Raw genomic sequence first — 57,671 nt, 5'->3', positions numbered from 1 at the left:
CTGATTGGAAGATCATTCAAAATCATTTAAGAAAAACAAGAGCCTTAGTAAAAGGTCTAAGACAAGATCGAAGTAAAATGCCTTCAAAATACAGATCATAAGATATAAACCACTTAATGAAAGTTAGGTGGTTTTCTTTTTTTTGTACTATCTTGTTGGTATGAATAATCTCTTCTTTTTAATCATATTTTTCTTTTCAAATTCTATACTTTTAGCTCAAAATATTAGCGGTCAATACACCGGTTGCCATTTAAGGACTTCCTATACCTATGAATTTAAAGAGGGGAAATATTCCTATAATATTAATGGTCATCATGATGTTGCTACTTATTTTGGAAATTATAAGATACATGGTGATACGTTAATTTTAATAGAAGAAGGTAATGAATATTATACATTATTCATGATAAATGAAGATTCGTGTATTACAGATTTCGCTACACGATTTCAATATTGTAAACTAGAATATTATCCAGAAGATGAAGAAGGATTTATACTATGTGGTGAGAGAATTGCTAAATTAAATTATCCACATTATGATACAGATTCTATTACTATTAAATCTTTTTATAAGGTTTTTGATTTATCTCTTCAATATTTAATTGCAAATCGCTTAGTAGCACTAGATGATAAAGATAGTCTTCTACTAAACGCTTATTTTAAAATCGATTCTTCTTATCAATATATTAATCCTGATATTCATCTTAATTTCACAAATAAAGTTTCATCCGAAGTTCTTCATATCGAAGATGTTTTTCTACAAGAAAAATCCTTTGAAATTACTTTTGAAGTAAATCATTTCACTGTAAAACTTAAATTTAGAAAGGTTGTCGATCGTTGGATAATAGATAAAATGAATTGTCAAATTTTTGATAGTTTAAGCCTAAAGACGCGTATAGAATATACTAGGAAAAGCTTTAAAAATGATTTACTCTTTTTCTATTTCGACAAACTAAAGAATAAATCTGATTTTGATTTTGAAAATAATGAATCACTAATCATAGAATATAGTGATGATAATGGCTTAGGTAAGCATACTGTCCTTTGGATAAATATTAATGAAAAAGTATTTGCTGTATTCGATAAAAATCATCTAAAAAAAATCAAGAAAAATGAGCCGGAAAATAATGAATATAATGATCTGAAAAATAAGTTAATGAATGAATTTCCTCAACAGGAAAATAATATTACGGTTTACCCTGGAATAATCTATTCAATCACAATTTTAAACCCTAAAAAACATTATTATAAATCATTTCAATTTGAATCAAGTTCTTTTCTTGAAATTGAACATTAATGAAGTTTTCTAATTCAGTTTATTATCTTTAAAAGCTAACTTTTATAAATTCCTTTTAATTCCTTATACATAACATCTATGTACTATAAATCAGTTGTTTAAGACAAGGTATAATACCTATCTTTGTCTATGTCAATTCTTCTCTAATGGTATTTTTGTAAGCATTGATTTATCAAAAACTTAATTTAGATTTTCTCAATAGCACCTTCTTTGTTTAATTATCATGTTAAAACAATATTTTTACCTAGTTTTTATCACAGTCATTGGATGTACTGCTGCCCCCAAAGCAACAGATAATGATAATTCCGAGTCTCAAACTGAGGAAGTAGAAATGAAAGAATCTATGGAAGATGATATTCATAAGGTGGAGGAAATTGATGATGAGTTGAAATCTCTTATCGTGCAAGAAGATAAGGAAGATGATGATGACGAGGAAGCTCATGACCAATTAAGATTAGTAGGTATTTATGAATTTGATCAAAAAAACGATACCGAAGAACAAAGCGAAAACCAATACATTGCCTTCCAAACACATAATTATCAAATAGAAGGTTGGTATTATGGAATGACGGATGAATTTGATAAAAAAAGAGATGGTTATTTACCAGGTTACTTTGTTTCCAAAATAAAAGATTTCCAATCTAATGGTGACTCAATTTCTTTTAGACTTTCTGTTCATACTAATGAATGTTATGCATTACGATTTCCTGTTGGAATAGTAGATTCAGTAAAATTGAATGATTCATTTGAAAGTTGGGCGATTCAATTTAGTGGTTACAAAGAACTTCAATACAAAGGTGTAATTAAAGGAAATAAGATTGAGTTAGATATCAATGGTAAACCTAGAACATATTTTAAAACTAGAAATAAGTTTTATAAGGATACCAATAACTATGATCCTATAAAATGTAATAAAGAAATCTTATTTACTGTAGAAGAAAATATGACTCGTTTAGATGAAGAAACAATTTTTAATTTCTTTGAAAGCTTTGGTTATGTTTGTGAAGAAAATATAGAATATTCTGAATGGAGTAATCAATTATTATTCAATGTTATGGCTATTAAGCCAAAGGTATCGTTAAATGTTTTGGAAAGAAACGCATCCATTTTAGATACAACGTATATCTTTAATGAACTATCTCATCCTGTTGCAGGCAGTGTATCTTCAGATAGTTTGACAAATGCCATCGAAAGGGCAGGGACAAATAATAAAATGAAAGTAACAGTGCTAAGGCATTTACAAAAATAAATAATGCGAACTTAATTACTAAAACGGTGTACAAATTTTCCAATTTCAGCTCTTTAATTACTTATTTCTGTAGTGTAAAAAATAGGAATATTCACCTTGAAATTCCTAAACAGAAGAACTTACATGATAAAGTTGTAAACTGCAATTACTTATAATGTTGTAGTTTTTTATTAAAATAAAGGAGCATAAAGTTGTATTAGTTTTCTTACCAATTCATGATGTTTTTCCATACCTGCTTGTTTTGTTTCTTCTAACAATTGAGTGAATTGTCTAATTGCAGGCATTGGTGCTCCATTGGTCATCATTAATTCCAAAGCAATCAAAAAAGACTGATTATCGCTCGTTAGAAGTTGCATTAAATTATCAACTTCAAATCCTTCTTCTTTAAAATATAAAAAAGGAGTGTCTTCTGAAAATACAAATTCTCTTATCACTTCTTCTACATAAAAAGTGATGTTGTTGTAATCAATATTTTTAAACCATTGTGGACCTTCTAAGAAACCAAAGATGATGTGTGAAACCTTTTCATCTAATACTTCAGTTACCTTTACTTTTAATTTTTCTAACCTTTGCTTAAGTATATTTTTTTCTAAACTACAACCTTTACCAATATAGACGACAGCCTCTTTTTCAAAAGGATTTATTGTGTCCCTAGGTTCATTAATTAAACTTCTAAAACCAAAATTTCTTCTAAAGGCATCAATACTAAAATTGAACATTACAAAGAGCTCTTCCTTGGTTAATTGTTGCATCAGTCGGATCGGAGGATCTAATAATTGCTTTTTTAGTAAAGAATTCTGTAATGAATATGTAATTCTTTCCTTCTTTAAAAAATCTAAAAAGTCATTGAAAAGCGACATGTTTTGCATACCTATAAAATCCAATCCTTCCGTATTGATCGATTTCAGATCGGGAAGAAAAGCAATCGTATCAATAATCTCAGGAGTAAGTAATTTGTTGTTATTGATATTGATAAACTTCAATTCTTCTAGGTTTCTGATAAAATCGAGGTTTTTCAATTGCATACTTTCGGCCAAAAGAAATGTAAGACTTTTGGGTAAAATAGGATCTTTCTGAAGCGTAACATGTCCCATAAACAAACGTTGGAGTTTTGGGGCTTTGGCGAGATTAATTTCCTTTACAGGGTTATGACTGATGTCTAAGAATACCAAATCGGGTAGTTCTTCTACAAAACTTGGTATTTGATAGATCTTATTATTTGAAGCTGCAAAAGTGAGTAATGAAGGAGGTAAAGGAGGAATTTCTAAAACGTTATTTTGCCCTAATAAAATCCATTTTAGATAATGTAGTTTTGAGATGTTATGGGAAACATCTTTAATTTTATTTTTTACAACAACAAGCCTTTCTAATTGATTTAAGTTTTCAATTTCATTTGGAATACTTTCTACTTTACAATTAACAATTTCTAAATGCTTAAGATTTTTACATTTTTCATAAATAATAGAAAGGTCAAGAAAGTTACAATTGCTAATATTGAGGTATTCTAATTGTGAAAGTAGTGTACAACATTGATCTATATTTTCAATCTTCCCTCCTTTAATTTCGAGTTCTTTTAATGAACCTAAACTATCTAATTCGTCTTTTAAAATGGTAGAAGAACAGTTTTCAATGGTCAGTTTTTGTAATTGACTACATGCCTTTAAATTTTCTTTTATTTCATTTAAACTCCATGTTAACGGATTTCCTTCTTTATCCTTGTCATGTAAAACAATACATTCTACTGCGTCAGGTCTTCGTAAAGGAAACTTTTTTCTATTTTGAATGTAAACCGTAAATCCCATAAATGATTATTGAAAGGTAATGCGTTATTATCCTTTAAAGATGCATTTTTCCATTAAATTCTTCAAAATTGAAATGATATTTAAAATAAAATGCAGATCTTAATTATCGCTTTTAATCATAACACTAATCTAAAAGATAAAATTAGATGTCACTCTTAGATGAAGTTTCTAAAATCAGTATTCAACTCATTCTTAAAGAACCTTTTTATGGGCACTTTTTCACTGGTTTAGTCAAAGAAATTTCAGAAGACGTAAAGACTGCAGCTGTAGGGATAAATGGTTTGAATGGATTAAAATTGATGATCAACAAAAACTATTGGTATACACTAGAAAATGAAGAAAAGAAGTATGGCCTGATTAAACATGAATTGCTGCATTTGATTTTAAAACACATTACATTATCGAAATCATTTGAACATAAATTCTTATTTAATATAGCTGCAGATCTTGTTGTAAATCAATACATTTCACCTCAACAATTGCCAGAAGGTGGGTTTACATTAGAAAAACTTTGGCAATTGGAAGAGACCTATGCTTTTAAACTAGAAAGGAATAGAGATGTTTATTATTATTATAAAGCCTTGAAAAAACTAATGGATGATGTCACTTCAACTCGTAGTCTAGGAAATGAAAATTCTTCAAATTCTGAAGAAAGTGAATTAGAAAATGAAATAGAGGAGGATTTCAATGGAAGACCTATACCAACAAAATTAGGAGATTTATCGAATCCTTATCATGCTGAATTACAAAAGCATCAGTTTTGGGAAGAAGCCTCAAAATTATCTGATGCTGAGACCAAAGTGATTGATAGTAATATAAATGAAATATTAAAACAGACCTCAGAAAGATTAAAAGCGAAAGGTTTTGATTTGGAAAAGCAACTACCTGAAGGACTAACAGATTATATGAATGCCTTATTTCAGACTTTTGAACCTGTAGTCAATTGGAGAAGAATCATACGAATGTTTACCTCAAGTAGTGCCAATACAGTATTACAAAATACGTTAAGAAGACCTTCTAAAAGGTATGGTACAACTCCAGGTATCAAAATTAAAAGGAAACATAAGTTGCTAATTGCAATTGATACATCAGGAAGTATTTTAAAAAAAGATCTTGAAGCTTTCTTTATGGAGATTTATCATATATGGCGTCAAGGTGGAGAATTATATATTGTCGAATGTGATAATGAAATTCGAAAACATTATCCCTACAGAGGTAAAATTCCAGAATTACTTAATGGAAAAGGAGGGACCTCATTTTATGCTCCAATTGAATTTGCAAATGAAGTATACAAACCAGATGCAATCATTTACTTTACAGATGGATTTGCGGATGCACCAAAAATTTTTCCTAGAAAACCAATCTTATGGTTGATTACAAGTGATGGCATCATCGAAAATGATGCTTATTGGAGACAATTACCAGGACGAATTATAAGAATGAGAGATTAAAAAGTTATGAGCGAAGGAAAATATCAACCCAATTATACCTATTACGGGACAAAAGCTAGAGCGAAAGAAGTCGTTCAGTTTATAGAACATCTATTACAAGCAAATAAAACTGCTGAAGAAAAAGGACAAAAGCAATCTCCTGTATGTATTTGGGGTAGACATGGTATCGGTAAAACTGAAATTGTAGAACACATAGCAAAATCAAATGGCTATAAATGGACCTATATCGCACCTGCCCAATTTGAAGAAATGGGTGATTTGGTAGGTATGCCGACAATAGAAGGAGATGTAACTATTTTTAAAGCACCTGAATGGGTACCAAAGGAAGAAGGTCCAGGAATATTATTAATTGATGATGTCAATAGAGCTGATGATCGAATTCTTCGTGGCATAATGCAGTTACTACAAAACTTTGAGTTAGTGAGCTGGAAACTTCCAAAAGGTTGGCAAATTATCTTGACAGCAAATCCTGATGGTGGTGATTATTCTGTTACACCAATGGATGATGCAATGCTGACACGTATGATGCATATCACCATGAAATTTGATGCTAAAGATTGGGCATTATGGGCAGAAAAAAATGGGATAGACCAAAGAGGAATTAACTTTGTGTTGACCTATCCTGAAATTGTAGATGGAGATAGAACGACACCAAGAACTCTTGTTCAGTTTTTTGAAGCCATTGCTAATATTGAGGATTTATCACAAAACTTAGGCTTAGTACAAATGTTAGCGGATTCCTGTTTAGATGAAAATGCTGGAGCTACTTTTATATCATTTGTCAGTCAAAATCTTGAAAAACTAATATCCTCTGATGAAATATTGGGCTCAAAAGATTTTACAAAGGATGTTTATTCAACCATAAAAACCTTGGTATATAAAGAGACATTAAGAGTTGATATTTTAGCAACAATATGTACTCGATTGGTACATCATTTTCAATTAAATGATACATCGTTAAACAAAGAGCAACTCAACAACTTAAAAGATTTTATTAAAATAGATTTCCTTCCCAATGATATCCGATTAACTATGTTACAAGACTTGATGACTTCTAAAAATAATTCTGTAAAAATGGTAATGGGAGACCCAGAAATTGGGAAGATTTTGCTGGGGAATATGTAGGTGGATGTGTGGTTTTTGTATTAAGTTGGTATATAAAAAGTTACCCATGACTGAAGTCATGGGCTTGAATGTGGGTATCTCTCTATTTCGGGTTTAAAAAATAATTTTAATTACGATTCATCATATTAATAAACTATGTCTCATTCAAACTATCAATTATGGGTTCATGTTATTTGGACAACAAAAGGAAGACAAGATTACTTTACGTCTGATTTACTTTATCAGCATATTAAACCTTTATTATATAAAATAGGTGATGAAAATAGGATAAAGGTTTGTATATTAAATGGTTATAAGGATCATATCCATTGCCTTATTCAATTGAAGAGTAACCAGAATATTGCAGAGTGTGTCAAAATATTAAAAGGAATCTCTTCAAGAAGAATTAACGAAATGAATCTTTTTGATTTTGTTTTTGAATGGCAGGTTGGATATTATGCCTATTCTGTTAGCCCGAACCGTTTACAAACTGTAATTAACTACATAAAAAATCAATGGTCACGTCATGAAAAGATAGGAGTTTCAACAGAGCTTGAACATTTTAATAAAGTTCTAAAATATTAGATACAACTATCCACACTCAAGCCCATGACTTCAGTCATGGGCATAAATAATTATTGCCTTACAATTTTAACCCTCACCGATTTACTTATTGGTGTATTACTAATGTCAGCATATTGATCATTAGGAATTAAAACATTAGCTTCAGGGAAATAAGAAGCGAGATTACCTTGAGGAATATCATAGGGAACTAAAATAAAATTCTCTGCAGTTCTTGTGATCCCATTATAGTGACTTTTAAGGTTAACATTATCATTACCGTTCAAGCCTAGTTTTTCAATATCTTTAGGGTTTATCAATACTACTCTACGTTCATTGTAGATACCTCTATAGCGATCATCTAGACCATAAATAGTAGTGTTGTATTGATCATGCGAACGAATTGTCATCATTAAAAATTCATTCTCTTCAAGGTGGTGTTCAGGTAATTTGTTGATTGAAAATTGTGCTACACCACCTGGTAATTTAGAAAAATCAGCAACACGTGCATTATTGGGGAGGTCAAAACCACTTTTTTGTGTGCGATTTGTATAGTCATTAAATCCATCAAAAACCTCTGAGATTTTTGTTCTAATTAAATCATAGTTAGTTGATAATTGCAACCACTTGATAGAGTCAGAATTTTTAAAATAAGAGGAAGCTATATGACCTACTATTTGAGGTTCACTCATTAATTGATCTGATGCTGGACTAATTCTTCCTATTGAGCGATGCACTTTTCCCATGCTATTTTCAACCGTTACAAATTGTTTTTGACCATTTGTTTCATCCTTCTCAGTTCTACCAAGAGTTGGTAAGATTAATGAAGTTTTACCTGTAACTAAATGCGTTCGGTTTAACTTTGTGCTGACTGAGACCGTCAAATCACAATTTTTCAAGGCTTGAGCAGTATAATTTGTATCAGAAGCTGCCGAAAGAAAATTACCTCCCAAGGAAATAAATACTTTTGCATCACCTTCATACATAGCTTTAATAGAATGAACGACATCTAACCCTTCTTCCGTTGGTGGATTAAAATGGAAAACTTTCTTTAGTGATGCATTTAGTTTAGGAGAAACATGATGCATAATACCAACGGTTCTATCACCTTGTACATTACTATGTCCTCTTACAGGGCAAGTTCCTCCACCTTTAATACCAATACTTCCCTTCAAAAGGAGAAGATTGACACATTCACGAATATTTTCAACACCATTTTTATGCTGAGTAAGACCCATTGCCCAGCAAATAATTATTCTTTTCTTCTCGGCTAATAAGTTGACAATTGGTTGTATATCACTACTATTTAAACCTGTTTTTTGTAGTAATTCTTCTTTAGAGTATTGTGCAAGATCGGAGAGGAGTTCGTCACATCCATTGGTCTTATTTTTAATAAAATCCCAATCAAAAACATTTCCTCTATTATGTTCTAATTCTGTTAATTCTTTTAGTATATACTTTAAAAGAGGAATATCTTGATTGATTTTTACTTGTAAATAATGATCAGAAATAGGTGCTCCATTTCCAATAACACCTTTTATTTCTTGTGGATTTTTAAATCGTACTAATGCTGCTTCTTTTAAAGGATTAATACTGACTACTTTTCCTCCATTTTCTCTACATTTTTCTAAAGCAGTCAACATTCTAGGATGATTTGTACCTGGGTTTTGCCCAATTACCATCACAACTTCAGCATCTCCAAAATCTTCCAAAGTCACACTTCCTTTTCCAATTCCTAAGGTTTGTCCTAGACCAGCACCGCTTGATTCATGACACATATTGGAACAATCCGGCATATTATTCGTGCCGAATTTTCTTGCAAAAAGTCCATAAAGGAAAGCCGCTTCATTACTTGATCTACCTGAAGTATAAAATATAGCTTGATTAGGATCTTCTAGATCTTGTAATTGTTTTCCAATCATTGCAAATGCATTTTCCCATGAAATAGGAGTATAGTGTGTAGCACCTTCTTTCAAAACCATTGGATGAGTTATTCTACCACTTTTTCCAATTTTGAAGTCTGACCAATTAGCCATTTCTTCTACACTATATTTCTGAAAAAATTCTGGAGTGACTCTTTTATTCGTTGCTTCTTCCGCAACAGCCTTGACACCATTTTCACAATACTCACCTAGATTAGATCTCTTTTCAGGATCAGGCCATGCACAACCAGGGCAATCAATTCCTTCTTTTTGATTTAATTTTGATAATGTAGCAACTGATTTTGCAAGTCCCATCTCTTTCATTGCATGTTCCAAAGCAACCTTTACGGCAGGAACACCAGCTGCATACGATGGTGGTTTTGTTAATTTTAATCCTGTAAAAGTAGTTGGTCCTATAGCATCATGATGCTCTGTTATACTATTAGAAGGTGTTGTCATGTTTGGTGTGTTTGATATCAAAAATTGTATAACAATTAAATCAAAGAAATATTCAAATACAAAAAAAGTCCTCAACAATTAAGCTGAGGACTTTCTTTACCTATATGCGTTACAAATTACTTCACGAAGAATTTGTGTACAGTCTTTTGAGTATAAACTTCACCTGCCTTCAATACAATGTTAGGGAAGTGAGGCTTATTGATTGCGTCTGGATAGTGTTGTGCTTCTAAACAGAAACCTTGGCGTTTGATATGAGGTGTTTGGTTTCTACCCATATCACCTTCTAGCCAGTTACCTGAGTAGAATTGAACACCAGGTTCAGTAGTATATACTGACATAGCACGACCAGTAGTTGCTTCATAAGCTGTACCGATTAAACCAAATTCACCATCCGCTTTGTTGATGATTAGGTTATGATCGTAACCAATACCAATTACTGTTTGCGGATGATCAGCATCGATATCTTGGCCAATTTTCTTCTCTGCTAAGAAATCAAATGGAGTACCTACTACTGAGTGAATTTCACCTGTTGGAACACTATTTTCATCTACTGGAGTGAAGAATTTACAGTTTAATTCTAAATCATGATCATTGATTGTTCCTTCACCTTTAAGGTTGAAATAAGGGTGAGAAGTCAAGTTAATGATTGTCGTTTTATCTGTAGTCGCAGTGTAATCTAAGATTACTTCGTTTTCATCATTTAAAGTGAATTTCACAGTCACTTCTACGTTACCAGGAAGGTTTTCTTCACCGTCCATACAGATATATGATAATACTAAAGCAGAAGCACCTTCTTCAGTAATTTCTTCTTTTACAGACCAAACTTTTTGATCGAAACCTTTAGCTCCACCGTGTAAGAAGTTAGGACCGTTGTTTGTTGCTAATTGGTAATCAACACCCTCTAATGAGAATTGACCTTTACCAATTCTGTTGGCCACTTGACCAGCGATAACACCAAGGTAACAATCGTTCTTTAAATAATCCTCTAAAGAATCTTTACCTAACATTACGTTAGCCATTTCACCATTTTTATCAGCTGTCGTAAAACCTACCATGATTGCACCGTAAGTTGATACTTGAAGCTGAGAACCTTGAGCATTCGTAAGTGTGTAAAGATGTACTTCTTTACCCTCTACTTCTCCCCAAGAGATTTTTTCTAATTGATTTGTCTTAATCATTTCATTCAAAGTTTTTGGTAAATGACATAAATTTTAATCAATGTATGTCATTTACCGAAGTGTATTATTTCTTAAGCTTCGCTTAATTGTCTTTCTTTTAACTGTACTTGCCATTTCCATGCAGAAGAAGTCATGTCATCTAAAGTTTTTTCAGAAGACCAACCTAATTCTTGGTTACCGTAAGTAGTATCAGCATAGATTTTTTCGATATCACCTTCACGACGATCTACAATTTTGTAGTTTAATTTCACACCTGAAGTTTTTTCGAAAGATTGAATTACTTCTAAAACAGTAGATCCAGTACCTGTACCTACGTTGAAGAATTCATAATCTTGTTTTTGCTTGCTTTCTATCATACGGTTTAATGCTACAATATGAGCTTGCGCTAAATCCACTACATGAATGTAATCACGAACACAAGTACCATCTTTTGTATCATAATCAGAACCAAATACGCTTAATTCTTTACGCATACCCACTCCAGTTTGTGTGATGAATGGCATTAAGTTTTGAGGAACACCTAAAGGTAATTCACCAATTAATGCAGACTCATGTGCACCTACAGGATTGAAGTAACGCAATGCAATGGCTTTTACATTCGATTCAGCCTTTACGATATCACGGATGATTTCTTCACCTACTTGTTTAGTATTTCCATATGGAGATAATGCAGCTTGTACAGGCGTTTGCTCAGTTACAGGCAATACATCTGGCTGACCATAAACAGTACATGATGATGAGAATACGAAGTTAGATACATCGTGTTTCACCATTAAGTCTAAAATGTTTAACAACGATTGAAGGTTGTTTCTGTAGTATAAACTTGGCTTATCTACTGATTCACCAACTGCTTTAGAAGCCGCAAAGTGAATAATACCGTCTAATTTTTCAGTTGCAAAAAGTTGATCTAACTGATTGAAATCTAATAAATCAAATTCATAAAATTTAGGTCTTGTACCTGTAATTTTTTCAATACCGTCTAAAGCAGTGATTTCTGAATTTGATAAATTGTCAACGATAACTACGTCGAAACCTTTGTTAATTAATTCAACAGAAGTATGAGATCCAATGTATCCTAAACCTCCAGTTACTAAAATTTTCATTGTTTGTTTATTTTTAAAAAGGGTTAGAAATTAAACTGAAAACAACTTATTCTCTAACCCTGTTATGTCTATGATCTAACCTTAAATCATTTGATTATTTTTGCTCTTCAAGAACAGCACTTTTGTAATGCACTAATGATTGTTCACGAATACGAGCCGCAGCAGTTTCAGCTGTAATGTCTCTTTGTGCATTCGCTAACATTTCATATCCTACCATAAACTTCTTTACAGTTGCTGAGCGAAGTAAAGGAGGGAAGAATGTCATGTGCATGTGCCACTCTGGGTGATCTTCTCCATCAGTTGGTGCTTGGTGAATACCAGCAGAATAAGGGAAAGATACCTCAAAAATATTATCATACTTGATTGTTAATGCTCTGTAAGCATCAGCAAAAGCAGTTCTTTCATCATCTGTAAGATCTGTAATTCTTGCTACAGCTCTTTTAGGGATAATCATTGTTTCAAATGGCCATACTGCCCAGTAAGGAACTAAAGCTACAAAGTGCTCATTTTCATAAACCACTCTTGTTTGCTGCTTAAGTTCTTCAGCAATATAATCTGAAAGTAAAGTGTTACCATATTGCTCGAAATAAGCTTGTTGGTTTTTTTGTTTTCTTTCAGGTGTTTGAGGTAATGACTCTTGAGCCCAAATCTGACCATGCGGGTGAGGGTTAGAACAACCCATCACAGAACCTTTATTTTCAAAAATTTGAACGTGGTTGATATAATCACGAGAACCTAGTTCCTCATATTCTTTAGCCCAAAGATCTACCACTTTACGAATTCCTTCAGTTTCCATTTCTGGGATAGTAAGATCGTGACGTGGAGAGAAACAGATTACTTTACAAAGACCTCTTTCACTTTTCGCTTTAAATAAACCGTTTACTTCATTAACTTCTCCAGAAGGAGCATCTTCTAATAAAGCAGCAAAGTCATTTTGGAAGGCAAATGTATCAGTGTATTCAGGGTTAACCTCACCATTGATACGAGTATTACCAGCACATAAGTAACAAGATGGATCATGCTCTGGTCTTTGCTCTTCTTCAATTTTTTCTACTTGTCCTTGCCAAGGTCTTTTCGCTCTATGCGGAGATACTTGTACCCATTCGTCTGTTAGGGGATTGTATCGTCTATGTGGATGATCTTCGAAATTAAATTCTTCCATCTTCAATTCAATTTTTTGCTTGTCAATTTAATATCAAAACTATGTGTAGAGAAAGTCCCTACACATAGTAAAGAGTTATTTATGCTTCTACAGATTCTTCAACTCTTGCACCGTCACCGATAACAACAACGTAAGCTGAAAGATCTTTACCCATACCTTCTTTGTATGCTTTAGTCATTCTTTCAACGAATGCATCAACTGCATCTTCTTTTACAAGGTTGATTGTACAGCCACCGAAGCCGCCACCCATCATTCTTGCACCAAGAACGCTATCATCCTCTAAAGTTTGCTCCACTAAGAAGTCTAACTCTGGGCATGAAACAGCATATTTCTTAGAAAGACCTTCGTGAGAACCGTAGATCATTTTACCTAAGTTTACTAAATCACCGTTATCCATGTATTCACATGCTTTTGTTAAACGGTCATTTTCTTCTACAACATATGAACATCTGTCATAGATTACTTGATCCATTTTACCTTCAAATTCGTGGATCATTTCTACAGAAACGTCACGTAAGTTGATGATTTCAGGATAAGTTTCTTTGATTACTTCAACACCAGCTTCACATTGCTCACGACGAGTATTGTACTCTGAAGAAGCTAATGAGTGAGTTACGTTTGTATTACATAATACTAGCTTGTGTCCAGTGATATCTAAGTTATGGTACTCATACTCTTTTGTACGACAATCTAACTTGATTACTTTGTTCGCTTGACCGAAAGTAGAAGCAAATTGGTCCATGATACCACACTTCACACCAGCATAGTTATGCTCTGACATTTGAGAAGCAAGTACGATATCAATTTTCGATAACTCACCATCAAATAATTTATTTAAACCTGTCGCTAAAGCACATTCTAAAGCTGCAGAAGAAGACATACCAGCTCCTAGAGGTACATCACCAGCAAATACTACGTCAAAACCTTTTGGCTCTAAACCTTTCTTTGCAGTTTCAGCAACAACACCTTTGATGTAGTTGATCCATCCTTCAGTTGGAACAATGCTGTCTAAGCTGAATGAACCAGACTCTTCTAAGTCTAATGCATAAGCGTTCACATCGTTTGTACCGTTTAACGCAAGTGCGAAAACCATTTCTTTATCGATAGATGCCGGTAACACAAAACCATCATTGTAATCTGTGTGCTCACCGATGATATTTACACGACCTGGAGCTCTTGATACTAGTGGCTCTTTGTTAAATAGTTCTTCGAACTTTGCTACAACTGCTTTAGCGTTCATGTTGTTTTTCTTTTAGTTAAAAAATTCTTGATTCATTTCAATGACCCAAACATGATAGGAAAAAATTTAAAGGGCAAACAAACACTTAATGATTTCTGAAAATAGCGTTACCGGTAACGTTCTCGGAAATTTTATGACGTGTTTTTTTATTCATTTTTTTTATTTTTGTGCATGAATAAAAGGAAACCTACAATTAAGGATATTGCACGTCGATTAGATATTTCTGTATCTACTGTATCACGTGCGATTAGAGGGGCAGAGGACGTAAACCCAAGTACAAGGAAAAAAGTTTTAGAACTTGCTGAGAAAATAGGTTATAAGAAAAGTGTACTTGCAGCGGGCTTGGCAAGTAAAAAATCGTATTTAATAGGCGTCGTGATTCCTGAACTCACAGTTCCTTTTTTTGGAAGGGTAATTCTTGGTATTGAGGAATTCCTTAAACCTTTAGGATATGATCTTATCATAGTCCATAGTGACGAACAAGAACAAAAGGAAAAAGATTGTATTGATATATTACTAGATAGACAGGTAGATGGAATTTTGATTTCATTATCATTTAATACCAAAACAGATGATCACCTCCGTAGGGCAATGGAAGAGGAAGTACCTATTGTTGTATTTGATCGTATTTTACCTAATTCTTTCTTACCCATTCCTAGAGTAATTGTAGATGATTTTGAAGCAGGTTATCAAGCAACCAATCATTTAATTCATAAAGGATATAAAAGAATAGCGTTTATTTCAGGCCCTGAGGATATGTATATTTCTCAACAACGTCTTCAAGGATACAGAACAGCCATGGAAAGAAATGGAATTGGTACTTCTGGAGATTTGATAGTTCCTACTTTAGATCTTAGAAGAAGTGTAGGTAAAGCATTGGATAAATTAATGGTTTTAAAAGAAAAACCTGAAGCTATAATTGCTCTAAATGATCCAATTGCTTTTAGAGTTCTTCGTTTATTGCAAATGAAAGGAATTGAAGTTCCGAAGAAAATTGCCGTGATGGGAATTTCTGGTGATGATATGGGAGAGTTATTTTATCCTTCTCTAACAACGATCAATCAACCTGCTCAAGAAATGGGTTTTGTCGCTGCACAACTATTAATTGATCGTATGAATGCAATGAAAGAGGCTAAGAATCAAGGGAAACCATTTATACCTATGTCTATTCTAAAGAAATTACCGATTTCATTAATTGAGAGAGAAAGCACATAAAATTTAAGATTAAACTAAAATGGTCTAAATCTTGTTTGTCTATTGATACCAAAATTTTATTATTCTCTTTACTACTATGAAAAATACTTTTTTTACTATCATTTTTATTTTCGTATTGACTCATACTGTTTCAGCACAAAAAAAAATAATGGACTTCTATTTTGAAGGAGGTAAAGTCATAACAACAGAAGAGATGATAGATGTGGTATTAGATGGTGAGAACATTCATACAGACCAAGCTGTTCTTACCTATATAAAAAATGAGAATTCAATGCGTTTGGATTTTGTGGATGACAATCTAAAACCTTATTCAGATGAATTAGAAAATTTAGATGCTTATGTAGTCAAAGGCAAAACAGAAATAGTTTGGAGACATAAAAAGGATCAAAAACTAGAAGTTATTGTTTATGAAGATGCAGGCGTTTTATTTTTTAAATGGAAAGGGAAAAAATATAGATTGGATTAATTTATTACTAGAAAACAAATTACTTTAATATACTATAGACATGCAGTTAAAACTTTTATTTATTCTTACACTACTTTTTAATCTATACGAAGCTCCATCTATTAAAGATGTTGAGGAAACTTTACAAAATTCTTCTTCAGATTATTTACCCTACAATGTTGATGTTTTATCTACAGCATTCGGCTCTCAAGATTATGTAAATATTGACGCAAGAGTTGTACACGCAAAAGACAATTATTATGCAATTGAGTTTTTAAATCAAGATTGGAGCATGCAAGTTTTCAATGCTAATGATGATTATATGGGACTTCCTTATTTTAAAAGTAAAATCCGTAAAGACATAATGGATTACATCAAAGATCAGGGAAATACGGTAAGCATTGAAGAGAAAACATATTTAGGTTTGGCTTCATATGTTGTTAAAGTCCAATTAAAAGGATCTTCAGATACAATGATGTCAGATAATTGGATTGAATTTATTCTTTCAAAAGAAGGGTTATTATTAAGATATGAATCACATAGTATTTCAGGAGGATCTGCTGATATCAATAAACAAAGAGAGGTAGTTAGGTTTTACATTCAAGAAAACTAAAATTAACTCTTTTAAAAAAAAGTCATTCTTTTTACCGAGAATGACTTTTTTTTGTGTTAGAAATTATATCCAATACCGTTTTTGATAGTATAATTTAATTTATCAATAGGTACATATGGATTATTTTCATACCAAAGCGTAAAATTATTATTGAAGTATAAGTTTTTAGAGATCTTGAAATTAAGATTCGCTAAAGCACTTATTCTATATTCATCTAATGGAGAATACTTTGATTGGAAGTAGGTCGTAATATTAAAAAAGACCGTCTCAGATATATCAGATCTGAATGTGAAATATAAATTCCAACGAGCAATAGATGGATCTGCTTCTGTGATCACCAAAGTTTCATCTATTTGTTCTTCCCAATACCATTTTTCGTTTTCATAGAAAGTCCCTATGCCAATCGCAAATAATGTATTTTCATTTTCAATAGGAGTGTATCTTAAATTTCCTCCAATCAAAAAACGTTCGTTCATACCTTTTATCTGATCAAATTGCCACTGTGAAAACGCTTCATATGATATTTTTTTATTCTTGAAGAATTCCATACGTCCATGGACAAAACCATTTTGTAATAAATTAAAACCTTCAGAGTTTAGAAATGATAAATCAGATATTAGAACAATATCATTCACCTTACCCACTCGAGCAAAATTTGTCTTTAATCCACCACCTTGTGTTTTTACCTGTTGGTTGATAAGCTGATAATTCACAGCAATATTACCTATCCACTGAATGGAATCACCTTCATCAAGTCGTGATTTTTCAACATTTAAAATCTGGGCATTCAAAAAATTAGATATAATTACACCAAAAAATAAGAGTATAAATCGTACAGAAGTCATTTTATATAGTTTTGATAGCTGGTCAAAAATAAACAAGTATTTATTGATATAAAATCATCAGAATGTATTTTTTTAATAAATTTTATGTAATTAAAAGACTTCTTTTCTTTCAAATTCTGATTTAGGTTTGGTAAAAACTGATTAATTATTAGCCAAAAAGTAAGAATTATCACCAATTTTAGTAAATAAATGTCAAAATGAACGCTCATAATCGGAATATGACAATCTGCAGCTGTTTTTTATAAAATGTAACAATGATACCTGCCGTTACTATTATTGTCTCGAAAATAAAAAGTGAATAAACTTCACAATTTGAGATTGTTGTTGTGTGAATTAAAAAACTTCAAAAACTATAGATCAGAGCATATGAATAATTCTACCCTAATTAATACATTAAATCAGTGGGCTGATATTTTCGATGGAACTCTAAAAGGTGACAAAGTAACTTTTAATAATAGCCATGCTAAAGGTTCAATTAAAGGTTATAAATGCACGGATTATCTTGAAATCTTCAAGTTTGAATTCGACTTATTTACAGATTTTAATTTTGTAACGAAGGCAGAGAATCAAGAAGAAGATTATATCGCTATTATTCTTGGAAACCCATTATCAGGAAAACTTAATCTTAACGAAAAGAACTTACAATCGACTTTTGAATTATCATCACTAGGAGCATTTTTAGTCAACTTTAAATCAGACTTAAGTTGGAGTTTTGATAAGTCAAAATCAAGAAAAATGATTTCTGTTCGTATTAAAAGATCAATGTTTGAGAAATACATCAAAAAATCTGAAACATTAATTGATAAATATGGATTTGATAAGACATTTTATGTTCAAGAGAATTTCACACCAAGAATGATTGAAATTTTCGAACGTTTCTTCAGCATTGAAGAAGATGATATGTTTGCAACAGAGATGTCTGAAGTATATGCAAAATATTTATCTTCTGAGTTTTTCCGTAAGCTAGCAGAAAGAGATGAGGCACAAACTGAACGTAAATATGAATTTAATGTTCAGCCTATCTTAAGAACAAAAGAAATTTTGGAAAATGTTATCGATAAACCAGTGCTTATCGATGATTTAACTAAAGAAGTAGGACTAAGTGAAAGTAGATTAAGAGTACTTTTTAAAGAAGTATTTGGTACTACAATTCATCAATATCATCAAGATGTTAGATTGAATAAATCAAGAGAATTATTATTAAAAAGTAATAAGACGATGTCCATGATTGCCTCTGATCTAGGGTACTCAAGTTCAAGTCATTTCTCAATGGTATTTAAGAAGAGATTTAACATCACACCAAAAGATTTTAAAAGAGATCCACAGTATGCTTTTGCATAATATTTAGTTTATATTCACATTCCATTTTTAGAAAACCTGATACTTTAAGTGTCAGGTTTTTTTTATGAATTAATCTAATAAACCAATAAAAAATAGCACAAATAGGCTGATTTCGCCAAAATTGTCATACTTGTTGCTGATTTTACCCCCTTTTTGATAGAGATGAAAATTTGAAATTGTAAAACATATCAACTATTAATCAGATATGAAATTTTATAAATTGCTTTTGCTACTAAACATCTACTTTATGTTTTTCATCTACAAAATATTTCCTGAGTTATTTAATAGGAACTTTTTTCTTTTTTTAGCGAAATAAATAACACATATTCATTATTGTAGTATTCTAAGAATTTATTATATTCCATTAATCATTGCCAAAATAACACTTTTTTACTTTTTACATTTTATCAACATACATCTAATGATAAAAAGACTATTACTGTTCTATTTTTATTTTTTATCAATAAACATTGCTATATCAGGAACTAAACAAGATACTTATCAATTTCAATATTTTAATGTATCTAATGGCCTTCCTACCAATTATGTATATAAAATCAGCCAAGATCACAATAAGCTTTTCTGGTTTGCTACAAATAGTGGGTTAGTGATTTTTGAAGCAAGAATTTTCAAGTGAAAAGGCCTTCACTAAGATATACAGGCCTTAAAAATGAGAACATTGAAAGGTTGTACATCCAAAATGATAGTACGATTTGGATTGGTACTAAAAGTGGCGTTCAAGTTATGCTTCAAGGTAAGATGGCAGGTGTTATTAAATGATCAAGGTATTTTAAGAAATACCAATTATAAAAGATAAACCTCTAGATTAACTGTCGCACATAGTTTGACGCCTTCTACTCAATTGAATTTTAATGGCTCATTTACACAAGAAAAGGGGCTAAACACATCTCAAGGTGGACAACAAGGAGGAAGTAATGTTGTAGCAGCAGCTACAGCGTGGTCTCCAAATTTATCAGTGTTTGATGCTTCTACTGGAGATTATACTGGTTTCCAAGGATATGGAGCGACTGTATTAAGAAATCCTGTTTATTTATCAGATGAGATCAATAGAAATACAGAGAGTAATACTTTTGCTGGTAATTTATCGCTTTCTCAAAAGATTACTAGGGACTTAACTTTTAAAATATTTGGTGCATTACAGAACAAAGACAACAATAATAATACTTACAAAACATTTATCGATCCGTGGAGAATATGGAATTGAAGAAAATAATAAATTTTTAATGACAGGAGTGAATTATCGTTTTGGAGTTAAAAAATATTAAAGGTAATCAAGTAACATATTATGTTAGTTAACGTACATTTTATCTGACGAATACACTAATAAACAAAGACAAACATTTGCTAAACGATTATGGAAAAAGAAAAAAAAGTAGGTCTTGGTGGCTTAGTGGCCATTGTTTTTGGATCTATGATAGGTGGCGGAATTTTTAATATTCCCCAAAATATGGCTTCTAGCGCTGGATTAGGAGCAGTAATTATCTCTTGGATCATTTCTGGTATCGGAATTTGGTTTCTTGTAGAAGTTTTTAAATCACTTGAAGAAAAACATCCTGAATTGAATTCAGGTATATATGCATACGCACAAAGAGGTTTTGGTAACTTTATAGGTTTCAGTTCAGCTTGGGGGTATTGGATTGCAGCAGTTTTTGGTAATGTTGCATTTGCCGTTTTGTTAAATGATGCATTGGGTATATTTTTCCCAGTATTATTAAATCATGGATGGCAAACCGTAATATTTGGTTCTGTATTAGTCTGGGCAATGACTACTATTGTATGGTTTGGTGTTAACAAAGCGAGTGCATTAAATACTATTTCAACTGTTGCTAAATTTTTAAGTTTAGTTGTCATCTTTTTAATTTTATTTGCTTCATTTGATCTTGATTTATTTACTGAAGATGTCTGGAAATTAGGTCTTGGTGGAATCGGATCTCAGATCAAAAGTACAATGATGGTTACTCTTTGGTGTTTTATAGGTATCGAAGGAGCGGTCGTTGTTTCTGGAAAGGCAAAAAAGAAATCAGATGTAAGTAAAGCAACAATTATAGGTTTTGGTGGAGCATTATTAATGTATTTATTATTATCAGCTCTAGCATTTGGTATCTTGAAACAAGAAGAGCTTCAAGCTTTGTCTTCTCCTTCAACAGGTGGTTTATTACAAGCTGCTGTAGGTGATTGGGGATTATTATTAGTAAATATTGCTGTAATTATTTCTGTTAGTGGAGCATGGTTAGCATGGACTATTCTAGTGGCCGAAACTCCATATAGCGCTGCAAAAGATGGTGTTTTACCTAAAGTGTTTAGTCGAGATAATGAACATGGTTCTCCAGGAATATCTTTATTGGTATCTGGTATTATTGTTCAGTTAGCATTATTTGTCGTTGTAATGGCAAAAGATGTGTATTTAGCTGCTGTAGATATTGCAGGGGTAATGATACTCCCATCATATTTACTAAGTGCTTTATTCTTATTCCAACAAAGTATTAGAAATCACTATTCAACAAAAATTAAAGTCATCAGTGCATTATCATCTTTGTATTGTTTATGGTTGATATATGCAGCAGGTTTAAATTTCCTCTTATTATCTATGTTATTTTATTTAGCAGGATTACCTTTCTATTTAAAAGCAAGAAAAGAACTTGGTGCTGATTTTAAAAATGAAAAAATATTTTTACCCTTTGAAAAAGTTGTATTAGGCTGCTTAGTAGTTTTATCAATTTTTGGAATATATATTCTTGCTTCTGGACAATTTAGTTTCTAATAAGATTGTCAGAGAAAAAATAACCCTTACAAAAGTAGGGGTTATTTTTTTGTATAAATTAATAAATGAACATTCTTTAAAACTTAAAAAATTAAGATTATGTAACGTAATGTTCATAAATTCATTCATTTGGCTTAGTAATATTCAACTTTAACAAAAAATATGTTAAAATTGGAAGAATTTAGAATACAAAAATGATTTCTTTGATTTTTAGTTTTAACTTAGTTAAGTATTAGGACAATAACATAATTTTTTATTATTAAATGCTGGTACTTTTTTATTATCTAACAATTTTATAATGCTGTACACCTCATAAGTTAATTTCTTAACTTATTTTACCCTAACATGTTTACGTACAACTTTCTCCATTTTTAAAGCAAAAATTGGGGGTATAGTTCAAATTGTTTACATCATTGATAATAACTAAAGCTCTTACTTACAAATATTTACTCTAGAAAAGTTACCTTGTTTTTAAGCAAGGTAACTTTATTGTTTATAATCGATTTATGTAAAAAAATAATTTAAATTCATATATCTTTTTACACTGGAAACCATATATATAGAAGTAAAATTAGAATTGAATTTAATGAAAAACATATATATATATTCCGCCTTGCTGTTGGCACTATTTGGCAATTCTTGTAAAAAAGAAGAACAGAAAAACCAAACTTATGTAATCAATGGTGAAATAGTCATTAATAAAGTAGAAATCTTTCCTGAAGAAGAAGTTAAACCATTATTTGACCCTAGAGATGCATTTAAGAATGATATCGTTATTAGCTGTAAAGATGAAAATGATAAAGAACAAACTTTTCATGCTGAACAATTAAGAAAGAAGCCCGAATTTTGGTTTAATGATGTCAATGGTTCTGCGACTGTAACTGATAAAAATATTGAAGTTATAGCTATAGCTTATAATGGTAGAGATGCTGTAAATGGTAAATATCCGTTGGGGCTAAAGCCAGCTAATTTGGATCAAAATAATCCAGAGATTGTCCTAGAGGCTTATAATAAATACATGGGTTATGTGAGTTTAGAAGGAGCAAACCTTGATAAGATAAGCTCTGTAAAAGTTTACCCTAAAGGAAGAGATGATATAGGTGTAGATCTTGTAATGGTTTCCTTAGAAGGTTCAGAGGAAAAATCAATTTCAGGTTTCCTTAACACTATCCACGGGGCAGAGTGGACAATAGTATTTACTTTTGAAGAGGATGATAAACCTGAAATGAGTCAATATGATTTTATGATTGAGCCAAATCAATATGTAGTTTTAGATTTAGAGAAAATTGAAGGAGGTAAATATCAAATATCTCCTCTATAAATAATAAAAAAGGCCTCATTATTTTGAGGCCTTTTCTATTAAAAATAAGTGATTTCATTATGTATTTTTTGAACTAAAATACCGTCATTAAATTCTTTTTTCTCAGTCCAATTGTTATTTACGTCATACACATATTGGAAAGTTTCTGTTCTTTTTAATTTCTCTTCTTGATCAAACCAAATTCTTTGAACCATATTATCATATTCGTCGAATTTATAATGGACTTTTTGGAAACATTTCCCTTCCTTATCATACCAATAAGATTCCTTTAAAAGATCTTTATTATTGTATGTGTAAACTAGTTTGATATTTTGAAATTCAGAGTCTATTTTCTTTTCAGCTATTCGACCTTTTTCATCATAAGTAAATGAATTACTGCGTATTACTTCATTATTATCGCTTAAGCTTTGATATACAATTAATTGATTTTTTTCATTGTATTCATATTTTAAAATTTCATATACTTCATTATCTATATCAATTTCCTTTTCTGAAGTAACGTACCCTGCATCATTGTAAGTATATTCCATTGTAGACAATAGATTACCATTCGAAAAGTATTGTTTTTCGTCTATAGCAAAGCCATTTTTATATTCTGAATTAACATGAATTGAACCATTTTCATAGTAAATTATTTTCCTTTCTTTATACCCTTGTTCATCATAAACAAATTTTTGAATAGAATAAGGTTTATCTTGTTGGTGAGGATAATAACTTTTACTTAAAATTGAGTTTACTTGTCCTTTAAGTCTTTCCTTTTCCCAATCAGGTGTAGTAGATGGAGCGTTACAAGAAGTAAAATTTACTATTAAGGATAGTATTACTAGTTTTAGATTTAGAAGAAATTGATGTCTCATAAAAAAATGGTTTGTTCTTCATCAATATATAAAAATATTATGTAATAAAAAACACCCTACAAACATAAGGTGTTCCTGACTAACTCTCATAAATTGGTAAAAGAGACTTAAATAAATATGGTTTAGCTTTTAGTTAAGCTTGATTTCTTATAACAGGTTAAAGGTACAAATAAGTATCAAAGTCACATTATAATTTCATATTAGAATTGCCAATAATTGTAAACTATGAAGTATATTTTTTTACTATATCTCAAATTCATATTCATTAACGTAACATTGTTACCTTAATGTCGTTTATTTAAGTATATCTATTCAAAATATACTCATACTTAACACTTTCAATATGAAAAAGATATTATCATTGGTACTGTTTATTTTACCATTAAGTATCTCCGTTAATGCTCAAACTGCTCATTCATTGGATTCAATTCCTGAAAATTGGACCACTTCTTTAGACTCTCTTGAAGAAGTAGATTCAATTGCCAATTGGTGGAAAATTTTTGATGATCCTGTTTTAAATGAATTATGTGAAGAAGCAGTTCATAAAAACCTTAATATTAAAATCGCAATTGAACGTATCGAACAAGGACGTTTAGTACAGAGCCAAGCTAAAGCAGGTTTTTACCCACAAGTAGCCTTTGATATTGGAGCGTCATTTTCAAGTGTTGATAATGTAGCAGAAGATGAGGATTATTCAATATTCTATAATGCTGGTATCAAAATGAACTGGGAAATTGATGTTTTTGGTCGTATTTCTAAAGGCGTAGATGCTGCAGAATATTCGTACCAACAAGCAAAAGAAGATAAAAACAGTGTAATGGTAAGTATTCTAAGCGAAGTTTCCTCAGCATATATGAGACTTAGAATGTTTCAAAACCAAGTACTAGTAGCAGAAGAAAATATTGTCGCACAACAAAGAGCATTGGATATTGCAAATGATCGTTTCCAATCAGGTGTCAATAATAAATTAGATGTATTACAAGCTCAAACTTTACTTTACTCTACAAAAGCATCAATTAATACATTACAAGCTCAAGTAATTAGTGAAATTAACCTTATTCAAATTTTCTTAGGCGAATATCCTGAAAATTTACGTCAAGCTTTAATAAATACACAACCCTTACCTGAAATACCTGGTCAATTGCAAACATTAATTCCAGCAGATGTTGTACGTAAAAGACCAGACATTAGATCAGCAGAAAAAGGGATGATGGCTTTGGTTTCAGTTGAAAAACAAAAAAGTGCTGAAATGTTACCTACTTTAGCAATTACAGGTCAAGTAGGATTTAGATCAGCAGAAGCTTCTGAATGGTTTACTTCAGATGGATTAAATTACTTTGTAGGACCAACATTAAGATGGGATATCTTCCAAGGTCTTTACAAGAAAAGAGATAAACAAATTGCAAAAGTTCAAGTACAACAGGCACAATTAACGTATAAGAACACTGTAATAACAGCTTTCAAAGAAATTGAAAACAGTTTATCAAACATTAAAGAATTAAAAGAATCAAAACTTTGGATAACAGAAACTGTTACATCTTCTCAAGAAGCATTTGATCTTTCTATGGAACAGTATCAAGAGGGTATAATTGATTATCAACCTGTATTAAATAGTCAACAAGCTTTACTTTCTTCAGAAAATAGTGAAGTACAAACTAAGGCTAATTTATTGGGTCAAATCATCAATCTATACCAGAGTTTAGGTGGTAATTGGGTAGAAGAAGATTAATTCTTAAACTATTTGAATAGATAAAAGGCTAAAATAGATGTAGATTCTTTTTAGCCTTTTTTGTTGTCTGAAAAACATTGTATTTCAATTTTTTTATTTAAGATAATAATTGTATTATTGCTTTTATTTAGACCAATTCTATATAACAAGCTACAATGGCAAAGAAACGAACAACTCCCTATTGGATGAGAATTATCCATCGCTACTTAGGATTCTTTTTGGCTGGTATAATGGCCGTTTATTCATTCAGTGGTATCATTTTAATTTTTAGAGATACTGATTTCCTAAAACAAGAAAAACTGTACGAGAAAACAGTTCAAGCTGGCTTATCTAAAGAAGAGGTAGGAAAAGCAATTGGTGTAAAAAGGTTGAAAGTCACTACAGTAGAAGGGGATATTTACCATTACAAAGAAGGTACTTATAATGTTGCAACTGGTGAGGCACAGTATACCAAAAAAACACTTCCATACCTTATAGGTAAGATGAATAACATGCACAAAGCTACTTCGGGAGATCCATTATTCTTTTTGAATATATTCTTTGGAGTATCACTCTTTTTCTTTGTGCTCTCTACATTTTGGATGTTTGCACCAGGTACTAATATCTTTAAAAAAGGACTTTATTTTACAGCAGGTGGAGTAATATTAACCTTGTTTGTTTTGTTCTTTGAATAATATACAATTAAGCCTCTATTACAGAGGCTTTTTTTACATTAAAAAAGGAACCCCTATTTAGAGGTTCCCTTAGACATTATATAGATTCGTAAATTAAAATCTATTTCAATATAGTTTCTTTGCCTTCTTGGAAATTGTCTTTTTCCAAACTTGTACGAAGTAAAGAAATATAAATTGTTGCCGGTATAATACATCTTAGCACTGGATCTGCTTTTACTTCTTCTGTATAAGCTTCATCTACTAAGATTTCAAAAGGTAAAGTTGATACACCAGACTTACTTAAACCAACCGTTTTATCTATTAATAACTGTAATAATACTTTTTCTAATTCCGGGGCAGACAAAGAATTATCAAATTCAAAACCCAAAGCATTCATTACTAATGCTATTACTTCATGGTATGAATTTTTCTTATTTCTTAGAAAATCACCAATTTTTGAATTGGAAATCAATTGAAGTTCTTCGCCTATTTTATCACTAAATTTATAATAGTCTCTATCGAAAATTTGTGATTCTAGACTGTGTAATAGATGACCTCTTTTTCTTGGAGAACCGTCTTTCTCAAAGCATAGAATATTAAATAAGATCTCTAATTCTTCATTTGATCGTTCATCTAAAAACCATAAATCTTTGTCTAATATTCTTGTCATCATTCTAGTATTTATTTGTCTAACTACCTTTCTAAACCCCAAAAAATTTAATATGATTTCAAAATTTAATTTTGTTGAGTTTGATTAACGATCACTTACAGTTGTATTTACTAAACATTTGATAAAAGGTAGGATTTATAAGGTATTTGTAGTCTTAGGCAGGATAATTCGACTAACTTTGTAGGATTAAAATAGATAGATATGAATACAAATATTCCTTCATTAGAGGAGATTAAAAATAAATTAGGCTTTAAAGCATTTAATGAAATACAATCTGATGCTTTGGAAGCTGCTAAAACAGAAAATGAAATTGTACTTTTAGCACCAACAGGTTCAGGGAAAACATTAGCCTTTTTATTGCCACTTATTCAAAAGCTAAATTTTGATTTGAAGGAAGTTCAATGTATGATCATTGCACCATCAAGAGAGTTAGCTTTACAAATTGAAAGTGTTTTTAAAAGTATGGGTACTCCTTTCCAAATTAATAGTGCTTACGGTGGTCACTCTTTTAAAATAGAACAACAGAACTTATCAAATCCTCCTCATGTATTAGTAGGGACTCCCGGTCGTTTAGCAGATCATATTGATAAAGAATCATTTGATTTTAGTTGTGTTGAAGCTTTAATTTTAGATGAATTTGATAAAGCTTTAGAATTCGGCTTCCAAAATGATATGGAATTTATCGTAGAGGAATTAAGGTCTTTAAATTATAAAATGCTTACTTCTGCTACAAAGTCTGATGAATTGCCTGATTTTGTCAAGATGCCTTCACCTAAAGTATTTAATTATTTAGGGGATCAATTACCCGCAAAACTACAATTAAAGGAAGTGCATGCTCATGGTGTTGATAAATTATCAGCTCTAATGGACTTGATATGTTATGTTGGAGCAGAACCTACTCTTATTTTCTGTAATCATCGTGCAGCGGTAGATAGGATAGGTGAGTTATTAAAAGAAAGGGGAGTACCTCATGAATTATTTCATGGTGGATTAGATCAAGAACAAAGAGAAAGAGCATTAACGAAGTTTAGAAATGGGTCAGTTCATTTCTTTCTAACGACTGATTTAGCAGCAAGAGGCTTAGATATTCCTGAAATTAAACATGTAATTCATTATCAACTTCCTCCAAAAGAAGATGCTTTTATACACCGTAATGGTAGAACTGCAAGGATGAATAAAGAAGGGGTAACTTATTTGGTACTATCAGAAGAAGATGAAATTCCTGAATACATCGAAAAAGAAGGTGAAGTAATACATCTACCTAAAAGTGGTCAATTACCTGAATTACCAAAATGGGAAACTTTATATATTTCTGCTGGTAAAAAGAATAAGGTTAATAAAATTGATATTGTAGGTTTATTGGCTAAAAAAGGAAAATTAGCCAAGGATGAAATTGGATTAATCGAAGTAAAGGATTTTATGTCTTTTGTCGCTGTTGATAGAAATAAAGCACAACAAGTAGCAGATGTAGTCAATAAAGAAAAAGTAAAGAAGGTGAAAGTCAGAGTTGCAGTTGCTAAATAGTTAATTTAAATAATAAAATACTTTTCTTTTAGGAGATAAACTTGTAGTATTCGGGTTGAAATGTAACTTTTTTAACTACTACTCACTCGAACTATTATGAATGAAACTAGTACACTGCTGTTGGGACTAGCATTAGCTGTCATTATGTTGGGAATGGGACTATCTTTAGTTCCAGAAGATTTTAAACGTATTCTTAAGAAACCTTGGGCTGTATTAATCGGTTTGGTTTTACAGTTGGTTTGTTTGCCACTAATCGCTTTTGGTATTGCTTATTACTTAGCCTTACCATCATTTATTGCTTTAGGTTTAATCATTTTATCGGCATGTCCTGGAGGTCCAACGTCTAATTTGATTACACATTTAGCCAATGGAGATACCGCTTTATCGGTTACTTTAACTGCTGTTAGTAGTTTCGTAACAATTCTTACAATCCCTTTTGTGATCAATTTAGGTTCAGAATTTTTCTTAAGTCAGGATCAATCAATTCTTTTGGATGTTCCTGAAACAATAAAAAAGATTATGATTGTTTCTATCATTCCGATCATTTTAGGAATGAGCATTCGTAAATTCTTACCTAATTTTGCAGAGAAAATGGCTAAACCTACTAGGATAGCTTCAGCTGTCATCTTGGTTGTCATGATTGTCGGAATCGTTGTGAAAGAAAGAGATAATGTAATTGCGTACTTCTCTCAAGCAGGAATTGCTACGCTTTTACTAAATGTATGTACAATGAGTCTTGGTTTTGTCGTAGCAAAATTGGCTAGACTAAAAACACCACAAGCTACTTCTATTGCCATTGAAACTGGTATCCAAAATGGTACTATGGCTATTACAATTGCAATAGGTATTATGGGTAGAGTCGATCTATCTATAGCTGCTGGAGTATATTCATTAATTATGTTCTTTACTTCGGGTGCTGTGATCTTCTTATTTTCTAGAAAAAATGTAAAAGAAAAAGATTTACAAGTTTTAAAAACAAAGTAAGTCTTTTAACATCTCATAATTATAACCTCTTGGAATTTACTTCAAGAGGTTATTTTTTTATCTTTCGTAAAAATTTAGGATTATGAGTAAGAGAAGAGAAGCAAGAGAAGAAGAATTGGTTCTAGTAAAACATCTAATTTCACTTGGTGGTGATAATAATGAAACATTTGAGATTCCAACATTGGTCGAAGAATATGGAGACGTCAATATGGGGAGTATAAATTTTACTTCACCGGAAAAGGCACCATATAAAAAAGATCACGTACAGGTTTTGTATAAAGATAGTGATGGTGTACCAATGGTTATTAGTCTTACTATAAATGAGAATAACGAACTATTAGATATGGATTTTTGGAAAAAAGACTTTTCTCCATTGAAAACGTACCCTACACCTGAAACGGTTGTAATTTTTAATAATAATGGAATGATTTAAATATATAATCCACAGTTAAAGAGGTAGATAGAAGATATTATTCAATTAATATACTTTAATCTACCTCTTTTTTGCGTCTTTTTTAAAGTATATTCGTCTATAGTGGAAAAGACAAAGGCAAATGGAGACACAACAAATTTGGAATGCTTTTCATCAAGAACTTCATGGTTTTATCAGATCAAAAGTGAATGAAAAGGATGTAGTAGATGATATCTTACAGGATGTATTTATTAAAATACATGAAAAGAAAGATACGCTTAAGAATGAGAAAGTTTTAGGGAGTTGGATTTATCAGATTACAAGAAATGCTATCATAGATTTTTATCGTAAAAGAAAACAAGATGTTTCTATTGATTTAGCAAAAAGTGATTTACCAGACGAATATGATGACACAGAAGAAAATCTTCAAGCTTGTGAAGCCTGTGTCAAACCTTTTATATTACAATTACCAGAAAAATATCAAGATATTTTGATGAAAGTCACTTATAATAAAGTGTCTCAAAAAGATTATGCATTAACAAATAAACTTTCCTACTCAACAGTTAAATCTAGAATACAAAGAGGAAGGGAACAATTAAAATATTCTTTTGAAACTTGTTGTACTCAAATTGATGATGGATTTGGAAATATTTCTTTTGATTGTAAATCAGGTAATTGTCACTAAAAATACTATTTAAATTTTGCGTCTTTTTTTCAACACTCCGTCTATAGGGGTGAAAATGATTTAAACCACTAATAATAAAGTTATCATGAGTGAGAAAGAAGTAAAATGTTGTGAAAATAATCAGTGCAACTGTAATTGCGATTGCTGTACATGTACGTGTGATGAAAATGGAAAATGTGTTTGTACTACAAAAGATGGTAAAGAATGTAACTGTGATTGCAAATGCGAAGAGGGGAAATGCACCTGCGAATGTACTAAAGAAACAGTAGATTCTTGTGCTTGTAAGCCTAAAGCTACTCCATTGAATAAAATTGATATAGATAGCAGTCAAATTTCAGGATGTTGCCCTCCTAATTATTGCTAGTAGTAATAAAATTTAAACACTTAGAATTCGTAGTTCTAGGTGTTTATTTTTTTTTATACTTATTCTTAAATTCTTTTGGAGTACTATTAAATTTCTTTTTAAAAGCAGTTGTAAAATGGCTAGAGCTAGAAAATCCTAATTCAGTGGCGATCATAAAATTCGCTTTCTCATTTTCTAATAATAACTGCTTTGCTACATCTAGTTTTAAATCTAAGATATATTGATGTATAGTGACACCAAAAATTTGTTTAAAAAGCGATCTTAATCGGCTGCTACTCATACCCACTTCTTTACAAATATCATCAATTGAATAATTTGAAGTTGGATTGTCTCTCAATATATTTCTTGCTTTGATCACGGGCTTAGCGTGCATTGGATATTTATTTTCTTCACCACTAATCTGTCTTTTAGCGATAATAGAAAAAAACAAAGCCGCGATGTGCACTCCAATAGAATGAACTAATTCTTCAATATAATCGTATTCATCATCAATATTGATAAATCGCATATAGACACTACTCATTGAGGCACTAAATTCTTCATAAACATAGAATGGCTTATCCTTTGGGAAAAGAATTTTAAGCTTCTCATTCTTATTGACATATTGATAAAAATAATCGTCCTTCAAACGAATAATCATCAGATTTGCATCTCTATTTTTACTGATTTTCACAAATAAATTATTTTCATCATTTGTTGTAAATGCTGCTCCTGAAGTAAACGTAATATTATCTTCCACATAAGAATCTATGCCTACTTCTTTTTTATTAAATGGCTCACCTATGAAAATGGGTAAATAACTTCTATCCGTATCAAATTCATTTCCTATAATTTCCAAGTCATTTTTTAAATTGACTCTCATTCTTATCACTTGTACAGATGGAAAATGACTATGAAAATCTACAGTGCCTTTTCCGATTTCATTATCAAATGTAAGTGTATTACCTTCAATTTTTCCGCTAAAGAATTTATTCCAATTACTTAAAACTTTTAAAGCTATTTCCATGAGTATTTTTAAAAATGAAAAAGACCTGTAATTTTTTACATTACAGGCCAATAGAATATTTTCTATGAAGATTTATTATTTATCATCTCCACCGCCGATATATAAACCAGCTGTAATACCTAAAGTAGATAAATGACGGTCGCTACTTAAATTCATAGCTTCCCATTCTAACTTAAGTTCAAGTCTTTCTGCTAAGATTATACCAGCACCAACACCCCATAAGAAGTCAGTACTTTTTTCATCTTCATATCCTCCTGAATTTTCAGATTTAGACCAAAAAGCACCAGCTTTTGCATAACCGAAGATTGGTCCAATTTGAATCTTACCTCTTAAGGCAACATCCCAACCTGTTATTTTAGACTCAATGGTATTTGCACCATCTTTACCTTTGATATTACCGAGTGAACGATAACCACCTTCGATACTTAAAAATTTCTTTCCAATACCGGCATAGACTTTCCATGCAAGAGCATTATCGCTAAGTTCTACGTCATCAGTAGCATTCTTTAGATTGATGTCTGCGAATGTATTACCTACACCGCCACCAATTCTAAACGATTGGGCTTGAGCTTCAAAATTAGATGAAAAAACAAAAAATGAGATTAATAAAATTGGTAATAGTAACTTTTTCATAACTAAAAATTAACTAGTTAATAAACATTGTATCAGCAAGTTATGAATATTCTATAGGGTTACATCAAATACATACTTATAGTACTAATTGTTCTTTCAAAAATTTAATTAAATTCGATAAAGAAAGATTTTACACATGTCATATAACATAATGCACATGGATATATATCGTAAAAAAAGGTAACATAAATGTTACCTTTATTATTATTGTTGATTTAATATTTTTTCAAAATCTTCCATAAAAGCTGAAAGTACAAATGGATCAAGATTTGAATGATCAAATGTTATTGACAATGGAATAAGAGAATCATCACCTTGCTGATATCGTTTTCCAAAATAGAAGTAAGGTCTAGCAGAATCTAATGCAGACGCATGTAATTGAAAACTGGTAAACTGTAAATTTGGAAGATTACCAATAAAATGTGCTGAAGCCCAAACTAAAACAGGAAGAGGAGCGAAGTCAGCATCTCTATTGAATGCTTTATCGACATGTGCTCTATAGTTTTTGAAAAATGTAGCTATATCAGATTTAGCAGGATCTTCTACCATTATTTCCGTAAAACGTGTTGCTCCACCAACAGCGATAGGAGAGAATACGGGTAGATTATCAAAGATATACCATTCATCTTCTATTTTTCTATATCTAAAATAGGGATGTTTTTTCATCGCTTCTACAAGTACCCACATCAAATAGGCTGTAAAAGATGCTCCTTCTAAATGCTTAAGATTTCCTTGATAATATTGAAGTCCCTTCGTTATATTTACCTGAAGGGTCATTTGTAAATTTGGTTCCCTTACAATATCTTTTTGGTGAAAGAAATCAAGTGACCATTGTTCATAAGAACTCACTTCATCCATATTAATTTTTTTACCACCAAAACGCTTTAGTAATTCTGCTTTTTCCATTTATTAAAAATTTAGGTTGTAAATATCTCAAAAAAACATCAAACTTTTACTTCCATAAATTCTTAAAATGTAAATAAATACAAAAAGCTATATCATATAATATGATATAGCTTTTAATTTATATACACTATTGTTTTAAACTATTCTCCTGTGTAGACATGTGTCTGTGGAACTTCATGTAATGGATTACTATTTTGACCTAATCCAAAATGAATACCTGCTAAAATTACAGTTAATGTTCCAACGATAACGACAGCTGATTTGAATATATCTAAAATATCTTTCATGACGATTGTTTTAATATTTTTATAGTAAAAGACTAGTTTATCTTTTTTAACAGACGCCATCATTTAATTTAAGTTGAGATCATTTCAATCTGTTAACACATTAATTATTTTCAAATGTCAATTTCTTAGAAAATGCAGTACCATTAGAAGAAATTCCTTCTACTTCTAGTTGATATTCAGTGTTTTTATCATCTGTGTAAAATGATAATTTAGCATTTCCTGAAGCATCAAAAGTTACATTTGGTTCCCATAATAATGTAATTCTATGATCAGGTTTAGCATGTTCATCTTTAGCAACATCATATTTTGGTTGATAAAATTCACGGCTAGTATAGAAGCCAGGAGATTTAATATTGTCAATTCCTTTTACAATATAAGAACCGCCACCACCTTGCTGAGTATAAATAGCAATTACACCGTTGGTAGAATTTGGCAAGTACATACTTCCTTCTGACATATCTAAAACATCAATAAAACCAACTTGAGACATTTGCATCGACTGTAGAATTGTCATGTCAACTTGGAAACCATCAAGGATTACAGGAAGTTCATCTGGATCAGATACAATGTCATTTCCTTCTTCATCAACACTTACTGTACCATTAATATTGCCAGATCGTCTTAGGATTTGAGCTGTTCTAAACTCTTGTTGAAGAAATTGCCATACAGTCATACCTTGAGCATATCCTAAAGAATCAGGGACAAATCGAGCTCTATAATTAGAATGAACTTTTGAAGAATGTTGGAACTGTTCAGGTTCTTCAGCAGCTTCAGTGATTTCAATTTCGTCTAAGATGATCGTTTTTGTATTAAAAGCTCTATCAATTTTCTCTATTTTTAAGATTTCTTTCTCAAAATCAGCGAGTGAATTCGCATTTGGTGTATTGATTTTTTCATCCGCTAGTGGAGAAATCATTGGTGGTTCTAATTCAAATAATGAGATCTTTACAGAATTATTATTCGTCACCTTTTTACGTCTATCATTGTATTTCTTTGCCTGGAAAAAGAAGTTTGTAGTATCAAAAAATACCATTCCTGTAAAAGTGAATGATCCTTTATCATCCGTTAAAGTAGATTCATGAATTAAATTATTATCGAAAGAAGTCATTGAGATTTCAGACTTTAATAATTTATCTTCGTTCCAGAAGTTACTTGTCTTACCTCTGATAGAAATACCTGGTTCAGGAATAAAATTAATATCAAGACTATCCGTAGCTTCTTTTATCCAATCAATTTTTCGATAGCCTTGCGTTAACATAAGTTCATCAAGTGCAAATTTCTTTTTTGTAGAAAAATCTTCAAAGTACCAAGTAGGGTTTTCGATATGACCTTTTAATTCATCAGATAAAATAAGTTCTGTAATAATATTATTTTTCTTTTGATTTAAGTCAACAAGTTTCTTATCTACAATAGCCACTGATGCATCGCCTGTAAGAGGATTACCTTCTGTATCTTTTAAATTAATATTTAATTCAACACGCTCTCTTTTCTTATATGTATCCTTGTCTAAACTTATATCGATATTTTGTGGTGTATAATTAAAAACAACTCTCTCAACAATTGGATTAAGTTCTTTATTCAATAAAGTCAACTTTATGATACCATTTGAAACTTTATCCAACGGCATTTTAATCGGAATTAACTTTGCATTAGGAGGACAGTTCCATGAATAAATTACTTTATTATTCGAAGAAGCAATTAAATGACCACCATTTTTTAATGCATCATCCGTTGAAATAATCTTTATGTAAAGTTTTTTATTATTAATGACGAATAATGTTGTGCCTTTTTCTTTTAACTGAGGTAGAGCATACTTCTCAGGTTTAGAATAGACAGTATCTCTATCAAGAATAGCATAGTATGTGTCCCCAACAACACCATTGATAAATGTACTACCCATCCCTAAATGATTTCCTTTTACATCAGAAATATGATTGCCATTTTGGTTAAATACTTTTGCAGTAAATTCTTCACCGAAGCCACTTTGATTAACAAGTTTAACACCAAATTTAGTAGAAACACCACTTATAAATTGGCCACTTTCCGGGAAAAACTGCAGATCATATTTTTGACGACGGTTACTCACCTGATCATTTGTATCAGTATTATTTTCACCTGATAAAATAGGTTGATCTTGTCTTAAAGAATCTGGATTGATTTGATAAACATTGATTTCTTGACTAAAGAATGTACTATCGCCAAAATTTCTCATCCAGTTTGTATAGGCTCTTAAGCGGTAGCGTCCTTCTTCTAATTTGGTACTTAATTTAAAATCTCCATTACTGTATTCATCTACAGCATAAATTTTTCTTTTGTCAATAATTTCTCCATTTGGATCAATTAATTCAACATTGACACCTTTACTCCATTTTGTAGGTAGGAGAGTATATTTTTTTCTTAAATATACCTTAAACCATAAATTTTCACCAGCGATATAATAAGGTTTATCTGTATGCACATAAATGGCATCATTTCTTTTGATCTCATTATTATCATTGATAGTCTTTATTAGTTGATCGATAGAGGTAATATTGTCCCAGCTAAATAAAAATAGACAAGACAAGATTAGGGTTAATCCCCCAAGTAGTCGATAGTTTTTCACTTGTATAGAGTTTGTTAAGTCTTCTAATTGGATATTTCACACAAAATATAGCATTCTTATTGTGAATCAAATAATATTGTCCATTAAGTCAAAAAAAGGCTACCCTAAATCAATAATTAAGGTAACCTTTATGAAAAATTAAATATTTTAGATTATTTTAGAAGTTCATCTACAGCTTTTCTCAACTGCTGATCTATTCCATTTACAACAATCTCTTTGTCCTGTGCTATTTTGACATCAGGCTCAATTTGTTGGTTTTCCAAATACTTACCATTCATGTCTTTTACGCCTACTTGAGGAATACCAAAAACAAGAGAAGGATCCTGTAAACGTTCCCACCAAACAGCAGTCATTGTACCTGGAACAGGCATACCCACAATTTTTCCAATGCCTAAAGTCTGATAAGCATATGGGAATGCATGTGCGTCTGAATAATTACCTTCCGAAGCTAATACAGCTGAAGGTTTAGACCACTTATTGATAGGTTCTGTACCAAATTTTTGATCTCTTGGAGCAAATTGTGCATATACTTTACCACTTAGGAAAGTCACTAAATCGTCATGTAACCAACCACCACCATTAAATCTTGTATCTACAATTAATGATTCTTTGTTGTAATTTTTACCTAAAGCTTCTGAATAGACAGTTCTGAAAGATGAACTATTCATACCTCTAACGTGTACATAACCCACTTTTCCATTTGAAGCCTCTTCTGTTTCTTTTTCTCTTTGTTTTACCCAACGTTTATATAAAAGATTAGATAATGCTCCTTGAGAAATTGGTTTTACTATAACCTTAAAATCCTTTTTAGTTGAAGGATCTAAAATAGTTAAATGAGTAGGAGTATTGGTTTTATGATTTAATAATTGATAGTAATCCGCTCCAGAAGTAATTTTTTGACCATCAATAGCTTTAATAATCATTCCAGGAAGGATTTCTTTTTCAATATTTTGTAAAGTACCACCTTCTACAACTTCGATGATTTCTAATCCATCTCCAGAATAATTTGGATTATAAAATGCTGCTAAAGTTGCCGTATTATCTCCATTACTACTCGAAGGATAGAATCTACAACCTGTATGAGAGGCATTTAATTCCCCTAACATTTCACTCAACATCTCTGAAAAGTCGTAATTATTAGAAATATAAGGTAAAAATTTAGCATAAGATTCTTTGTAATATCCCCAGTCTAAACCATGAATATTAGGATCATAAAACTTCTTCTGAACTTGTCTCCAAACATGCTCAAATAAGTACGCTCTTTCTGCTGATGCATTTAAATAATAAGAGGCAGAATAAGATATATTTGATTTTTTATCACTCTTTACGTCCATTTTGGCAAATTTGCCATTGGAATTAAAGAAGATATTCTTGTGATCCTTATCAAACTGAAGGTTACCTCCATATCCAGATAATTTTAATACTAATTTTGTCTGATTTTTACGAATATCTTTAGCCCATAAATCGTAACCACCTTCAAAACTTGACATATAATAGAGTTTACTTCCATCTTTTGTGAGTAACATATCAGAAGTAAAAGAAGAATTAATGGTTAATCTTAAAATACGATCCTGTAAACCATCAAAGTCTATGACTAAATCTTTTTCCTCTTCTTTATCATCATCCGTTTTAGACTTCTTCTTTTTCTTATTGTTTTTAGACTCGTCTTCCTTTTCTTTATTTGCTTTTTCCTCTTCTTTTCTTACTTCTTCTAACAATTCATATTCTTCTTTTGATAATTGGAATTCATCATAAGCATTTTTTGTTAAGAATAAAGCAAAAATATCATCTTCGGCTCCCCAACTACCATGACTTCTGTAACCGTATCGGTCATTAGCAAAAATGATAGCTTTGCCGTCCATTGCAAATTTAGGATTACTAGAGTTATAGCCGCTTTGTGTTAGATTAATAATATTTTGCGTTCCTGCTGCATCTACCAAAGCAATGTCAGTACTTGTCCATAAATTAGGAGAATATTGCACTGCAAACCATTTGCCATCAGGAGACCAATCATATGCTTGATCACCATCTGAATAAGAATAGTTGTAGCTTCCAGGTAAAATAACTCTCTCTTTTTTACTATCAAGATTTATAACTTTTAAAGTAGTACGTTCCTCTAAGAATGCTATTTCGTCACCCTTAGGAGACCACATTGGTTGAAATTCCTCTTCAGCTTTATCAGTAACTACCTTTTCTACTATTGAAGTAGCATTAATAAAATACAAATCAGATTTATTCTCTAATTCAGAAGTATAAATATTCCATGAACCATTTCTTTCACCAGCATAAACTAATTTTCTACCATCAGGAGAGAAACTTACTGATCTTTCTTGTTCTGGAGTTTTAGTAATTTGAACAGTGGTACCATAAGTTACTGAAGTTACAAATACGTCACCTCTTAGAATAAAAGCCATTTCTTTACCATTAGGACTTACAGCAAGTCCACGACCACCACTGGATTTTTTTTGGAAAGTAATATTATTGACTTTAGTATCGTTTAAAACTTTGATCTCAATTTTTTTAGGTTCTTCTCCTTCTTTTAAAGTATAGATTTCTCCATCATATGAAAAACACATCAACCCGTTTTTAGCAACAGTCAAAAATCGGACAGGGTGCTTTTGAAGTTTTGTCAATTGTTTTTTATTAGATCCATCAATATTTGCCATCCAAACATTTAATGTCCCATCTTCTTCACTTGTATATACAAAATGATCATCTCCCTTATAAAAATTAGGATATTGATCTTCTCCTTTAAAAGTAGAAATTTGTGTGTGTTTTTTAGTATTAACATCATACACCCATAAATCTCTGGTTACAGATGAAGTATGATGTTTCCTCCAGTTATCTTCGTACCCTTTAATATCTTGATATAAAATCTTTGACTGATCAGAATTATAAGAAGCATTAACCGCTGAAATGGTAAGTATTTGATTAGGTCTTCCTCCTTCTAAATCTACACTATATAATTCAGGTAATCGACCATATGGAAATTGAGCACTTTTTTGAGCATCTAAAATTACAGCAGAAAATAATACATTTTTTCCATCAGGAGTAAAAGAGGATGGAACCTCATTTTTGGAATGATAGGTAAGACGTTTAGCCATACCACCTGTTACATCGATACTAAAAACATCGAAATTACCATGTCTATCAGAAGCAAAAGCTACCGTTTTACTATCTGGGCTCCAAACGGGAGCATAATCATGTGCTACATGTTGTGTAAGAGATCTTGCATTTCCACCTATTGCATCAACAATAAAAAGATCACCTTGATAAGAAAAAACAATTTGTTTACCATCTGGAGAAATTGATGGGTATCTCATCCATAATGGAGTTTGCGCAAAAGTTAGATTCCCTAATACCAAAAATAGGGAGAGGAGTAATGTTTTTTTCATTTTAAAAATTTATAAATGGTTGTTTGTTCTTGACACCAATGTGAACTTAATAAAAAATAAGTTATGAATGAATTTTGATGAAAAAGATATATTTATACAAAAAAACAAAAGGTTTATACAACATTGTTGCTTATTTACTAACTATAGAATTTTTTTTACCAATATTTTTTTTAAAGAAGGCGGACATTTGTATCACATTAAAACAACAACACAACACACAATTATGAAAAAGCTTTCTTTATTAACGCTATTTATTTTGACAAATCTAATTTCATTTGCTCAAAATGTTTATCCATCTCATCGTAACTACGATCCAGATAGTACTGAATTTTTATTTCCTGCCATGGCAGCAAAAGTAAAAAAAGCAGGACATACAGTACCGATGCCAACAGGCATCATGTTTAATTATGTATACCAACAATCAAATATTAGATTAGAAGATTTTAAAATGGGTACAGATCTAAACAATATGCATAATATGGATTTTGTAGGTTTCTCTCCAGCGCATTCAGAAACAATGGCATATAATGTAAGACTTGATATGTGGGTTTTACCATTTTTAAATGTATATGGTAATTATGCGTATAGTACTACTAATGGTTCGGTGCAAATTACAGATCCATTAAATTTTCCAGTAATTACACATCCTGAAACAGAAAGTTATGGTTTTGGTTTTACTACTGCTTATGGTTGGAATAACTGGTTTATGGCAGCTAACTTTAACTTTACATGGTCTAATAACCAAGCTTTAGAAACAACAACTAAGTCTCAGATCTTCTCTGTTCGTTTTGGTCGAAGCTTCAAAGTAGGGGAACATGGTCATATTGCTCCATCAATAGGTGTACAATACCAAAATATGTCACCTTACTCAGTAGGTTCAATTAAAACTGCTAAAATACATGAGTTTTTAGACAATGATGCTGTTCAAGGTGCTAAAGAAAATCTACACAATAAATATGATAACTGGTACAATGATCTACCATTTGCTCAACGTAAAATTGTAGATAGTGCAATTGGTGCAGTTAGAGGTAGATTAGAAAATGTGGAAGTACCTGAAAAAATTTACTATTCTTTCAATAAGTATAAATTAAATAACTTTGCTGGTTTAGTAGGTGTATCTTATTTCTACAAAAACAGACATATGTTTAGAGTGGAAACAGCGGTAGGTAACGGTTATTTAAATGCTGCATTCACTTATAATTACCGCTTTGGATTATATAAAAAAAGAAAGAAAAGACAACTAGGTGGAAGCTCTAGCTTCTAATATGAATAACCTTTATCTTAATAATATAATGCGAATAGACACTTGAAAGAGTGTTTATTCGCATAAAAAAGAAAATCTACTAATTCAAATAAAATATTTACCACAAAAAAGATTGAGTTTCAACGACTTTTGTAATGATTAATCTATCATCTACAATTAAGTTATTAACACAATGAAAAACACAATCTTTTTACTATTAGTTATTTTATTTTCTACACTGAGGACAAACGCTCAAAATAATTTTGTTGCAACGAAACATTCAGTTATTGATAGCACAGAGTACCTTTTTCCAGCTATGGCAGGAAAAATTAAACGTGCAGGACATAGTGTACCTATACCAACAGGATTAATGTTTAACTATGCCTACCAACAAAATAATATCTATATCGATAATTTTAAAATGGGTACTGATCCTAATAACCTTAAGGATATGTCATTTGTTGGATTTTCACCAACTCATTCAGAAGTGATGGCCTATAATGTACGTTTAGACCTTTGGGTTTTGCCTTTTTTAAATATCTATGGTAATTACGCCTATTCATTTGCGAATAGTTCCACACAAATTACCGCTCCATTAAATTTTCCTATTAATACTAAGCCAGAAACAGAAACATATGGTTTTGGGTTTACGACTGCTTATGGCTGGAATAATTGGTTTATGGCATCTAATTTTAACTTTAGTTGGTCTGATAGTAAAGCAGTTGAAAACCTTACAAAATCACAAATTATATCAGTACGATTCGGGAGAAATTTTAAGGTAGGAGATCATGGACATATTGCACCTACTTTTGGTCTGCAATACCAACATATGTCACCTTATACTCTAGGTTCTATTAAAACTGATAAAATTAAAAATTTCTTGAATAATGAAACTGTACAAAATGCAAAACATAACCTTGAAGAACGTTATAATGAGTGGTATGGTGACTTATCATTCCCTCAGAAAAAGGTTGTTGACGAAGCAGTAAGCGTACTTCAAGACAAAACAGCAGGTTTTGAGTCAATAGATAAAATTTACTATTCTTTCAATAAATACAAGGAAAGTAACTTTGCAGCAATAATTGGTGTATCCTATTTCTTAAATAATAAGCATATGTTTAGGGCAGAAACAGCAATTGGGAGCGGCTTTGTAAATGCGGTATTCTCATATAATTACCGATTTGGTTTGTATAAAAAAAGAAAAATAAGACAATTAGGAGGGAGTAATTCTTTCTAAGTCAATTACATAATACTAAAAGCCTCATTAATGAATAATTATTGGGGCTTTTGGCATTATACAACTATTAGGTATTAATGAATTTTTTATATTATTAGTAACATTATACTTTTTTGGCTAATTAAAATGTATCAATTCTATGATAATGAGGCTAAATTATTCTAACAAGAATAGAATAGTTTACAAGAGGGAAGTATACAAGTTACTCCTTCAACAAAATAAGTCAGATGTAATCACAAACCTTATTCAATTGCAAGCTCATGATTTAACATATAATGTTCATGGAGAAATCACTGATTATATCATAGGATTCTCTACTTTAGAAAAAATAACAACAACATTTTATGTTTCAGGTCCACATAAGATATCTTTAACTCTGGAAATAGTAGAAAGACGTTCTACGTACGTGATGCCTCTGGTAATATTGTAAGTATTTATGAAGGTAATTACAAAAATAGTGAATTTGACCCTTCATCAACAAACCAAAAAGAAATACCAATTTACGCTGCATCTCGACTTGGCATGTTTAAAGTCGATACCGAGGATGATGCAAATAGTCAGGAGGTATATGAGTTGAAAGATCATTTAGGTAATGTTCGTGCAATTGCTGCTTGGAGTGGTAATAACTTACAAAGAAACCAATGGACAGATTACTATCCTTATGGCCACAAAATGGCATCTTCTTCAAGTGGAGAAGGCTATAGATTTGGTTACCAAGGTGATTTCGCTGAAGAAGACAAGGAAACTGGTTGGAATTTCTTTGAGGCTAGAGCTTATGATCCTGTTATTGGTAGATGGATGGCTGTGGATCCTGCTAGGCAGTATGCGAGTGGTTATGTTGGTGTGGGGAATAATCCTGTGAATGGAATTGATCCTGATGGGAGAAAAAGAGTGCATTATAATTCAGATGGCACTTGGTCACATACTTCACACGATACCTTTTGGCATAACTTATGGCATGGTAATGAGAAGTGGGTAAGTAATGGTTTTGGCGAATTTAACCCAGTTTCAGAAAATTTCTTTTGGAATAGTAATCAATCTATTAATGGAAATAGGTATACAGGAGAATTATCTCAACATGAAAATAGTTTTTGGGAAAATCAAAAAGAAGGAAATGTATTCCAAAAATCTTTCTATACAGCTGCTGATGGTATGTATTTGATGATTCAATCATTAAATACATTTAATAAATATGATACTCATCTTGATGGAGAAGTTGTAATAGGTTGGGATAAAACTGATGCTTTCGTTGAAACTACATTGAATACAGTTCCAATAAAAATAGGTACAATAGCTGGATTTACTAAGGTACCAAAGAAATGGGTCGGAGAGAGAGTTGTTATGGGAGGTAGTAAATTAACATTAACCACTTCTACTATTCTTACGAAAATGTATAGATCGATGGGAATTAATCAGACTATAAAATCTGCTAAGACCCCATTTGGACCTGCAAAGAATTTAGGAACATATTATGGAAGATGGTATGGTACTGGAGCTGGAACAATTTGGTCAACAGAGATAATGTATAATTATTATGAGTGATAAAAGAAAAGAAGTTATCTTATTTTTTGAAACAGATAATTTATTTGAAGTATCTAATTTGGAAATAAATTTGAATAAATATTTTATCGGTTATGATGCAGAAAAATTGATGATTGATTTTAAAAATAAATTTAAAGTCAATATGAATGGTTTTTTGTTAAAAGATTATTTTTACGGAGAACATGGATTAACTACCTATATAGAAATGTATCTTTTCCAAAAAAAAAAGATTACTATTCAACATTTGATTAATGTAGCTAATAAATCAAGATGGTTCCCTCCTGATTTTTAATAAAATATGGGAGTGTTACTCAAACTGTATAGATTCCTAAATCTTGAATTGTGAGTAACCCAACTGTTCGTCGTGTTAAGCCACAGGCGCCACTACGAACTATCCCATTTTTTAAGTTTCCTAACTTAAAACAATCAAGCCAATCTACCCACCTAGATTGGCTTGTTGTAAAGTGAATACTTTATCTCAACAATTATTCCCACCAAAAAGCACAGATATTCCTTTCCTCTTCTTATTTTTGTAGAAATATAAATTAAAGAATATGGCAACGTCAAAATACATTAATCCTTTTACAGACTTTGGTTTTAAGAAGTTATTCGGAGAAGAGCAGAATAAAGATATTCTTATTGATTTCTTGAATACAGTTTTACCAGAGGAAGATAAGATTTATGATTTGACATATAAGTCGTCTGAGAAATTTTCTGGACATCAGACCGATAGAAAAGCGATATTCGATTTATATTGTGAGAATGAAAAGGGTGAGAAGTTTATTGTTGAATTACAAAGAGCACATCAAACTTTTTTCAAAGACAGAACGATATACTATTCAACTTTTCCTATTCAAGAACAAGCCACTAAGGGGCAACCAGACGGAAAAGGTTGGAAATATGAATTAAAGGCCGTCTATGTTATTAGCTTGATGGATTTCAAATTTGATGTATCAGAAGATTTTCATCATGTGGTTGAATTGAAAAATCAACGTAATGAAGTTTTCTACGACAAACTAAAATTTATCTATCTAGAACTTCCAAAGTTCAAAAAATCAGAAAGCGAACTATCCAACCATTTCGACAAGTGGATCTATATTTTAAATAGACTAGAAAGCTTTACTGAAGCCCCTAAATTCTATCAAGAATACATCTTCAAAAAAGTATTTGCCATTACAGAATTTACTGCCTTGGATAAAGAAGATCAGCTCAGATATGAAGAGGATCTTAAGATTTTTAGAGATTACCTGAATACTTTAGAAACAGCTGTAGAGAAAGGGAGAAAGGAAGGTAAGGAAGAAGGATTGAAAGTAGGTAAAGAAGAAGGATTAAAAGAAGGAGAAAAGAAAAAAGCCATCGAAACTGCAAAAAACTTTCTAAAAATGGGTTTATCCTTAGAGCAAGTCGCTAAAGGAACAGGCTTATCCATTGATGAGGTAAAGGAAATCTCAAAAGAAGGATAAGCTTTCCAATCAACAAAAGATATCTTTAACTCAGGAAATAGTAGAGAGACGTTCTACAGACGTAATACACTCAAATAACATTATGCCACAAAATGGCTTCTTCTACAAGTGGAGAAGGATATAGGTTTGGTTACCAAGGTGATTTCGCTGAAGAAGATAAAGAAACAGGTTGGAATTTTTTTGAGGCTAGAGCTTATGATCCTATTGTTGGTAGATGGATGGCTGTGGATCCTGCTAGGCAGTATGCAAGTGGTTATGTGGGGATGGGGAAAATCCAATTCATGGAACAAATGGGGGATATAGAGGAGAAACAATAGATGAAGGTTCAACTGGTCTAGTTTACGATGGTGAAATATATGATGGTATTATCTAATCATGAGTTAAGATATCATGGAGCTAAGTGGATTAATGAGTATACAAAAGATTGGGAAAGGAATGAGTTAATGTCTTTTTTAAATAAAGGTGTTCGAACCAAAAACTTAAGCCAAGCACTATTTGAATTTGGTGATCTATTTATAGAATTCACTGATACATTTGTTGATCCTACAGATGGTGTTTTTGATAGATTTGTTGATATTGCAAAGGTAACAAAATTCAATAAGTTACCTGGATGGGGAACTGTTAAGAAAAGATTTTGGGCAGTTGCAAACGAACTTGGTACTCCAGTTAGAAGTGCAAAAGTCCAAGTTTTAAATACTAAAACAGGTAAATATGAAATAAGAACTGTTTATAAAGAGATACATCATATTGAAGGTCGACAAATTGAAGGGGCTAATAAATTAGATAATTTAATTGATGTTTGGCCATGGGAACATGCTACCATTGATCCAAATAGAAATTTAGGATATGAATTTATACAGTTTGTAAAATGATAATTATATATGTCAAAAATTTTTGAGTTAAATAAAAAAGTTTCTGAGTATATCAATTCTTCAGAATTTCAGGGTTTAGAAGATAAAATATTTAAATATTTAGAATATAGTTATACCGAAACAAATAAAAATTATGTACTAAGACAGTTAGTAGTTGATATTCATAATGTCGAACTCTCTTTAAATGAGTTAATAAATTTTTACAAAGAAAATATTACTAATATTAGTATTTACTGTGAGAAATTTACTGAAGTGACAGATTTAGACCTTGAAGAAGGTTCTGTAAGAGTAAATGAAAATTTTCATTCTTATAGCTTATCACGAGCCTTTGACTTGATGTTATATCTACAAAACCCTCAAATATTAATAGATTATCTACCGTCAAAAGAAGATAGATTGGACCCTGAGAGGTATTTTTATTATATCAAAAGTGCTGTGGAGTTATCGGAGGAAATGGGGTGTAAATTCAATTTATAAAATATTCGGCAACTGTTCGTCGTGTTAAGCCGACAGGCGTCACTACGAATTAGTATATTCTTTAAGTTTCCCAACTTAAAACAACAAGCCAAGCCAATCTACCCACCTAGATTGGCTTGTTTCGATACAAATACTCCAAGAATTATTTCCACCAAAAGCAAACATATTCCCAATACCTTCTTATTTTTGTAGAAATATAAATTAAAGAATATGGCAACGTCAAAATATATCAATCCATTTACAGACTTTGGTTTTAAGAAGTTATTCGGAGAAGAGCAGAATAAAGACATTCTGATTGACTTTTTGAATACAGTTTTACCAGAGGAAGATAAGATTTATGATTTGACGTATAAGTCATCCGAGAAATTTTCTGGACATCAAACAGATCGAAAAGCCATATTCGATCTATATTGTGAGAATGAAAAAGGTGAGAAGTTTATCGTTGAGTTACAAAGAGCACACCAAACTTTTTTCAAAGACAGAACGATTTATTACTCTACCTTTCCCATTCAAGAACAAGCCACTAAGGGGCAACCAGACGGAAAAGGTTGGAAATATGAATTAAAGGCCGTCTATGTTATTAGCTTGATGGATTTCAAATTTGATGTATCAGAAGATTTTCATCATGTGGTTGAATTGAAAAATCAACGTAATGAAGTTTTCTACGACAAACTAAAATTTATCTATCTAGAACTTCCAAAATTCAAAAAATCAGAAAGTGAACTATCCAACCATTTTGATAAGTGGATCTATATCTTAAACAGACTAGAAAGCTTTACTGAAGCTCCTAAATTCTATCAAGAATATATCTTCAAAAAAGTATTTGCCATTACAGAATTTACTGCACTTGATAAAGAAGATCAGTTGAGATATGAAGAAGATCTAAAAATCTTCAGAGATTACTTAAATACTTTAGAGACTGCGGTTGAGAAAGGGAGAAAAGAAGGATTGAAAGAAGGAGAAAAGAAAAAAGCCATCGAGACTGCCGAGAACTTACTTCAAATGGGATTGTCTACTGATCAAATTGCAAAAGCAACAGGCTTAACTATTGATGAGGTTAAACAGGTTTCCAAAGAATAGTTTCCAAATCAACAAAAGATATCTTTAACTCAGGAAATAGTAGAGAGACGTTCTACAGACGTAATACACTCAAATAACATTATGCCACAAAATGGCTTCTTCTAAAAGTGGAGAGGGTTATAGATTTGGTTACCAAGGTGATTTCGCTGAAGAAGATAAGGAAACAGGTTGGAATTTCTTTGAGGCTAGAGCTTATGATCCTGTTAGGCAGTATGCGAGTGGTTATGTTGGTATGGGGAATAATCCTGTGAATATGATTGATTCAGATGGTAATCTTTCTTTCATTCCTGGAGCTGCTGGTTTTGTAATAGGTGCTTCTATGAATTTATATGGTCAATATTATGCTGGACAATTAGATTTTACATCTTGGGAAACATATGCAAGAGCTGGTGCTGGAGGAACAGCTGGAATGGTTGCCGCGTATTTACCTTCAACATATGTTGGGATTTTTGGTGGTGCTGTTCTTAATGCATCAGGTAATATATTAGATCAATCTATATATAATGGTTTTAATTTTAATGAAGTTGATAAAGAGAGTGTAGCAATAGCTTTTGGTTTTGGTTTTACAGGTGGATTTGGAGGTAGATGGTTTTCTAATGTTATGAAAAAAGGGAATTCAGGAGGTAATTTTGTGACTAATAATTTACTTTCTTTAGAAAAGAGTTTAAGAGATGCAGGTGTACAAAATTATATTGATGGAGTTGGTCAATTAATTAATGTGCCGAATAATTATTTTAATATTATACTTAATACTGAGGATAATTTAAATGGGTTATTAAAAAATATGCAGGAAAATATTAATAGTCAAGCATCAACACCACAATCAGTACCTGTAAATTGGTTCCAAGATACATACATGAATCAAAAAGCATCAATCGAAATTGGGAATGTAACCAATTTAGGACCTGTATTATAATTCTATTAGAGATGAAAACAAATTTAAAATTGATATTATTCCTTTCAATATTTTGTATAACAATATTATCGATAAATGGATTTATATATAAGAAAATTTTCTACTTAGATTCTTTATTAGAAATAAGTATTGGGTATTTTATCTTATTTATCTACTTGTTATATGGTTTCTTTTTAGAAAGAAAAGATAAAGGCTATTTTTTAGTTCGATACTCAAGGCTAGCATATTATCCAGCTTTTCTTATTAGTAGTACCAGGTTTTACATGGATAACAATTATGGTCCTACAGTCATTAAAATAAATATTGTTGGTTTTTTATTATTCTTAGTAATTGATACTATTCTTAGAAAATGGAAAAAGAAGAAACATCGAGATTTTAGATATTAAGTGCTATTATACACTGAATATTTAATTTTAAGTATGACAATCCACTGTTCGTAGTGTTAAACCGAAAGTTATCACTACGAACTAGAACATTGTTTAAGTTTCCGAACTTAAAACTATAAAATATACCAAGCCAGTCTACCCACCTAGATTGGCTTGTTTCGATAAAAATACTCCAAGAATTATTTCCACCAAAAGCAAACATATTCCTTTTCCCTTCTTATTTTTGTAAAAATATAAATAGAGAAATATGGCAACGTCAAAATACATCAATTCTTTTACTTATTTTTCAGGACGTAATATCAATTAAAAAAGCCCCATCTCATCGAGAAAGGGCTTTAATATCATCCGTGTTTCTATATTTATATATTTTTAGAAGGATTCGGTAAATAAGAAATATAAACCATGAGATTCTCTACCAAATCCGACATCAAGACCTACGTTCATTCGTGGTTGTAGTTCATAACGATATCCTACACCTGCATTAGGTAACCATTCTGTTAATTCAAATGGATCTGGAGCTACACTACCAGCACCTACCCATGCGACTATACCACTTTTTGATAATTTTTTTTCTTTATTCATAAAAGTATGACGCCATTCTACTTCAAAAAAAGCAGCTGTGTTGTCTCTATATTGCCCAACAATATATCCTCTTAAACTTTTTTGACCAGCGAAGTCAGAAAGCATATTAATAGGAACTTCTCCAATAATATCACGCATATAAATTCTTGATGCAATTACATTTCCTTTACGGATAAAGGTTTTATAATATCTTACATCAAAGTTGTAAAGTTGAGCATTGTAATCACTGCCCAATAACTTTGAATAGTAATAGTAGTTAAAGTTAAAATAGATTCCTTTCCATGCATTTACAGTAATATCTCGACTATCATAAGATATATTAAAACCAAGACCATTCATGAAATAACTATTCGAGAATTGACTATAGTAAGGGTCTGCTTGCATAACGGGATTTACATCTGTATTACTTGCATAATAGAAATTAAAGGAAGGACCTATATAAAAGTTTTTTGCTATCCTAAACATTGGGTCCACGGTGATGTCAATCTTTGTTTCACTGTATAAAGTTGTACTATCAGATTGATAATTTTGCTCTATTTGATCAAAACCCTTTCCATAATAATTATTTTCTCTACTATTGATAGCAACTTTTGACATAAATCGGAATTTATCTTCATTCCAAAAAGTATTCACAGATGCGTTAATACCGATTGCACCAGTTGTACTTGCAAATATAGTTGCAGGAATAGAAGATCTTTGGATAAGGCTATCTTGTTTATCTGTTTTAAAAGAATAAAGAATCCCACCAGCAACTAAAAAGCCTACGTCGGCATTATAGCCCGGGCCAAATAGAGGTGATAACCAAGGATTTCCAGCATCAATTGCTGCTTGTTTTTTATCCTTGTTACGCTCCATAAATTTTTTCACTATTTTCTGCCCAAAAACGGGCTGAGCAAAAAGAGTGAGTAGTGTTAGATATAGATATAAATATTTCATAAAAGTCGGATGATAATATGTTCGTTCACTGATATACGCTATTGGTTATCAGTGGTTTCTAAATATCATCTAACAGGACAGTAAATGATTGGATTTTGATCTAATTTACTACTTATATTATAATTTTTACTAATTTTTGGGTGATATTAAGCCAAAATTGGGTTAGTATTTATTTCACTAATAGTAATAATTGTATTCTTCTTAATATTTGAAATAACAATTTTTCCTCCAAGAGCATTTACTCTGAAACTCAAGTTTTTAAGCAATAAATTTTCATCTAAATCTATTGATTTGTTACTATCTTTTTTGTCTTCATAGAATAAGGTAATAAAGCCATGAAAGTCTAGAATTAAATCTAAATAGACTTCTTTTATTTCATTACTATCATAGGCGTTTCTTAATAAATCTTGAATTATTCTATAGAAGTGATTTTTAATACTATTACTATTAATAGGATTTTCTAAAGCGAAATTTATATGTATTGTTAAATCAGTAGTATTATATTTTGAACATAAATCATAAATAATATCCTCAAAATCTTCTCTTTCATACTCAGGAGACACTAATTCATGACTCATGTTTCTGACACTTTGAATCGTATGCTTTACTAAATTTCGAATATAATCTGATGACCAATTATTTGATTGATTGATTTGAAGTAAATTTAAGCCTACGTAATCCTGTAATTCTTTCCCTATTTGATTTCTTTCTGCTTCTTGTCCTTTAATTATAGCTAAAGAGTATTTTTCTTGAATAAGTTGTTTTTGTATTTGAATTTCATTCTGTTCTTTAAAATAAATAGAGGTTTTCTTCAAAATTAAAAATAGAAATAATAGACTATTAAAAGTATGAACAAAATAGATTAATATTCTACTGTAACTCAGTCGTGTAGTTACCCCTAAATAAGGCAATATTGATAATATAATTACTGAGAAATTTACCATTATAAATAGTCCTAAAACTAATGAAGCACTTTCTTCCTTTATTTTTATCCCTCTAAATATTACAATAAATGAGAGGATAGTTGAAAGGAAAACACTCAGCATAGAAATTAAGGCAACGCTATTATTTACATATAATTTTAAGTCTCCATCATAATAAAGATTAAGTAGTGAAATTAACCCAATTAAAATAATGATATTCATGCTCTTTTTTATTTTTGACTTAATGAAATATTTATTGGAAAAAGTCAGATATGCATAAAAATAAAATGAACTATATGTAAATAAATAGGTGGATATCACTAATATGTATTTGATATAAGTAAAATGAGCAATTGGAAAGTAATTACAGATAACCCCAAATTCTGTTTCTAGGAAAAATAATGTTGATAGTGAGCTATAGCCATAAAAATAATAAACTTTTTTATGAAGCATTATACCTAAAGTAAGCCCCACTAAAACTAAACAAATAAGGATAGTTCGACATGTCAGTTTAAGTGTTTGCTCATAATTGATTGATGTGATAAAATCAGATTTTGTTGATACTTCAAATTCATCTTCAAAAGGCCATCCATTATTATTGAAATAATAAAAGATTTCTATTTCCTCTTCAGCACTAAAATTTATTTCATGGATAAATCCATAGCTTCTATCATATTTCTTTGAAACAAAATTATTAGCTAAGTCCATAATAGGAGTGAGAGATTCATTTTTACGTTTTTGCCAAATTTTAAATTCATCAAAAATCACGTTATTAAATCGAAGAATTAGTGTTTGTTCTATATCACTTTTAATGCTTATTTTTTTTAGTTGAGCATCTAAAGGGGAGTAATCAATAGAGGAGCAGTTACTATCACTGAAATTAATATGATCAATCTTTTTTGATATATCACAAACCTCTATTGTAAACATTTCTGCTTCTTGCGCATATGTTTTAAATAAAGTAAGTAGGGTAAGTATTGAATAAAATAGATATTTCATCAAGTTAGCAAGTTTTCGTAGGCATATTTTATTAATCCAGCTTTAGAAGTAATATTTAGTTTATTCTTAATTTTTTTACTGTGTGTTATGACAGTTTCAGGACTAATATTCAATAAGTTACCAATTTCTTTCATTGTTTTACCCTCTGCAATATATTTTAACACTTGTTCTTCACGAGGAGAAATCACTAAACTTACTTTTTCTTGAGTTAAGAAAGATTTATCAATTTTATTACTTAAATATATTTTTCCTTTTAAGACGTTATGTACGGCTGTAATTATATCTTCAACATCATCATCTTTTAACATATAACCCAATACACCTAATTTTAATGTCTTTTTAATTAATGACATTTTATTGTGCATAGATAAAATGAGATAATTTGTTTTTTCATCTCTATCAATGACTTTTTTAATCATTTCTATACCTTTCATAGAAGGCATTTCCATATCTACAATAGCTAAGTCAAATTGATTAAAGTCCAATTGTAATGCCTCAATTGGGTCATGAACTAAAGTTATATTTGCTTCAAAAAATTTTTGTATAATCTTCATTAAACCATTACTAAACAGTTCATGATCATCGACAATAAGAAATTTGTACATGATAGTAGGAATTATTTGTGAGCTATTAATTTTGTAAAATTACAAAAAGGAAAAATGATATAGTATACCTAATAATGGTTAATTTTAGATTTCTCTGAGATATTTATCTAACTCTATTTCTTTATCTAATGAAAGTTTTTTCCTTAAACGATAACGGTTCATGATTACACTTCTGTTCGTAATATTCAAAATATTGGCAATTTCTTGGTTCGTTAAGTTAAAGCGAATTAATGCAATTAGTCGATGATCATGAGACGTTAAATTGGGATGAGATAAGTTTAACCTTTCCATAAAATCCTTATTCAATTCGGTAAATAAATTGTAAAACACAAAATGCTTGGAATCGTTATTCATTTCTTTTTCAATCTTCGATTTCCAATGTTCTGCATTTTTATTTTTCATTAAAGAAAGCCCATCACTGACTTGTCGTAAAAAATCATTCTTTTTAGACAATTCTTCTGCTACTTCAACTAATTGTTGGTTTTTAAGGGCAATATTTTTTTGATTAAATAAGGCTGTCTGAATTTCTTTCTGTTTTAATTCATTTTTATAGAGTTGTTTTTTCCAGATAACTTGAATGATAAAAGCGAAAGATATTAATACTAAACCTACAAGGAAAAAAAGGAAAGGAGTTTCATACCATTTCTTATGAATAGAAAAAGTAAGCGAATCAGCTTGAGTAATTGAATTATTAAATTTTGACTCAATAAAGAAGGTATAATCTCCACCTTTGAGACCATTAAATTCTTTTGAAGAAGATGATGTCCAATCTGAAAAATTATTTTCTAAAGGATATAATTTTGTTCTATACTGTATAATATCATTTTTCGATGAATTAATACCAAAATGGAATGTAATAGCATTGAAGTTGTTTTTTATTGATAGTGAATTTTGATAAGGATAATTAAATTCATCAGTCACATTTTCTCTATGCAAAACAACATTAGTTATAATAGGCTTAGGTAAACTGTTAGTTCTATATTTTGAGTGCGGTTCAAAAATATGTACCCCTCTTTCATTTGCTATTTGTAATACCTCTTTATTAAAAGATATGAATTCATGTCCTCTCAAGAATTGATTTTGAAGTGAAGATAATTGATTTTGATATTCAATAAACTTTCCATTTGCTACATTCACATAAAGGAATAATTGATCATCTTCTATATAAGCATAGCTATGTTTATTTGAAGAAAAGGCTAATGCTTTTATATGTTCTCCTTCAATGAGTGAATAGGGTGGTGTGGTCTGTTTAATGAATGCTTTGTTTAGGTAAGTATATAGTTTTCCATTTTTCAGGAATAACATACTTTTATCATCTCTAAATACATTATGAATATCTTCATATGTTTCATCGAGAATAATTTCTTTTCCTGACAAAACGAATTTCTCAAGTAATTCACCGTTATTAAAACCCCATAGACAATTATTAGCATCATCTTTAAACAACTTTTTGATAGAATGATTGGTAATTATTTTTTCTGTTTTAAGATGTTTCTTTTCTAGCTTAGTTTGAACAACATTTAGATAAGTTGATAAAATAAAATGAGATGTTATTTTCTCTATATCAAGTACACCTGTCTGTTTATAAATAGATGTGATTGTGTGATCATTGTAGATAAAAACTCCATTATCATGACATATATAAACTGTGTTTTCAATTTCTTTAATGTTCCATACTTGTCCTTGAGAATTTGGAATTAAATGAAATTTACTTCCATGATCTGCATAAAAAAGGCCCTTATTTGTTCCTATTAATATCCCATTTTCAAGATTTAATATAGAATAAGTAGCCCCTTGGTTAAAAATAGTTTGAAGTGGCTGTTTCCTTTCGATTTTTGAAATTCCATAATCTAAAGCACACCATATATTCTTATTTTTATCGATAAATACACTAAGAATAGTATTGTCTAAAAGGCCGTCACTGACATTCACTTTTTCTAAAATGTTATTTTCAGAAATAGAAAAAATATACAAACCACCAGAAATACTACCTATTAATAGGCTTTCTTTTGAGTAACTTTCGATACAGAAAATTCCTTCTCTGTTTAATAATTGAGGTAGTTTTCCTTTAGACTGAAGTATTCCTCCATTAAAAGAAAAAAATGCTCCATCCTCAGTGAAAATATATAATTCATTATTATGTGAAATAAGATGTTTTGCTTTCGAATTGGTTGTCAATGAATCCAAAACAACAAATAGATCATCCTTAATTTTACCTATTCTGTTTCGTTTATCAATGGCATAAATTTCATTATTCCATTTTTTTAATCTACTAAAACTTGACGGATGAGAAATAACAGTTTGATCACCACTACCTTTATCAAATCGAATAATATTTTTTTCAGTTCTAAAAAAAGCATATTGGTTATCAAGTTCAATCTCCCATGCTTGACCAGAATTGATAGCTCCACAATTAGTATACTCTAACTCTTTTTGTTGATTTCTAGCATAATATCCAAATTCAACATTACCTCCAGTCCATAAAGTATCATTTTGAATTTGTAAGGATATTATTTGATCCTTATGTGTGGTTGGATATACTTTCCAAGTGCCAAAAGTATGGACTAACAACCCTTCGTTGTTTGCAAAATAGAAGATTCCTCTTTCATCTTCTATAATATCCCAATTTTGTCTTCCAGCATTATAGTCAAAACGGTCATACGATGATACAGTTGGTAGAGGAGACTGACCAAAACAATAGTTATAGAATAGAATAAAAAGTAAAGTAAAACTCATTGATTTCATAAAAATAAATTTACATTATTTTTTGAATAAGTTATACTTATCCTTGATAAGACTTAAAAAAAGAAAACCACACTTCATAAATTAGAAGTGTGGTCTATCATTATTGAGTGACTGTTTCGTCATTTGTTTTTTCTTTCTCTTTTTCTTTAGAGAATAATTGTTTTACAATGACGTGAGGATAAACAGTATGTCTTTTTCCTTCATAATCTTCCGTATCAAAGAATGAAATTTTACCATTCAATCTTTGTTTAATAGGTTTAGCTGTTCCACTTTTAAATGAAAGTACAGCACCTTTAGAATTAATACTTAAAAATGGAAGTTGGGGAATAGGAATGTACAAGCGATTATCTTTAATATACTTCTTGGGAGCATATTTAAATTCTTGTTTTCCTTTTAAAGGTACCCATTTTAAGTTTTCTACTCTATTATCATAAATATCCCTATTGATATGCCAAACCTTCTTTCCTTTTACATTGAAAGTTGGTAGGAAAGTTTTTCCAATAAGTGTATGTAAATAAGCAGTACTTTTAATACGTTTTCCTTCTTTTTCCTTTTTTAAAGTTACTTTTAGCTTTTGCGTAACATTACATTTATAAGCTTTCAGAAAATTAAAATTTCCTTCCTCATAGTCACGCTTTAATAATACTAGCCCATCCATATTAACAACATAATCTGGAAAGCCAGGTATTTCTTCAAAAGTTCTCAAAGTGTGTTAGTTATAAAATTATTATTTGAATTAAGTCCACTAATTGAAACACTATATTTAATAAAAAGAACATAATCGTTAAATCGTTATAATGATAACAAGTAATAAGTAAAAAGTGTCTCAAATTTGCTTTACGGTATCAAATATACGCTAAGAGAACATTGAGTACACGTCACCTAACGGTTAAAAGTGAATTTTTAAGAAATTGCATATTATTTTAAGTAATATTAACTTGAATACGAAATTAAACTCTTAAACTTTTTAACAAAAAATTGAAATGGATAAATTTTTTAGTTCAAAATTCGATAGAAATGAATTTATAAAATCAATTATTAAAGAAAAAAAACAAGATTGGTTATATCATGAGATTAAAAAAAATGATAATCAACATGGTAATCATCTAGCTTGGGCACTTTCCGCTATTTGTGATAACGATGCTACATTTTTAGATAAATTTAAAGATGATATTCTTGAATGGTTACCCGGTTTTAAAACACAAGGAATAAAAAGATCAATTTTGAGATCTGTAGATAAATTAAGTCTTTCCATTGATAAAGAAGGGGAGTGGGTTGATTTTTTATTTGAAGTAGTTATTTCAACAGAGTCAGATGTAGCGGTCAAAGTACATGCAATTGAAATTCTTTCAAAATATGTAATACAATATGAAGAACTAGCAAATGAATTATTAATGATTTTAGAAGATGGCATGGCTTATTATAGTCCTGCATTAAAAGCAAGAAGTAAGCGAATAATTAAACGATTGAAAAAAGCACATATTAATATATAATTGTATTATTTACTGATTTAGTGATAGTTAACAATAATACTTTTTTTTTACATTTCTCTTATTTTTTTAAATTGAAACATCTTTACCCTTAATATAAATTAAAACATGTCAACTTTACTAGTATCCATCATCGTTACACTTCTGTTATCTATAGGAATGTTATCAGTAGTCATCAAAAGTAAAAACCTTACAACTTGATTTTCATTAATTTTAGGCATTATTGTAATTGTATCAACTTTTATGATTTTTAGTATAAAATATTAAACATTAGTAATTGTTTAATTATAATATTATAAGTTGCAACTTGCAACTAAATTAATATTTAATTCAAATAATTACATAGTAATTATAAAAACGGAATAAGAATTGTAATTG

The 57,671-nt window shown here is 30.8% G+C and carries 52 protein-coding genes (1 of these 52 only partly in view); 32 read left to right on the top strand and 20 right to left on the bottom strand.

Annotated features, from left to right (window positions below):
• The 3 genes from ACXAHM_RS14185 to ACXAHM_RS14175 all read left to right on the top strand — a co-directional run.
• On the top strand, positions 1-101 hold the 3' portion of the coding sequence (locus ACXAHM_RS14185; protein WP_474961109.1) for a hypothetical protein. The gene continues 346 nt to the left of window position 1, outside the view; the window shows 101 of its 447 coding nt (coding positions 347-447); the start codon falls outside the window, past its left edge; the stop codon is at positions 99-101.
• A 59-nt stretch (positions 102-160) separates the two neighbouring features.
• A complete protein-coding gene (locus ACXAHM_RS14180; protein ID WP_474961108.1) occupies positions 161-1,297 on the top strand; it encodes a hypothetical protein in 1,137 nt (378 codons plus the stop codon).
• A gap of 223 nt (positions 1,298-1,520) precedes the next feature.
• Positions 1,521-2,546, top strand: coding sequence for a hypothetical protein (locus ACXAHM_RS14175; protein ID WP_474961107.1), 1,026 nt, complete (start codon positions 1,521-1,523; stop codon positions 2,544-2,546).
• A 170-nt stretch (positions 2,547-2,716) separates the two neighbouring features.
• Here the strand turns inward: ACXAHM_RS14175 and ACXAHM_RS14170 are convergent, their stop codons facing one another.
• Entirely contained in the window at positions 2,717-4,348 is a 1,632-nt protein-coding gene (locus ACXAHM_RS14170; protein WP_474961106.1) for a leucine-rich repeat domain-containing protein, read from the bottom strand.
• A 146-nt stretch (positions 4,349-4,494) separates the two neighbouring features.
• On the opposite strand from ACXAHM_RS14170, the gene ACXAHM_RS14165 reads away from it, so the two are divergent.
• The 3 genes from ACXAHM_RS14165 to tnpA all read left to right on the top strand — a co-directional run bounded on the left by ACXAHM_RS14165 (position 4,495) and on the right by tnpA (position 7,488).
• Positions 4,495-5,799, top strand: a complete 1,305-nt coding sequence (locus ACXAHM_RS14165; protein ID WP_474961105.1) for a vWA domain-containing protein — start codon at positions 4,495-4,497, stop codon at positions 5,797-5,799.
• A gap of 6 nt (positions 5,800-5,805) precedes the next feature.
• Positions 5,806-6,924 carry an AAA family ATPase gene (locus tag ACXAHM_RS14160; protein WP_474961104.1) on the top strand — a complete coding sequence of 373 codons (1,119 nt, stop codon included), beginning with the start codon at positions 5,806-5,808 and terminating at the stop codon, positions 6,922-6,924.
• A 135-nt stretch (positions 6,925-7,059) separates the two neighbouring features.
• Positions 7,060-7,488, top strand: coding sequence for an IS200/IS605 family transposase (tnpA, locus tag ACXAHM_RS14155; protein WP_474961103.1), 429 nt, complete (start codon positions 7,060-7,062; stop codon positions 7,486-7,488).
• 50 nt (positions 7,489-7,538) lie between these two features.
• Here the strand turns inward: tnpA and ACXAHM_RS14150 are convergent, their stop codons facing one another.
• From ACXAHM_RS14150 to galK, 5 genes are all read right to left on the bottom strand, one after another.
• The gene (locus ACXAHM_RS14150; RefSeq protein WP_474961102.1) at positions 7,539-9,845 is read right to left on the bottom strand and encodes an FdhF/YdeP family oxidoreductase; all 2,307 of its coding nucleotides are present in this window, start codon (positions 9,843-9,845) and stop codon (positions 7,539-7,541) included.
• Positions 9,846-9,961: 116 nt separating this feature from the next.
• The gene (locus ACXAHM_RS14145; RefSeq protein WP_474961101.1) at positions 9,962-11,023 is read right to left on the bottom strand and encodes an aldose epimerase family protein; all 1,062 of its coding nucleotides are present in this window, start codon (positions 11,021-11,023) and stop codon (positions 9,962-9,964) included.
• A gap of 71 nt (positions 11,024-11,094) precedes the next feature.
• Complete coding sequence (gene galE, locus ACXAHM_RS14140) at positions 11,095-12,126, bottom strand: UDP-glucose 4-epimerase GalE (RefSeq protein ID WP_474961100.1); 1,032 nt, start codon at positions 12,124-12,126, stop codon at positions 11,095-11,097.
• A gap of 94 nt (positions 12,127-12,220) precedes the next feature.
• Positions 12,221-13,288: a UDP-glucose--hexose-1-phosphate uridylyltransferase gene (locus tag ACXAHM_RS14135; protein WP_474961099.1), complete on the bottom strand. Its 1,068-nt coding sequence runs from the start codon at positions 13,286-13,288 to the stop codon at positions 12,221-12,223.
• A gap of 79 nt (positions 13,289-13,367) precedes the next feature.
• Positions 13,368-14,528: a galactokinase gene (galK, locus tag ACXAHM_RS14130; RefSeq protein ID WP_474961098.1), complete on the bottom strand. Its 1,161-nt coding sequence runs from the start codon at positions 14,526-14,528 to the stop codon at positions 13,368-13,370.
• 171 nt (positions 14,529-14,699) lie between these two features.
• Between galK and ACXAHM_RS14125 the strand changes: the two genes are divergently transcribed.
• From ACXAHM_RS14125 to ACXAHM_RS14115, 3 genes are all read left to right on the top strand, one after another.
• Positions 14,700-15,743, top strand: a complete 1,044-nt coding sequence (locus tag ACXAHM_RS14125) for a LacI family DNA-binding transcriptional regulator (RefSeq protein ID WP_474961097.1) — start codon at positions 14,700-14,702, stop codon at positions 15,741-15,743.
• A 76-nt stretch (positions 15,744-15,819) separates the two neighbouring features.
• Positions 15,820-16,209: a hypothetical protein gene (locus ACXAHM_RS14120; RefSeq protein ID WP_474961096.1), complete on the top strand. Its 390-nt coding sequence runs from the start codon at positions 15,820-15,822 to the stop codon at positions 16,207-16,209.
• Positions 16,210-16,249: 40 nt separating this feature from the next.
• Positions 16,250-16,801, top strand: coding sequence for a hypothetical protein (locus ACXAHM_RS14115; RefSeq protein WP_474961095.1), 552 nt, complete (start codon positions 16,250-16,252; stop codon positions 16,799-16,801).
• A 56-nt stretch (positions 16,802-16,857) separates the two neighbouring features.
• Here ACXAHM_RS14115 and ACXAHM_RS14110 read toward each other — a convergent pair whose 3' ends face one another.
• Positions 16,858-17,646, bottom strand: coding sequence for a DUF481 domain-containing protein (locus ACXAHM_RS14110; RefSeq protein WP_474961094.1), 789 nt, complete (start codon positions 17,644-17,646; stop codon positions 16,858-16,860).
• Positions 17,647-18,012: 366 nt separating this feature from the next.
• Between ACXAHM_RS14110 and ACXAHM_RS14105 the strand changes: the two genes are divergently transcribed.
• From ACXAHM_RS14105 to ACXAHM_RS14090, 4 genes are all read left to right on the top strand, one after another.
• On the top strand, positions 18,013-18,987 hold the full coding sequence (locus ACXAHM_RS14105) for a helix-turn-helix domain-containing protein (protein WP_474961093.1): 975 nt from the start codon (positions 18,013-18,015) through the stop codon (positions 18,985-18,987).
• 844 nt (positions 18,988-19,831) lie between these two features.
• Positions 19,832-20,212, top strand: a complete 381-nt coding sequence (locus ACXAHM_RS14100; protein WP_474961092.1) for a hypothetical protein — start codon at positions 19,832-19,834, stop codon at positions 20,210-20,212.
• Between the two features lie 150 nt (positions 20,213-20,362).
• Entirely contained in the window at positions 20,363-21,769 is a 1,407-nt protein-coding gene (locus ACXAHM_RS14095) for a basic amino acid/polyamine antiporter (RefSeq protein WP_474961091.1), read from the top strand.
• Between the two features lie 586 nt (positions 21,770-22,355).
• Positions 22,356-23,090 carry a hypothetical protein gene (locus ACXAHM_RS14090; protein WP_474961090.1) on the top strand — a complete coding sequence of 245 codons (735 nt, stop codon included), beginning with the start codon at positions 22,356-22,358 and terminating at the stop codon, positions 23,088-23,090.
• A 38-nt stretch (positions 23,091-23,128) separates the two neighbouring features.
• Here the strand turns inward: ACXAHM_RS14090 and ACXAHM_RS14085 are convergent, their stop codons facing one another.
• Positions 23,129-23,947 carry a hypothetical protein gene (locus ACXAHM_RS14085; RefSeq protein WP_474961089.1) on the bottom strand — a complete coding sequence of 273 codons (819 nt, stop codon included), beginning with the start codon at positions 23,945-23,947 and terminating at the stop codon, positions 23,129-23,131.
• A 343-nt stretch (positions 23,948-24,290) separates the two neighbouring features.
• Here ACXAHM_RS14085 and ACXAHM_RS14080 point away from each other — a divergent pair, with 343 nt between their 5' ends.
• Together ACXAHM_RS14080 and ACXAHM_RS14075 are read left to right on the top strand one after the other, a co-directional pair.
• The gene (locus tag ACXAHM_RS14080; RefSeq protein ID WP_474961088.1) at positions 24,291-25,676 is read left to right on the top strand and encodes a TolC family protein; all 1,386 of its coding nucleotides are present in this window, start codon (positions 24,291-24,293) and stop codon (positions 25,674-25,676) included.
• A gap of 155 nt (positions 25,677-25,831) precedes the next feature.
• Positions 25,832-26,350 (top strand): hypothetical protein, encoded by a 519-nt coding sequence (locus ACXAHM_RS14075; RefSeq protein ID WP_474961087.1) that lies wholly within the window; start codon positions 25,832-25,834, stop codon positions 26,348-26,350.
• A 100-nt stretch (positions 26,351-26,450) separates the two neighbouring features.
• On the opposite strand, the gene ACXAHM_RS14070 is transcribed toward ACXAHM_RS14075, so the two are convergent.
• On the bottom strand, positions 26,451-27,002 hold the full coding sequence (locus tag ACXAHM_RS14070) for a DUF3944 domain-containing protein (RefSeq protein ID WP_474961086.1): 552 nt from the start codon (positions 27,000-27,002) through the stop codon (positions 26,451-26,453).
• Positions 27,003-27,200: 198 nt separating this feature from the next.
• On the opposite strand from ACXAHM_RS14070, the gene ACXAHM_RS14065 reads away from it, so the two are divergent.
• The 5 genes from ACXAHM_RS14065 (at position 27,201) to ACXAHM_RS14045 (ending at position 30,873) form a co-directional block, all read left to right on the top strand.
• Positions 27,201-28,523, top strand: coding sequence for a DEAD/DEAH box helicase (locus tag ACXAHM_RS14065; protein ID WP_474961085.1), 1,323 nt, complete (start codon positions 27,201-27,203; stop codon positions 28,521-28,523).
• A gap of 96 nt (positions 28,524-28,619) precedes the next feature.
• The gene (locus ACXAHM_RS14060; protein WP_474961084.1) at positions 28,620-29,507 is read left to right on the top strand and encodes a bile acid:sodium symporter family protein; all 888 of its coding nucleotides are present in this window, start codon (positions 28,620-28,622) and stop codon (positions 29,505-29,507) included.
• Between the two features lie 82 nt (positions 29,508-29,589).
• Positions 29,590-29,940, top strand: coding sequence for a DUF6984 family protein (locus ACXAHM_RS14055; protein WP_474961083.1), 351 nt, complete (start codon positions 29,590-29,592; stop codon positions 29,938-29,940).
• Positions 29,941-30,061: 121 nt separating this feature from the next.
• A complete protein-coding gene (locus ACXAHM_RS14050; RefSeq protein WP_474961082.1) occupies positions 30,062-30,604 on the top strand; it encodes a sigma-70 family RNA polymerase sigma factor in 543 nt (180 codons plus the stop codon).
• A 110-nt stretch (positions 30,605-30,714) separates the two neighbouring features.
• Positions 30,715-30,873: a hypothetical protein gene (locus tag ACXAHM_RS14045; protein ID WP_474961081.1), complete on the top strand. Its 159-nt coding sequence runs from the start codon at positions 30,715-30,717 to the stop codon at positions 30,871-30,873.
• A gap of 138 nt (positions 30,874-31,011) precedes the next feature.
• On the opposite strand, the gene ACXAHM_RS14040 is transcribed toward ACXAHM_RS14045, so the two are convergent.
• The 6 genes from ACXAHM_RS14040 to ACXAHM_RS14015 form a co-directional block, all read right to left on the bottom strand.
• Complete coding sequence (locus ACXAHM_RS14040) at positions 31,012-31,974, bottom strand: AraC family transcriptional regulator (RefSeq protein WP_474961080.1); 963 nt, start codon at positions 31,972-31,974, stop codon at positions 31,012-31,014.
• A gap of 75 nt (positions 31,975-32,049) precedes the next feature.
• On the bottom strand, positions 32,050-32,607 hold the full coding sequence (locus ACXAHM_RS14035) for an outer membrane beta-barrel protein (RefSeq protein WP_474961079.1): 558 nt from the start codon (positions 32,605-32,607) through the stop codon (positions 32,050-32,052).
• A gap of 204 nt (positions 32,608-32,811) precedes the next feature.
• Positions 32,812-33,513: a CatA-like O-acetyltransferase gene (locus ACXAHM_RS14030; protein WP_474961078.1), complete on the bottom strand. Its 702-nt coding sequence runs from the start codon at positions 33,511-33,513 to the stop codon at positions 32,812-32,814.
• A gap of 140 nt (positions 33,514-33,653) precedes the next feature.
• Positions 33,654-33,800 carry a hypothetical protein gene (locus ACXAHM_RS14025; protein ID WP_474961077.1) on the bottom strand — a complete coding sequence of 49 codons (147 nt, stop codon included), beginning with the start codon at positions 33,798-33,800 and terminating at the stop codon, positions 33,654-33,656.
• 100 nt (positions 33,801-33,900) lie between these two features.
• Positions 33,901-36,402, bottom strand: a complete 2,502-nt coding sequence (locus ACXAHM_RS14020) for a hypothetical protein (RefSeq protein WP_474961076.1) — start codon at positions 36,400-36,402, stop codon at positions 33,901-33,903.
• A 152-nt stretch (positions 36,403-36,554) separates the two neighbouring features.
• Positions 36,555-39,797 carry a S41 family peptidase gene (locus tag ACXAHM_RS14015; protein ID WP_474961075.1) on the bottom strand — a complete coding sequence of 1,081 codons (3,243 nt, stop codon included), beginning with the start codon at positions 39,795-39,797 and terminating at the stop codon, positions 36,555-36,557.
• Positions 39,798-40,020: 223 nt separating this feature from the next.
• On the opposite strand from ACXAHM_RS14015, the gene ACXAHM_RS14010 reads away from it, so the two are divergent.
• From ACXAHM_RS14010 to ACXAHM_RS13960, 11 genes are all read left to right on the top strand, one after another.
• Positions 40,021-41,061 carry a hypothetical protein gene (locus ACXAHM_RS14010; RefSeq protein WP_474961074.1) on the top strand — a complete coding sequence of 347 codons (1,041 nt, stop codon included), beginning with the start codon at positions 40,021-40,023 and terminating at the stop codon, positions 41,059-41,061.
• 172 nt (positions 41,062-41,233) lie between these two features.
• Positions 41,234-42,277, top strand: coding sequence for a hypothetical protein (locus tag ACXAHM_RS14005; protein ID WP_474961073.1), 1,044 nt, complete (start codon positions 41,234-41,236; stop codon positions 42,275-42,277).
• Positions 42,278-42,799: 522 nt separating this feature from the next.
• The gene (locus ACXAHM_RS14000; RefSeq protein WP_474961072.1) at positions 42,800-43,819 is read left to right on the top strand and encodes an RHS repeat-associated core domain-containing protein; all 1,020 of its coding nucleotides are present in this window, start codon (positions 42,800-42,802) and stop codon (positions 43,817-43,819) included.
• A complete protein-coding gene (locus tag ACXAHM_RS13995; protein ID WP_474961071.1) occupies positions 43,812-44,111 on the top strand; it encodes a DUF1493 family protein in 300 nt (99 codons plus the stop codon). The genes ACXAHM_RS14000 and ACXAHM_RS13995 overlap by 8 nt, the downstream gene beginning before the upstream one ends.
• A 262-nt stretch (positions 44,112-44,373) precedes the next feature.
• On the top strand, positions 44,374-45,282 hold the full coding sequence (locus ACXAHM_RS13990; RefSeq protein ID WP_474961070.1) for an Rpn family recombination-promoting nuclease/putative transposase: 909 nt from the start codon (positions 44,374-44,376) through the stop codon (positions 45,280-45,282).
• A gap of 92 nt (positions 45,283-45,374) precedes the next feature.
• On the top strand, positions 45,375-45,599 hold the full coding sequence (locus tag ACXAHM_RS13985) for an RHS repeat-associated core domain-containing protein (RefSeq protein WP_474961069.1): 225 nt from the start codon (positions 45,375-45,377) through the stop codon (positions 45,597-45,599).
• A 39-nt stretch (positions 45,600-45,638) separates the two neighbouring features.
• A complete protein-coding gene (locus tag ACXAHM_RS13980) occupies positions 45,639-46,154 on the top strand; it encodes a hypothetical protein (protein WP_474961068.1) in 516 nt (171 codons plus the stop codon).
• Between the two features lie 9 nt (positions 46,155-46,163).
• Positions 46,164-46,631, top strand: coding sequence for a hypothetical protein (locus tag ACXAHM_RS13975; protein ID WP_474961067.1), 468 nt, complete (start codon positions 46,164-46,166; stop codon positions 46,629-46,631).
• Positions 46,632-46,841: 210 nt separating this feature from the next.
• Positions 46,842-47,711, top strand: a complete 870-nt coding sequence (locus ACXAHM_RS13970; protein ID WP_474961066.1) for an Rpn family recombination-promoting nuclease/putative transposase — start codon at positions 46,842-46,844, stop codon at positions 47,709-47,711.
• Between the two features lie 91 nt (positions 47,712-47,802).
• The gene (locus ACXAHM_RS13965; RefSeq protein ID WP_474961065.1) at positions 47,803-48,627 is read left to right on the top strand and encodes an RHS repeat-associated core domain-containing protein; all 825 of its coding nucleotides are present in this window, start codon (positions 47,803-47,805) and stop codon (positions 48,625-48,627) included.
• Between the two features lie 263 nt (positions 48,628-48,890).
• Positions 48,891-49,013 carry a hypothetical protein gene (locus ACXAHM_RS13960; RefSeq protein ID WP_474961064.1) on the top strand — a complete coding sequence of 41 codons (123 nt, stop codon included), beginning with the start codon at positions 48,891-48,893 and terminating at the stop codon, positions 49,011-49,013.
• A 369-nt stretch (positions 49,014-49,382) separates the two neighbouring features.
• Here ACXAHM_RS13960 and ACXAHM_RS13955 read toward each other — a convergent pair whose 3' ends face one another.
• The 5 genes from ACXAHM_RS13955 to ACXAHM_RS13935 form a co-directional block, all read right to left on the bottom strand.
• On the bottom strand, positions 49,383-50,531 hold the full coding sequence (locus ACXAHM_RS13955) for a BamA/TamA family outer membrane protein (protein WP_474961063.1): 1,149 nt from the start codon (positions 50,529-50,531) through the stop codon (positions 49,383-49,385).
• A gap of 146 nt (positions 50,532-50,677) precedes the next feature.
• Positions 50,678-52,453, bottom strand: coding sequence for a sensor histidine kinase (locus ACXAHM_RS13950; protein ID WP_474961062.1), 1,776 nt, complete (start codon positions 52,451-52,453; stop codon positions 50,678-50,680).
• Entirely contained in the window at positions 52,453-53,058 is a 606-nt protein-coding gene (locus tag ACXAHM_RS13945) for a response regulator (protein WP_474961061.1), read from the bottom strand. Before ACXAHM_RS13945 ends, ACXAHM_RS13950 begins: the two co-directional genes overlap by 1 nt.
• A gap of 84 nt (positions 53,059-53,142) precedes the next feature.
• Positions 53,143-55,794, bottom strand: a complete 2,652-nt coding sequence (locus tag ACXAHM_RS13940) for a ligand-binding sensor domain-containing protein (RefSeq protein ID WP_474961060.1) — start codon at positions 55,792-55,794, stop codon at positions 53,143-53,145.
• A gap of 109 nt (positions 55,795-55,903) precedes the next feature.
• On the bottom strand, positions 55,904-56,509 hold the full coding sequence (locus tag ACXAHM_RS13935; RefSeq protein WP_474961059.1) for a hypothetical protein: 606 nt from the start codon (positions 56,507-56,509) through the stop codon (positions 55,904-55,906).
• A gap of 277 nt (positions 56,510-56,786) precedes the next feature.
• On the opposite strand from ACXAHM_RS13935, the gene ACXAHM_RS13930 reads away from it, so the two are divergent.
• On the top strand, positions 56,787-57,296 hold the full coding sequence (locus tag ACXAHM_RS13930) for a hypothetical protein (protein ID WP_474961058.1): 510 nt from the start codon (positions 56,787-56,789) through the stop codon (positions 57,294-57,296).
• The last annotated feature ends 375 nt before the right edge of the window (positions 57,297-57,671 follow it).

This window comes from Flammeovirga sp. AWQ4_249, assembly GCF_056161045.1.
Note: the sequence above shows the minus strand (reverse complement) of the source record. Positions and strands in the feature narration are given on the sequence as shown.

Coding starts and splice junctions, on each gene's coding strand:
- ACXAHM_RS14065 (WP_474961085.1), top strand. CDS start 27,201: ATGAATACAAATATTCCTTCATTAGAGGAGATTAAAAATAAATTAGGC.
- ACXAHM_RS14090 (WP_474961090.1), top strand. CDS start 22,356: ATGAAAAACATATATATATATTCCGCCTTGCTGTTGGCACTATTTGGC.
- ACXAHM_RS14050 (WP_474961082.1), top strand. CDS start 30,062: ATGGAGACACAACAAATTTGGAATGCTTTTCATCAAGAACTTCATGGT.
- ACXAHM_RS14035 (WP_474961079.1), bottom strand. CDS start 32,607: ATGAAAAAGTTACTATTACCAATTTTATTAATCTCATTTTTTGTTTTT.
- ACXAHM_RS14180 (WP_474961108.1), top strand. CDS start 161: ATGAATAATCTCTTCTTTTTAATCATATTTTTCTTTTCAAATTCTATA.
- ACXAHM_RS14105 (WP_474961093.1), top strand. CDS start 18,013: ATGAATAATTCTACCCTAATTAATACATTAAATCAGTGGGCTGATATT.
- ACXAHM_RS13940 (WP_474961060.1), bottom strand. CDS start 55,794: ATGAGTTTTACTTTACTTTTTATTCTATTCTATAACTATTGTTTTGGT.
- ACXAHM_RS13995 (WP_474961071.1), top strand. CDS start 43,812: ATGAGTGATAAAAGAAAAGAAGTTATCTTATTTTTTGAAACAGATAAT.
- ACXAHM_RS14060 (WP_474961084.1), top strand. CDS start 28,620: ATGAATGAAACTAGTACACTGCTGTTGGGACTAGCATTAGCTGTCATT.
- ACXAHM_RS14010 (WP_474961074.1), top strand. CDS start 40,021: ATGAAAAAGCTTTCTTTATTAACGCTATTTATTTTGACAAATCTAATT.
- ACXAHM_RS13960 (WP_474961064.1), top strand. CDS start 48,891: ATGGATAACAATTATGGTCCTACAGTCATTAAAATAAATATTGTTGGT.
- ACXAHM_RS14125 (WP_474961097.1), top strand. CDS start 14,700: ATGAATAAAAGGAAACCTACAATTAAGGATATTGCACGTCGATTAGAT.
- ACXAHM_RS14165 (WP_474961105.1), top strand. CDS start 4,495: ATGTCACTCTTAGATGAAGTTTCTAAAATCAGTATTCAACTCATTCTT.
- ACXAHM_RS14175 (WP_474961107.1), top strand. CDS start 1,521: ATGTTAAAACAATATTTTTACCTAGTTTTTATCACAGTCATTGGATGT.
- ACXAHM_RS13945 (WP_474961061.1), bottom strand. CDS start 53,058: ATGTACAAATTTCTTATTGTCGATGATCATGAACTGTTTAGTAATGGT.
- ACXAHM_RS14055 (WP_474961083.1), top strand. CDS start 29,590: ATGAGTAAGAGAAGAGAAGCAAGAGAAGAAGAATTGGTTCTAGTAAAA.
- ACXAHM_RS13975 (WP_474961067.1), top strand. CDS start 46,164: ATGTCAAAAATTTTTGAGTTAAATAAAAAAGTTTCTGAGTATATCAAT.
- ACXAHM_RS14145 (WP_474961101.1), bottom strand. CDS start 11,023: ATGATTAAGACAAATCAATTAGAAAAAATCTCTTGGGGAGAAGTAGAG.
- ACXAHM_RS14135 (WP_474961099.1), bottom strand. CDS start 13,288: ATGGAAGAATTTAATTTCGAAGATCATCCACATAGACGATACAATCCC.
- ACXAHM_RS14015 (WP_474961075.1), bottom strand. CDS start 39,797: ATGAAAAAAACATTACTCCTCTCCCTATTTTTGGTATTAGGGAATCTA.
- ACXAHM_RS14085 (WP_474961089.1), bottom strand. CDS start 23,947: ATGAGACATCAATTTCTTCTAAATCTAAAACTAGTAATACTATCCTTA.
- ACXAHM_RS14075 (WP_474961087.1), top strand. CDS start 25,832: ATGGCAAAGAAACGAACAACTCCCTATTGGATGAGAATTATCCATCGC.
- ACXAHM_RS14080 (WP_474961088.1), top strand. CDS start 24,291: ATGAAAAAGATATTATCATTGGTACTGTTTATTTTACCATTAAGTATC.
- ACXAHM_RS14110 (WP_474961094.1), bottom strand. CDS start 17,646: ATGACTTCTGTACGATTTATACTCTTATTTTTTGGTGTAATTATATCT.
- ACXAHM_RS13950 (WP_474961062.1), bottom strand. CDS start 52,453: ATGAAATATCTATTTTATTCAATACTTACCCTACTTACTTTATTTAAA.
- ACXAHM_RS13980 (WP_474961068.1), top strand. CDS start 45,639: ATGATGGTATTATCTAATCATGAGTTAAGATATCATGGAGCTAAGTGG.
- ACXAHM_RS14040 (WP_474961080.1), bottom strand. CDS start 31,974: ATGGAAATAGCTTTAAAAGTTTTAAGTAATTGGAATAAATTCTTTAGC.
- ACXAHM_RS14170 (WP_474961106.1), bottom strand. CDS start 4,348: ATGGGATTTACGGTTTACATTCAAAATAGAAAAAAGTTTCCTTTACGA.
- ACXAHM_RS13990 (WP_474961070.1), top strand. CDS start 44,374: ATGGCAACGTCAAAATACATTAATCCTTTTACAGACTTTGGTTTTAAG.
- ACXAHM_RS14160 (WP_474961104.1), top strand. CDS start 5,806: ATGAGCGAAGGAAAATATCAACCCAATTATACCTATTACGGGACAAAA.
- ACXAHM_RS14070 (WP_474961086.1), bottom strand. CDS start 27,002: ATGATGACAAGAATATTAGACAAAGATTTATGGTTTTTAGATGAACGA.
- ACXAHM_RS13930 (WP_474961058.1), top strand. CDS start 56,787: ATGGATAAATTTTTTAGTTCAAAATTCGATAGAAATGAATTTATAAAA.
- ACXAHM_RS14000 (WP_474961072.1), top strand. CDS start 42,800: ATGTTTAAAGTCGATACCGAGGATGATGCAAATAGTCAGGAGGTATAT.
- tnpA (WP_474961103.1), top strand. CDS start 7,060: ATGTCTCATTCAAACTATCAATTATGGGTTCATGTTATTTGGACAACA.
- ACXAHM_RS14005 (WP_474961073.1), top strand. CDS start 41,234: ATGAAAAACACAATCTTTTTACTATTAGTTATTTTATTTTCTACACTG.
- ACXAHM_RS14115 (WP_474961095.1), top strand. CDS start 16,250: ATGCAGTTAAAACTTTTATTTATTCTTACACTACTTTTTAATCTATAC.
- ACXAHM_RS14120 (WP_474961096.1), top strand. CDS start 15,820: ATGAAAAATACTTTTTTTACTATCATTTTTATTTTCGTATTGACTCAT.
- ACXAHM_RS14025 (WP_474961077.1), bottom strand. CDS start 33,800: ATGAAAGATATTTTAGATATATTCAAATCAGCTGTCGTTATCGTTGGA.
- galK (WP_474961098.1), bottom strand. CDS start 14,528: ATGAACGCTAAAGCAGTTGTAGCAAAGTTCGAAGAACTATTTAACAAA.
- ACXAHM_RS13965 (WP_474961065.1), top strand. CDS start 47,803: ATGGCTTCTTCTAAAAGTGGAGAGGGTTATAGATTTGGTTACCAAGGT.
- ACXAHM_RS14030 (WP_474961078.1), bottom strand. CDS start 33,513: ATGGAAAAAGCAGAATTACTAAAGCGTTTTGGTGGTAAAAAAATTAAT.
- ACXAHM_RS13955 (WP_474961063.1), bottom strand. CDS start 50,531: ATGAAATATTTATATCTATATCTAACACTACTCACTCTTTTTGCTCAG.
- galE (WP_474961100.1), bottom strand. CDS start 12,126: ATGAAAATTTTAGTAACTGGAGGTTTAGGATACATTGGATCTCATACT.
- ACXAHM_RS13970 (WP_474961066.1), top strand. CDS start 46,842: ATGGCAACGTCAAAATATATCAATCCATTTACAGACTTTGGTTTTAAG.
- ACXAHM_RS13985 (WP_474961069.1), top strand. CDS start 45,375: ATGGCTTCTTCTACAAGTGGAGAAGGATATAGGTTTGGTTACCAAGGT.
- ACXAHM_RS14095 (WP_474961091.1), top strand. CDS start 20,363: ATGGAAAAAGAAAAAAAAGTAGGTCTTGGTGGCTTAGTGGCCATTGTT.
- ACXAHM_RS14150 (WP_474961102.1), bottom strand. CDS start 9,845: ATGACAACACCTTCTAATAGTATAACAGAGCATCATGATGCTATAGGA.